Source organism: Pseudarthrobacter sp. MDT1-56, assembly GCF_059383555.1.
In genome coordinates this window covers 279,816-334,368 of record NZ_JBWZCK010000004.1, presented here as the reverse complement: position 1 = coordinate 334,368, position 54,553 = coordinate 279,816, and the positions used below count along the sequence as shown (strand labels likewise).

Here is a 54,553-nt window from a genome sequence, read left to right as displayed (position 1 = left end):
GTACTGCTGATGTTGCTGCTGGCGGCGCGTCTGCCGGTGATCGACTCCGCCGTCGGGCATGACCGGGCGTTGGAATTTCACCGCCACCTCGGCAAGCCGTCACTGTATCTGCTGCTCGCACACGGAATCCTGATCGCGATCGGCTACGGGATGGCCGAGGGGCTCGATCCGTTCAGTGAGCTCGTGGCCCTCTGGGTCCTGGTCCCCGACATGTGGCTCGCCATCGTGTCGATGGCGTTGTTCATCGCTGTGGTGGCCACCTCGCTCGTGGCGGTGCGGCGACGGTTCCCCTACGAGCTCTGGTACGCCGTTCACCTGCTCACTTATGCCGCGGTGCTGACCGCGATCCCGCATCAGTTCAGCGCCGGCGGGCTGTTCGCCGAGGGCACCTGGCAGCGCTGGTACTGGCTGGCCGCCTGCATCGGAACCGGCGCCGCACTGGCTCACTACCGTTTCCTGGAGCCACTCGTGGCCACCGTCCGGCATCGGCTGACCGTGAGCCGTATCGTCACGGAGGGTCCCGGCGTCGTCAGTATTGAACTGGCTGGCCGCCACCTCGACGAACTGGCCGGCAAGGGCGGCAGGTTCTTCATCTGGAGGTTCCTCTCGCCGGGCGCCTGGTGGCATCCGCACCCCTTCAGCCTCTCCGCGGAGCCCGTGCTGTTCGACTCCTTGGGCCGCGGAACACTGCGGATTACCGTGCGCAACCTCGGCCGGGGCTCCGCGCAGTTGGCCCGGCTGAAACCCGGGACCAGGGTGGCCATCGAGGGACCCTACGGGCTCTTCTGCACCGCGGCCCGCAGCCGGAACCGCGTCGTCATGATCGGAGCGGGCATCGGGATCACCCCGATCCGCGCCTTGCTGGAGAGCACTCCCTTTGATCCGGGCAACGCCACGGTGATCCTCCGCGGCCACAGCGAGGCGGAGCTGTACCTGGGCGATGAAATCCTGGACCTTTGCCGCCGCCGCGGCGCCACCTTATTCCACGTCACCGGCGCACGGACCACCGGCGGACAAGGCTGGCTGCCCGCGTCGGCCATCCGTTCAGGACACCGGCTGGCCAGCTACGCTCCGGACATCGCCGACGCCGACGTGTACATCTGCGGCCCATCCGCCTGGGCGCGCAGTGTGATCAGCGAAGCCCGCGCGGCCGGTGTCCGCGAAGAACAACTCCACAACGAAAGGTTCGACTGGTGAGAACACGAGCAGCGGTTTCAGCAGCACTCGCCTCCGCCGGGATTCTTCTGGCTGGCTGGCAATCCGGTGCCCACGTCGCCGAGACCGGGAGCACGGCGGCGGCCACATCGGCCGCCACCCCGTCCGGCGCATCGTCCGGCACATCGGCCGGCGCATCGGCCGGGCCGGGAGCGGGCGGAGGAACCGCAGGAGCCGCGGCGCAGGCCGCCGGGACCTACGCCGGCAGTGTGGTGCAGACCCATTTTGGCGCCGTCCAGGTGCAAATCACCGTGAAAGCCGGTGCGATCACGGATGTCACTGCCCTCCAGTTGACCGACGACGACCGCAAGTCGGCGCAAATCAGCAACCGGGCCGCGCCGTTGCTGCGGGCCGCGGTCATCAAGGCCCAGTCCGCCCAGGTGCAGACCATCAGCGGCGCCACCGTTACCAGTGACGCGTATTTGAGTTCGCTTCAGGCAGCCCTCGATGCAGCGAACCTCTAAGCCTTCGCCCGCCGAGAGTCCGGCGCAGAGCGGCCCTGCCCTGAAAAGCAGGACCTTCCAGTGCATGGGAACCGTCATCAGCCTCGCCCTGCCCGCCGGCGCCGCCCGGGACGGCGAAGCGCTGGAAGGTGCCACCGCCGCCGTCGAACGCGTGTTTGCCGGCCTGGACGCGACCTTCAGTCTCTACCGGCCGGAGTCTGAAGCGAGCCGACTTGCCCGCGGCGAGGGCACGCTCCGGGACGCCTCGGCGGCCTTCCGCGCCCGCTTTGCGGACGCCACGGGTTGGCGGCTGCTGACCGACGGATTCTTCACGCCCGAGCGGCCGGACGGCGTGCTGGACCTCTCCGGAATCATCAAGGGCTACGCCATCGACCAGGCAGCTTCCGCTTTGGAGTCCGCCGGCATCGCGGACTGGTGTCTCAACGCCGGCGGCGACGTGCTGGTGAGCGGCTCGCCCGTGCCGGGGACCGGGTCCCCGTGGCTGGCCGGCATCGTGGATCCGCAGGACCGCCGGTCGCTGCTCTCGTGCTATTCCCTGGGCGGCACCGGCCGCTTCACCGCGCTGGCAACGTCCGGGACCGCCGAGCGCGGAGACCATATCTGGCGGGCCGGAGCCAGCCGGACCGAAGTCGGACCACTCGAATTCCGCCAGGTGTCGGTGGCCGCCGCGGACATTCTCACCGCTGACGTGCTGGCCACGGCTGTAGTCGCCGGCGGGAGGCGGATGCTGAATTGGGCCACCGACAGCTGGGACGTCGAGGTGCTTGCCGTCCTGGGCGGCGGGGAACTCCTCGCGACGCCGGGCTTCCGCGCTAGAGGTGCGTGATCTGCGGGTAGCGCGGTGTCAGTCCGTCGCCTGAGGACTTCCCCGTGACGCGGCGGACCACCCACGGTCCGGCGAATTCGCGGACCCAGCGGGCGTTGGCGCGGATAGCCTCGGTCCGGCTGAGCTCCGGGACCGGGGTCATGGGCGGAACATCGATCGCGTGGTCATGCTCCAGGACGGTGAGGACGCGCTTGGCCATGTTCGCGTGGCCCGCGGCCGACATGTGCATCCGGTCGGGCGCCCACATTCCCCAGTCGTAGTACTCGCTAAAGCGCCAGTAGTCCACTAGGAGGGCGCCGTGGTCCCCGGCGATTCCGCGGACCAGCTCGTTATAAATTGCGGTGCGGCCGCGCGTCGTGCTGAAGATCTTCGAGCCGCGGGAGTCGAACCCGGTGAACATCACCACGGTTGCGCCGGTGGCCTTGAGTCTGCGGATGCCGGCGTCGTAATCCACCAGCAGATCGTCGATGTCCACCTTGGGCCGGAGGATGTCGTTGGCCCCGGCGTAGATGCTCACGAGGGTCGGTTTGAGCGCGACGGCGGCATCGACCTGTTCGGTCATGATCTGGCGGAGCTTCCGGCCGCGGATGGCAAGGTTCGCATACCCGAAGCCGGGATCGGCGGCGCCGAGCTGCTCGGCCACCCTGTCAGCCCACCCCCGGACGCCGTTGGGACGGGCGGGGTCGTCGTCGCCGACGCCTTCCGTGAAGGAGTCTCCAAGGGCTACATAGCGGGACGTGAAATCCATGGATCCAGTCTGCCAGCAGTTGCCCCGAGCAAACAAAAGCGGGCAGCACAACCGCTATTCGCGGATCCGGACCGCCGTTTCGCGCAGGTACTGCTCCACCCTGGTGTAGGCGTCCCGGGTCAGCGCCTTCCAGAGGGCGATGGCCAGCCGCGGGTCGGCCGCTTCCAGTTCGGAGATTGCCTCCGCGCTGAGGACCATGACCTCCACCGGGCCTACCGCCCGGACGGTGGTCTCCTGCCGGTTCCCGCTGCCCAGCGCCAGTTCGCCAAAGGTCATGCCGGCGCTGAGCGTATTCAGTTTCACCCGGTCCGCGGTGGGCCCCGGGGAGGTGCTGCTGACTCGTCCGGAGGTGATGAAATAGACCCCGCCGAACCGCAGCCCGACACGCCGGATGACGTCGCCGTCGTCGTATGACTTAGGGCTCATGAGGGCTTCCAGCGCCGCGGCGTCTGCCTCGTCCAGCGGCGCCAACGCGGGCGACGCGGTGACGGGAACGTGGTCCGGGAGCAACAGATGCTTCCCGTGGCGCTCTAGCAGGCGGTTTTCGCAGTATTCGACGGCGGCGCTCCGCGTCCCGAAGGACGGCACCTGGCGCTGCGCTGAGAGTCCCAGGGCTTCCGTGACGGATCCGTCCGCCTCAATCAGCACCAGTTCCCGGCCGGCGTCGGCCATCCCCTGCCTGGCCTTGGCCAGCATGCGCACGGCAACCTCGCTGACCTGGTCGGTGCGGCGCACGTCCAGGACCACCAGCTCGACGTCGTCCGCCAGGCTGCTGAGCTCGCGCACCATGGACTCGGTTCCGGCGAAGAGCAGGTCGCCGTTGACTTCGATCACCCGGGCCCGGTGGCCATGGGCACGCAGGACGTCGGCGGCCTCGTCGTTCCGGCGGATGCCCGAGGGCGTTTCGGTCACGTCGTAGGCGGCGAGGATGGCGGACCGGCCCGTCCGGGCCGCACGGACGAAGTGGAGTTCCATGTCCAGGGAGAGTCGCTGTGCGGTCGCCAGGCCGCGGACGCTGCTGCCGTGCTCGTCCAGCGGCGGCGAATAGACGGCCAGGCCCACTTGACCGGGCAGCACGGCGATGATGCCGCCGGCCACCCCGCTCTTTCCCGGCATCCCCACGCTGCTGATCCAGGCACCGGCGTCGTCGTACATGCCGGAGGTCATCATGACCGACAGCACGCGTTCCACCGGCCCGATTTCCAGCACCTGTTTGCCGCTGAGCGGATTCCGGCCGCCGTTGGCAAGGGTGGCCGCCATGATCGAGAGGTCGAAGCAGTTCACCAGGACGGAACACTGGCGGAAATAGTCCTCCAGGACCGGCGTCGGATCATCCTCAATGATGTTGAAGGAACGCAGCAGGTACGCGAGCGCCGTGTTGCGGTGGCCGTGCTTAAGTTCGGACTCGAAGACCTTCTCGCTGACCGAGAGCTGCCGGCCGGCGAAAGCGGAGTACGTGCTGAGGATCCGCTTGAAACCGGACTGCCCGCCGGATCCCCTAATCAGCGAGGTGGCGGTGAGGGCACCGGCGTTGATCATCGCGTTCGCCGGCCGGCCCGTGCCTTCGGCCAGGGAAATCTCGTTGAAGGAGTCCCCCGACGGTTCCACGTCCACTTTGGCGTCCACGGCCTCGGCGCCGAGGTCCTCCAGGGCCAGCCCGTAGGTGAAGGGCTTGGAGATGGACTGGATGGTGAATTCCTCGCGGGTGTCACCGATTTCGTACACCGTGCCGTCCACCGTGGCCAGGGCGATGCCGAAGTTGTCCGGGTCCACGTTGGCCATGGCCGGGATGGTGCTGTAAGGCTTGCCGTCCTTGAGCTCGGCGATCTCGGCGTGGATCTGGCGCAGGTAGCTGTCGATCGGCGATTCCATACCGCCAACATTAGGCGACGCCGTGCCGCGAAAAGGCTTGCGGCGGCCCTTAGCCCTGCTTAGTCTCCCGCAGGATCCAGTGGTCCTCGTCCAGGCGGCCCACGATCTTCTCGCCGATCCGGGCAAGGTCAGCGACGTCCTCCGCGCTCAGGGCGTCAAGGAAGAGCGAACGGACGGCCTCGACGTGGCCTGGTGCGAGCTCCTCGATCGTCTCCATTCCCGCGTCGGTGAGGTGCGCCGTCGTGACCCGGGCATCGCCGGGGTGCGGACGGCGCTCCACCCAGCCCCGGTTCTGCAGTTTGGTGACCACATGGGAGAGCCGGGACAGGGACGCGCTGGTGCGCGCGGCCAGTTCGCTCATGGGCAGAAACCGGCCGTCGGCCTCGGAAAGCATCGCGAGGACGTTGTAGTCGAAAAGGGAGAGCTTGCGCGCATGGTGCAGCTGGGTGTCCAGCGCTGCCGGAAGCAGGGTGTTGATGCTCACTTGGGCCAGCCAGGCCCGGCGTTCGTCGGCGTTCAGCCAGCGCGGTTCAGTCATGGATACAGTCTAGGAGGATTTAAGATTGACGGTTCAACTTCATCGGATTCCGTGACGGGAAAAATCCCGCCCCGGCGCCACGGACAGGCGCTAGGCTGACCCTATGTATGTAGTCTCCCTGACCTACAAGGTCCCCGAAGAGATCGTTGACTTCCACCTCCCGGCACACGTCACGTGGTTGCAGGATGCCTTCGACCGGGGCATCTTTATGGTTGCGGGGCGGAAGATCCCGCGCACCGGCGCCCTGCTGCTCTCCAACGCGGACCGCGACGACCTGGATGCCTCGCTGGCCAAGGACCCGTTCTATATCAACGGCGTTGCCGAGTTCGACGTCGAGGAGTTCCATGCGAGCCGGGTGGCCCCGGGCTACGAGAACCTGCTGGACAGCTGACGCCGGCTCACCCGGCGGAGGAAGACAGTTCAGTCCGGCGGGGCCTTGGGCGTCAGTTTCTTCAGACCCGCCTTGGGCGGCACTCTGACCGGCTCCGGCCACCGCGGTCCGAGCTCGTCCCCCAGCGTGACGCCCCGGAGCTTGCGCACGAAGAGCGGCAGGACCCAGTCGTTGACCCACCGCCGCTGCCGGCGCCCCCAGCCGCGGAGTCCGAGTTTCGCCGGGGGCTCCCAGTCTTTGGGCTTGACCTTGTGCGCAACCCCAAGCTGGTTCAGTACCTGGCCGGCCAGATACTTGTGGCCGGCCTTGGACATGTGCAGTCGGTCCGAATCCCACATCCGCGGATCGTAGAACGCGTCGAAGCACCAGTAATCCACCAGCACCGCCTCGTACCTCGCCGCCAGCTCGCGGACCCGCTGGTTGTAGACGGCGTTCCGCTTCTTGAGGGGTTCCAATAGCGCCGAGACCCTGACGTCGAAACCGGTGAAGAGCACCACCGTGGCCCCGCTCGAGGCAAGCCTGGCGACCAGGAACTCGTAGTCCTTCATCAGGGCGCGGATGTCGGTCCCGATATCCAGGATGTCGTTCCCGCCCGCGTACAGGGTGATCAGGGTCGGTTTCATGGCGAGCGCGGGTTCCAGCTGTTCCGCGATGATATGCCGGAGCCTCTTGCTGCGGATGGCGAGGTTCGCGTACTCCCACCCCGGGTCTGCCTTGGCCAGCTGCTCCGCCACCCGGTCCGCCCAGCCGCGCACCCCGTTCGGCAGCCGGGAGTTGTAGTCCCCCACCCCCTCGGTAAAGGAATCCCCCAAAGCAACATAAACCCGCCGCCCGTCAGCGCCCGGGCCCACAAGGTTCTCGACCATACCGCCCACGCTAAACGAGCCGGACGGCGCCAGGGTTAACAAGCGGGGCACATCAGGTGAGGACCCCAATGGCAACGAAGTGTCAGTGACGCGGGGGCACACCAAAGGTGAGCCAACCACAAGTCCGCCGCCGGTGCTTTGCAAAGGAGCGCATCGCCGACCGGAGCCGAAAGAGGCCGCCCGCGGCCGAAGGAGGCGAAGGGAGGTGTCTAAGCGACGACAAAGCAGCGGCTGCGGCCGCAAGCCTGGCGCGAAGCCCACACGCCGGGAGCGTCGGAACAATTGGAGCAACAGGGAGCATCGCTTAGAGCTCGGCCTTCCCCTGCCGCCAGTACCCCATAAACGCCACCTGCTTCCGGTCAATCCCGACATCCCGCACCAAATACCGGCGCATCTCCTTGACGACCCCCGCTTCCCCGGCGATCCAGGCGTAGAACGGCATTGCCCCGGCGGGTTTGTCCGGATTCCGGCTGGCGCTGATCGCCGCGGCATCCATCCGGGCAGGGGTCTCCCACAGGATGTCGTGGTCCACGTTGACGTCTTCGGGCTCGGGGCCGGCCGCAGGCTCAACGGATGGCCGGAGCCCGACCCAGCCGGGGAGGGTCACTGCGGCCCGGACCGCTTCCTGCAGCAATTCGCCGTGCGGACGAGACCGGCCGATCGCCGCACCGCGCGCGAGCCAGGTGATCTCGACGTCGGCGGCTGTCGTGATGCCCTGGAAGTCGCCGGCCTCCGGAACCTCCAGGATGGCATGCCCGCTGAAGTACGGCGGCAGGCTCTCGAGAATGGCGCTGATGGCAGGGACGGCCGTCTCATCTCCGGCCAGCAGGACCCGCTGGGCCAGTCCCGGACGCCATTCGATCCCGGCGTAGGTTTCCGCGGTGACGCAGTGCGCGGCCCGATTGTTAGGGCCGATCAGCGTCAGGGTGTCCCCCGGCTTGGCGTTCAGGGCCCAGTTGGCGGCCGGTCCGCCGTGGCCGGCGTTGTCGAAGTGCAGCACGAAGTCGACATCGAGCTCCGGGTAGACGGCGTCGAGGCGTTCCTGCCGCACGGTGTAGGTCCGCATCGAACCACGGGTCCCCGGGTCCATGGCCAGCCACTCGCGGTACCAGCCGGACTGCTCCATCCGGAACTCCGGCAACGGCAACGCGGTGCCGTCGGGAGCCAGCGACGGGATCATGAGTTTGATGCGCAGGTCCAGGGTGCTGCCGTTGACGCCGAAGTCCCGCAGCGAATAGCCGCCGAAGGTGACCCGCCGGAAGTTCGGGCCGAGCTGCTGGACCGCCGTGACCTGGACCTCGAAGGCCAGGGTCATGGGTTCCGTGGCGGGTGCGGCCTTCGGGGCCGCCCGGGTGCGGGCCGGGGTGGGGTTCGTGGCAGTCATGGGACCAGCTCCAGGGTTGTGGTTTGCGGGACAGCGGCATGATGGCGGCCCAGCGGAATGATCAGGGGTGCGCCGGACACCGGGTCCGGGAGCACCCTGGACTCCAGGCCGAACACTTCGCGGACCAGCGCCTCGGTGACCACGGTCTTTGCGGCGCCTTCGGCGACGATTCGGCCGTTCTTCATGGCGATGATGTGGTCGGCGTACCGGGCGGCGAGGTTGAGGTCGTGTAGCACGATCGCCACGGTGGTGCCGCGCTGGCGGTTGAGGTCCGTGATGAGGTCCAGGACCTCCACCTGATGGGCGAGGTCCAGGTAGGTGGTGGGCTCATCCAGCAGCAGCACTTCGGTTTCCTGGGCCAGGGCCATCGCGATCCACACCCGCTGCCGTTGCCCGCCGGAGAGTTCGTCCACGTTGCGCCCGGCAAGGTCCAGCGTTTCGGTGGCGGCCATCGCCTGCTGCACGGCACGCTCGTCGTGCTGGGAGCCGCCGGTCGACCCGGACCGAAAGAACCCCTGGTGCGGGTAGCGGCCGCGGCCCACGAGGTCCCGGACGGTGATGCCGTCCGGTGCCGTGGGATGCTGCGGGAGCAGGCCCAGGGTGCGGGCGACCTCACGGGCGGGACGGCGGTGGATGTCCCGCCCGTCGAGGGTGACCGTGCCGGCCGCAGGCTTGAGCAGCCGGGCGAGGCCCCGGAGCAGGGTGGACTTGCCGCAGGCGTTGGCGCCGACAATCATGGTCACCTTGCTCTCCGGGATTTCCGCAGAGAGCCCCTCGATCACGGTCCGTTGGTCGTATTTCAGCCGCAGGCCGGAGGTCTGGAGAGTTGCCATCTCAGGCGTCCTTTCGGTTGGAAGTGACGAGCAGCCAGAGCAGGAACGGGGCACCGAGGGCGCCGGTGACCACGCCGACCGGCAGAACCGTTCCGGCCAGTAGCAGCGGCGCAATGTTGGCGGCGAAGTAGTCGGCGCTCAGGACGATCAGCACGCCGGCCAGGGCCGACGCCGGCAGGCTCGCCTTGCGCACGAACCGGCGGGCGATCGGCCCGGCGAGGAACGCGACGAAGGCCACAGGCCCGGCCGCCGCCGTTGCCGCAGCGGCAAGCCCGACGGCGGTGACCACGATGCCCAGCCGGGCGGCACCGACCCGGACACCGAGGCCCGCGGCGGTGTCATCGCCCAGTTCGAGGATGCGCAGCGGGCCGGCGAGGAGCGCGACGGCGGGAACCAGCACGAGCAGTGCAGTACCGAGGACTCCGGCCCGTTCCCAGTTCGCGGAATTGAGCGAGCCGTTGAGCCAGATCAGGACCTCGGCGGCGGTACGGATGTCCGCCCGGGTCATCAGGAAGCTGACCACGGCGTGAAGGGCGGCGGCAATACCCACGCCGGCCAGGATCAGCCGGCTGCCCGCGGCGTCGCCCCGCTGTCCCCCGGACCCAAGGGATCCGCTGCGGGAGATCCCGTAGATGAGGGCGGCCACGCCCAGGGCACCGGCGAAGGCGGCGCCCGACACCACGGCTCCGGTCGCGCCGAAGACCACGATCGCCGTGACGGCAGCGGCGCTGGCCCCGTAGCTGATGCCGATGACGTCCGGGCTGGCCAGGGGATTGCGGAGCATGGTCTGGAACATCGCACCGGACAGCCCGAACGCCGCCCCGATCAGCGTTCCCACGACGGCGCGCGGCAATTTGTGCTCCATCACGATGAAGCTGGCGCCGGGGATCTTCTCCCCGCCGGTGAGGTGGGCGCCCAGGATCCTGAAAAAGTCGGGGATGGTGACGGTGTAGCTGCCCAGGAGCACGCTCGCCGCGAAGAGCGCCACGACGGCCAGGGCCAGGAGGCCCGTCCGGTTGAGCACAGCCGCGCGAGGTGGCAGATGGCGCCGATGTTTGGGCCGAACAGGGGCGCCGCGTGGCACCTCGGCGGCGGATTCCATCGCGGGGCTCGCGATGCCGGGTGCGGTCTTCGGGACGGCGGTCATAGCCCGGCCGCCTTGCTGCGCCGGACCAGCCAGACGAACACCGGAGCACCGACCAGCGCGGTCATGATCCCGGCGGGGATTTCACCCGGAAGAAGGATCACGCGGCCGATCACGTCGGCACTCAACAGCAGGGCCGGGGCAAGGACCAGCGAAAAGGGCAGGATCCAGCGGTAGTCGGGGCCGGTGAGGAAGCGGACGGCGTGCGGAATGACGAGGCCCACGAAGCCGATCGGGCCGGCCAGCGCCGTGGCTGTTCCGCAAAGCAGGACGATCCCGAGGGCGGTGATGCCGCGGGCCAACCCGACACGTTGGCCCAGGCCGCGGGCGATGTCGTCGCCGAGGGCGAGGTTGTTGAGGATCCGGCCGGTGGCGAGCACAACCGCGGCTCCCAGCAGCAGGAACGGCAGTCCCGGGAGGATCACGGACCAGTCGCGGCCGGCGATCCCGCCGACCTGCCAGAACCGGAAACGGTCCAGGGTGTCCCGGCTGGACACCAGGATGACGTTCATGAGCGAAAAGAGACCAGCACTCAGGGCGGCGCCTGCGAGGGCGAGCTTCACCGGCGTCGCACCGTCCCGGCCGAGCGACGCGATCAGGTAGACCACGACGGCGGCGGCCGCGGCGCCGATGAAGGCGAACCAGATGTACCCGGTCAGCGAGGTCACGCCGAACACGTAGATGCCGGTGACAACCGCCAGCGCGGCCCCGGCGTTGATTCCGATGATGCCAGGGTCGGCGAGGGGATTGCGGGTAACCCCCTGCATCGCGGCGCCCGCCAGCCCGAGGGCGGCCCCGGCGAGCAGGCCCAGGACGGTGCGCGGGATCCGGGCGTGGACGACGGCGTGGTCGCCGTTGGCCGGATCGAACTGGGTCAGTGCCTGCCAGACGGTTCCCGGGGCCAGGCCCCGGGCTCCGATGGCGAACGACGCCAGGATCACGAGCGCCAGCACGACGACGGCGGCCAGCAGCCAGAGTGCACGCTGGCCCCGGGCGGGGGCGGCCGGGATCTCCGGGGCGGGCCGGGCGGCTGCGGAAACCGCCGTCGTCGTCAGTGGGCTCATAGTGTGGTGGCTACTTCACGGCGCCAGTGACTTTGTCCGCTGCGCTGGCGAGCTGCGGCAGGAACGTGTCGAGGGCCCAGGGCAGGCTCAGAGGAGAGGACGCGGAGATGGACAGCGTGAGGGTGTTGTCCGAGTCGGCGACCAGGGCACCGTTCTTGATGGCCGGGATCTGGCTGAGCAGCGGGTCGGTCTTGATCGCTTCAGCCGTTGTTGCGTCCGGGACCCAGGTCACGAAAACGTCAGAGCTGAGTTCGTTGGCCTTCTCTGCGGACCACGGGATGAAGAACTCCTTGGAGCCCTTGGAATTCTCTTCCACCACGGGGGCCAGCTTCATGCCGATCTCGCTGAGGAAGCGAGGGCGGTTGTCGTTGGCGGTGTAGACGTTGACGCCGTCGCCCTTGGCCGGCTCGAGGTTGCCGTAGATGAAGCTTTTGCCGGCCAGCTGCGGGTATTCCGAGACTTTGCCCTGGATCGTGGCTTCGGTGTCGGCGACCAGCTTGGTGGCCTCGGCGTCCTTGCCGAGGGCTTTGCCGATGATGGCGGTGGAATCCTGCCAGGACGTTCCGTACGCCACCTCCGGGTGGGCCACGACCGGGGCAATTTCACTGAGCTTCGTGTAGTCCTCTTCGCTCAGGCCGGAGTAGGCGCTGAGGATGACGTCCGGGTTGAGCTTGGCGATTTCGGTGAAGTTGACGCCGTCGGCCTCGGAGAACTGGACCGGGGCCTTGTCGGAGCCGATGCCGGCGCCGAGGTCCTCAAGGGCGGCGTCCTTCCACGGGGTGGATCCCTGGTCGTTGCCGCCCCATTCGTTCTTCGGGACACCTACCGGAACCACACCGAGGGCAATCGCCACGTCGTCGTTGACCCAGGACACGGTGACAACCCGCGCCGGCTGCTCCTCGATGGTGGTCTCGCCAAACGCGTGCTCAATGGTCACCGGGAAGGCGGAGCTGGCCGACTGGCTGGGGGCGTACGGCGCCGTCGAGCCGGCCGGTCCGGTGGAGCAGGCCGTCAAGGAGAGCGCGACGGCGGCCAGGGCAGCAGTTGCCTGGCCGGTGGCGCGGAGAAAGCGGCGTCCGGGCACGGCGCGGCTCGGGGCAGGGAGAGGCATGGGATTCCTTAGGTCAATGATGCGAACCTAAGTAAGGCTAGCCTACCCTTGCGTAAATTACGCAAACCTTTCGTAACCTATTTGCCCGATTAGCGGGCTCGTGTGGCAGCTAAGCGCGGTGGGAGATGCTCAACAGCAGCGCCTTAAGGGATTTCCCTTCGGTGCCCGACAGCCAGGACTGAGCCGCCGCGTCACTCTCGAAGGGCTGGTCGATGAACTTCACCTCGGCGAGCAACACCCCGTCGCCGACGCGGATAATCCCGTCGAGCGCCGATCCGTCCCCCGGCTGCGGCGCTCCGGCTGTCAGGTGCATGCGGTATGTCGGCCTGTCATCCATCCGGTCCACGTAAAAGGAATAGTGGGCGGCAGGAGGGGGCCGTTGCGCCAGGCCCGGGACGGGTGCGGACTCCAACACGGTCCGTGCCACGCGGTAGCCCACTCCATCGGCGATCTTCCCGGAGTAAATAGTGGCTTGCGCGGTGCCGCTGGCGTCGAAGACGGTTGCGGTGCCCGACGTCGCCGGCTGCTGCTCTCCGGTGAAGAGTTCCACGCGCCAATCCGCAGGGTACTCAAAGGACACTCGGCCGTCCGGGAAGGTATAGGTTTTGGTCGCGGCAGGGGCGGGAGCGGACGCCGTTGGTTCAACGCTGGCCGCCGTTGTCGGGCCGGATGCCCCCGGGCCGGGGGTGGCGCTCGTCGACCCCGACGGGGCCGCGCCGGCGGACGGCGGCGTGCCGCCGGAGCCTGCGGTCCCACAGCCGGCCACGGCGAGGAGGGCAGCGGCCGCGAGGACAACCACGGTGGGTGCGCGATGTGCAGGGCGCATGGTGATGCCTTTCATGAGGTCGCCCTCAGGCTCGGCAGGGGTGGTGCGGTGTGGTCCGGGTGTTCCGCAACGCGCCTGGTGGAGCGCGGGCGAAGGGGGTGATGCCCTAAAGATTGGCACGCACCCAAAAGATCCCTGCCAGAGCTGAAGCCATACTTCCACCGATTTGCTATATTTCGGCGGACGTTTCAGCCGGTCAGCGGAGGACGATGTCCACCGGGTTCGCCTCGGAGCGCCAGGTTCCCTCGGTTCCGGGCCGCGGGCCGATCGCGGGAGCGGTGAGCACGCCGGAGCGGTTGGTGCGTTTGTCCCGCAGGATTTCGGTGACGGAACCGAGGTGCCGGGACAGGTCGATCACGTTCTCGGGTGCGGCCAGGAGCAGCTGGAAACCGAACTCGTGCAGCGCCTTGATGCCGGCGCCGGCGAATTCCTCCGAGGCCAGCACGAAGGCCTCGTCCATCATCACGGTGCCGTAGGTGGTGAAGCCCTGCTCGGCGATGCCCAGCTGGTAGCTCAGCGCCGCGGCCATGATGAAGGCGGTGAAGCGCTGCCGCTCGCCGCCGGACATCGAGCCGGTGTCCGCTTGCATGAAGACCTCGGTCTTCTTCCGCCCGCCCTTCGCTGCCCGGGAACCCTGGACCTCGCGGTGTTCCTTGCACTGGATGAAGAGGTGCCCGCGGACGTCCAGCACTTCGGCACGCCAGCGCCGGTCCTCCGGGGTCTGCGAGCCGAGCCGCTTCACGAGCGTTTCGAGCGACTTGTAGCGGTTGCCGAGCTCGGCGTCGTCGTCCACTTCCGTGCTGGAAGCTCCGGCGGCGCCGGAGGCCGGAGCCGCCGCCTTTCCGGGCCGGATGTGCCGGACCCTCAGCGCGTTCTGGATCGCATCCTTGAACTGCTTCGCGGTGGCGGGCAGGGTCGGCTTGATGTCGAGTTCGAGGAAGCTGCCCTCATGGAAGTTAACCTCGGAGAGGATCCCGTTGAGCGGCAGGATGCGGCTGCTGATCGAGCGGCGCTCCTCGTCCAGCAGGTGCAGCAGGGTGCTGAAGGATTCGTGCGTGCGCTGGTTGAAGAACTGCCGGAATTCGGCCTCCTGCGCGGGCAGGCCGTCACTGACAATAGCGTGGTAGCGGGCTTCGAACTCCCCCGCGGCGCCGATCGAGGTGCCGTGGTCCGCGGAAATCGCGGTTCCCCACTCGCGGACGAAGCCCTCGAAGATGCGCGTGAGCCGCTCCGAGGTCACCTGCCCGCGGGATTCGGCAGCGTGCAGCTCGGCGAGGAGCCGGGTCCGGACCTGGTTGGCGAGGTTGTCCAGCTCGTGCATCTCCAGGACGTCGCCGAAGTCCGTGAAATACGGTTCCAGCGCCGTGACGGTGGCGTCCGACGGCGGCGCCTGCGCCAGGCGCGCCCGCGCGGCGTCCAGCAGCGAATCGGCGGTGGACAGCTGCGTGTCGACAGCCTTGTATTCGCTCTGCAGCACGGCCGCGGCCTCGGTGCTGGACTGGTGCTTGTGCCGGGCCGCCTCGATGTTGGCGCGCAGTGGTTCCAGGTCCGCCTGCGCAGCGAGGGCGTCCTTGAGGCGCTGCTCGATCCGGGAGAGTTCGTCCGCCGCCACGGCGGCCGATAGCTGTTCCCAGGGCCGGTGGTCATCGGCCACGCGGCGCAGGGCTTCGAGCTGCCGGCTCATTCCCTGGTGCGACTCTTCCCGGCTCTGCGCAAGTTCGGCGGCCTTGGCGAGTTCCTGCTGCAGGTCCTCGACTTGGGCCGCCACGAGCTCGAGTTTGGCGGCGTTGTCGAAGCCGAGGACATAGTCCTGCCGGCTGGTGAAGCGGTCGTCCTTTTCGACGGTATGGCGGTTGCGCTTGGCCACACCGCCCAGGCTCAGGCCCTTGTCCAGCCGGGCCAGGTCATCCGGGTCCTCAACGCACGGGTACGCGAAGTCGAGGGCGATCCGTTCCCGGATCCACTCGCCCGCGTCCGCGGTCGGTCCCATGGCGAGAATGTCCAGCTTGGTGAGCAGATCGCCGTCGGCCGCGTCCTGCACGGCCAGCGCCCCGCCGGCGAGGGGCTTCGAGACGTCAACCGCGCGCAGCGCACCGCGGACGGAATGGTCATTGAGGTAGCGGGTCACGGCGCCAAAGTGCTCGCCGGGGACCAGCAGTGTGGTGGCGAGGCTGCGCAGCGCGCGCTCGGCGGCCGGCCGCCACCGTTCCTGGCCCTCTGCCAGGTCGATCAGCTCGCCGCCAAACGGCATCTGATCCTCGGGCACGCCCGTGGCCGCCGCGATGGCGCTGCGGTTTTCAATGCTCGACGGCGGCAACAGGGACTTGCGCGTCTTGAGCGACACCAGTTCCTGCTGGGCCGCGGCGAGCTCACGCTTCCTGGTCGCGTGCCCGTCGAACGCCTCGAAGCGCAGCTCCTTGAGCGCCTCCGAATCGTCTTTCAGCTCGGCCGAGCGGGCGGCCGCGTGCTCGTGCGCCTGCTCCCAGCCGGCCGCGGACCACTGGAGTTCCAGTCCGGCATCGGCGAGGGCCTTCCGGGCCGATTCCTCCACCTGCTGGCGGAGCTTGAGCCCCACCCGGGCGTTCTCCAGCGCCTGCTCAATCGCGGAAATCGCGTTGCCGCCCTGGTTGTTGTAATCCGCCTCCAGCTGCCGCAGCTCCTTGGCCAGGCCGTCCCGGATGCCGCGCTCGGCGCCGAGTTCCTTGGCCTTCGCCTGGGCCAGGTCCTTGAACCGGGCGAGTGTTTTCTCGTGGACGGTGACGGCGAGCTGCTGCCGGTAGGCCTCGAATTCCTCGCCCGCGAGCTCCCGCAAGCGGTTCGCATCGAGCAGAGACTGGGCATACTCCTTGTTCAGCCCGGGGACCGGCGCCAGCTGGTCGCGCTGCTGCCGGACGTCCTCAAGGCGCTGCCGGATGGACATCAGGTTGCTGAACTCCTCGACAACGTCATCCGCCGCGGTCAGCGTGGCGGGCGCGTCCAGGACCTGGTCGCGGAAGAAGTTGTTCACACTGCCGCCGAGGCCCTTGCCGGCCTGGATGACGCGCAGCAGCGGCAGGGCCTGGTCCGAATTGATCCCGAGCAGGCGCCGGAAGCGTTCCGCGAAGGCCTTGTGCACGTCGAAGACCTGGGCGTCCGGGAAGATCACGTCCAGCGCCGACTTCGTGAAGCGCTTCTCCGCGATGCCCTCAATCGCCGTGAGGTCCAGCGGCTTGTTGTCGATCAGGTAGTACCGGCCGACGCTGGATTCCGTGCCGTTCTTGGGCAGGTCGAACAGCGCCGACACGGTCACCCGGGTGCCGGCGGCGTTGTCGAAGGTCAGCGCGACGGCGGACCAGGTGGCGCCGGGGCGCTGGAACGCACTCGCCGAGCCCTCGCCCACGGCTTTGTCCCCCACCTTGCCGCGCATGTAGGTGAAGGTGGTCCGCTTGTCCTCGACCGCGCCGCCCGCACGCTGGGCCGCGGCCTCATTGGAGCGTGGCCGCGCATCGAAGACCCGGAGCATCGCGTCGAACAGCGTGGACTTGCCGACGCCGGAATTGCCGGTCAGCAGGGTGCCGTTGCGGTCCACGTGCATCGTGTGGGCGCCATGGAAGGTGCCCCAGTTGACCACCTGGACCAGGGCGAGGCGCATCTGGCCGGGGTTCGTGAGCTCGCCCATCGGGAGCATGGTTGCAATGCTCATTTGGCGTTCTCCGCTTCGGTTGCCGGGTCGGGTGCCGCCGACGGCGATGCCGCCCCCGCCCCTTCGGCTGCTTCATCGCTGTCATCGTCGCCGGCGGCGGTCTCGCTGTCGAACTCCAGCAGCGGTTCGGTGCCTGAGGGGTCGGTGGAGGCTGCGACCAGGGCGTCGATTTGGGCCGGGATGTCGCCGATGTTTTCGAACGGGAGGGCCAGGGGGAGGGCGTTGGAGATGGTGTAGACCTCGTCCAGGCCGGTGGCGAGGAGGAGTTGGCGGGCCAGGAGTTTGGTGATGGCGCGGTTGACGACGTCGGAATCGCGGAGGGCGTCCTGCTGGCCGGAGGGCTGGTAGTGGGCCACGAGTTCGGCGATTTCCTCGCGCGTGATCGTCGGGTCGGTCTGGGCTGTGACGTGGCGGTCCAGGAGCAGGCGCAGGCGGAGCAGCACGATGGTTTCCGCGCGGCTCAGGGCCCGCTGCTGGCGCAGGATGCTGGAGCGGGTGCTGCCGCCGATGGCCTCGGGGTCCACCGGGCGCAGTACGGCGACTTTGCGTTCGTGGTCCAGCTGAAGGGTCAGGAAGAGTTCGGACAGGCGGCTGCGCAGGATCAGCTGGTTGTCCAGCAGCGTGGTCCACAGCTTTTCGTCCCGGCCGCCGTCGATGTACGGGCCCTTGAGGAGCTTTACGAGGGCCTGGCGCACCTTCATCGGGAGCACGCCGGTGTCCCCCGGGAAGAGCGCAGCGCCGTCGACGAAGGTGTCGCGCGGGGTGACCGTGAAGGGGTCGGTGTGCACGTGCTGGGCAGGCTCCGCAGCCTCCGCCTCACCTTCGGCTGCCTCGGCCGTGTCTTCCACTGTGTCTGGGGGAAGTTCAGTCATCTTCAGTCCTTCTTGAGCGTGACGACCGGCAGGTACGCGGTGCGCGTGGAGCCGTCGATCTGTTCGAAGTCGAGGGTGTCCCACGCCTCGCGGTCAAAGCCGGCACCTTCGTGCAGGGCGTGGGAGAGCAGGGCGCGGATGGAGTTGATGTGGCGTTCCCCGGGCGGGAGCTGCTCCCAGGCCTCGGCCAGGCTGGCAGCGCCGGCGAACGCGGCGCGGATCGCGGCGGGGCTGGCCTTGCCGGTCCGCGGCGAGCGCACCCGGTCCGAGTCGCTGAACGCGATCGGGTCGGCCAGCCTGGGCGGGGCCGCGAACTCGTCCGGGTCGAACAACTTGACCATGGCCAGGGACTCGAAGCCGGCGTTGAACAGCACCGGGCCGCGAACCAGCCCGGGACGTTCGCGTTCGTACGGCAGGGACCGGATGGCCTGCTCGGCCTCCCGGAGGACCTTGCGGAGCCGGACGGACTGGCGGAAGTCGTCGCTCTGGACGTACGTGTTCAGGCTTTCGCTGAGCTTGCCGTAGATCCGCTGGATCTGGCTGTGCTGGGTGCGCAGTTCCGCGACGAGGTTTTTCAGCGTCTCGCGTTCCTCACGGCTGAGGTCATCGGCGAACTGGCGGCTGAGCACCTCGCCGATTGCGGACCGAAAGCGCAGCTGCTGTTGCGGGTCCTCCAGGAACGCCGTGAAGGAACGGAACGTCCTGCCCTCGGGGCTTTGCCGAAGCCGCTTGTCCGCTTCCAGCACCTGGGCCATCGTGGCGCCTTTGCTGAGGGACTCCTCGATGATCTGGTTGCGAAGCTCGCCCACCAGCTCCTCGATCCGGTCACGCATCTTCTTGTAGTCCGCGGGCAGGCTCGCGGCAAGGTCCAGGATGTTCCCGGCGGCCTCCACGGCCTCCTCGTCGTCGAGCAGCCCGTCAAAGTCACCCGAGCTGATGTCCTCGATCAGCTGGCGCCGTTCGCCGATCTCTTCCTCGAGGGATTCCAGCCGGGCGCTCTGGTCCGGATTCGTCTCATTGGCGAGCTTCTCGACGTCGCCCAGCAGCGTGCCGAGCCGGGACCCGTTGAGCGTGGAGCGTTCGCTGGAGAGGCTCTCCAGGAAGGCGATGACACGGGCCGCCGGTTCGGTCACCTCATACACGATCTGCCCGGACTGGTTCCGCCGGGTCAGGAAGTTCTTACGGGTCCACTCATCGCCGAACGTCTTTCCGTTGGCGGCGCCGCCCAGCCCCGGGTCCTGGCGGCGGAGCTGCTCAAGGAAGGCGTCGACGTCGGCGTGGAATTGTTCCAGCGGAAGCTGCGGCCGGGTGCGGGTGAAGGATGCCTGCAGCACGGCGATCACCCATGGCGCCGAGCGGGTCAGCGCCCACGCGGGACCCTTGGTAAGGAGTTCGAGGTCCCTCAGCCGGGCGCTGATGGCGTCGGCGGAGGACAGGGCGGAGCGGGACACGCACTCTCCTTACAACTGCCGTGGGGATCTGGATCGGGCAGCGGATAAGGAAAAACTGCCAGCTACAAGGTTAACGCAGGCCCCGGCCGTCATTCCCGGCCGCGGGGCACAAGCTACCGCAACCGCCCCGTGAGGGTACCGCAACCGCCCCGTGACCTACGCCCCGGTAGCATTTCGATCCCGTATCAAGAATCCCGGCACGGGCTGTCGGCTCTGGCTAGCGCACCTCCCGCACCCTACGCTCGGGCTACTGATTCAGCCGAAGCAATGGTGCAGGGGGAAGAATGCAGTTCGATCTAAGTGCAGTGGAAACGGCAACGCTGGTGTTCGTGGGAACGCTCGTGTTTGCGCTGGTAATCACACTTTTCATGATGACGGCGTCCTTCGCGGCCCTCGTGCTCGTGGGTGTCGGCCGGCTCGCCTGGATCATCGCCTCAACTGTCCTGCTGGGACTTGTCCACGGCATCAACCACCTCTGGGACCGGCTGGTCCACCACGCCTCCACGGTGGAACTTCCGGGCGACTTCGCCGGTGACTTCGTCGGGGATATCGCGGCGGAAATTATGGGCCAATCGGCCCCTAGTACAGGCACCTACCCGCGGGTAGTATTGCGGGACAGCTGAAGGGTCCTCCACCCACGGCGGATCCAGGGCTCGAGCCGGTGACCCCGGTTAGAGGAGATGCCCGATGAGCTCCGCCGTTGAGAACCCAGCAACCGACAATCCCGCCGACAGCCCCGCCTCGGATGTCCCCGTCCCCTCTGAGACGATCGGTCCCGACGCCACCGCGGCCGACGCGCGGGCCATCAGCGAAGCCGCCCGCGAGACCAGCTGGGACCGGCCAAGTTTCGCCAAGGGACTGTACCTCGGCAGTTTTGACCTCAACCTGATCCACCCCTGGCCGGAAGCCCCGGCGGACGACGTCGAACGCGGGGAAGCTTTTATGGCCCGCCTGACCGACTTCTGCCGCACGATGTCCGGGCGCACCATCGAGCGCGATGCGCTGATCCCGGATGAATACCTCAAGGGCCTCGCCGAACTCGGGGTGTTCGGCATGAAGATCCCCCGCGACTACGGCGGGCTGGGCTTGTCGCTGGTGTACTACGGACGGGCGCTGGCGCTGCTGGGCTCCGTCCACCCCAGCCTCGGCGCCCTGCTCTCCGCGCACCAGTCCATTGGTGTCCCCGAGCCGGTCAAGGTCTTCGGCACGCCCGCGCAGAAGCAGGAGTACCTGCCGCGCTGCGCCGCCGGCGCCGTTACCGCGTTCCTGCTGACCGAGCCCGACGTCGGCAGTGACCCCGCCCGGATGGGCAGCACCGCCGTCCCCACCGACGACGGGGAGTCCTACGTCCTGGATGGCGTGAAGCTCTGGACCACCAACGGCGTGATCGCCGAACTCGTGGTGGTCATGGCGGTGGTCCCCTCCCGTACCGACGCTGACGGCACGGTCCACAAGGGCGGCATCAGCGCCTTTGTGGTCGAGATGGACTCCCCCGGCATCACGGTGGAAAACCGCAACGCCTTCATGGGCCTGCGCGGCATCGAGAACGGCGTCACCCGCTTCCACCAGGTCCGGGTGCCAGCAGCCAACCGGCTGGGCCGCGAGGGACAGGGCCTGAAGATCGCCCTCTCCACGCTCAATACCGGCCGGCTCTCCATCCCGGGGCTCTGCGTTGGCTCTGGGCGGTGGAGCCTGAAGATCGCCCGGGAATGGTCCAACGCCCGCACCCAGTGGGGCCGGCCAGTGGGCATGCATGAAGCTGTGGGCAAGAAGATCGCCTTCATTGCGGCCAGCGCCTTCGCCCTGGACGCTGTGTTTGAGTTGTGCGCCGAAATGGCCGACGCCGGGCAGAAGGACGTCCGGATCGAGGCGGCCCTGGCCAAGCTGTGGTGCACCGAGATCAGCTGCCGGATCGCCGACGAGCTGGTGCAGATCCGCGGCGGCCGCGGCTTCGAAACCGCGGACTCGCTGGAGGCCCGCGGCGAGCGCGGCGTGCCCGCCGAGCAGCAGCTCCGCGACCTGCGGATCAACCGGATCTTCGAGGGATCCTCGGAGATCATGAAACTGCTGATCGCCCGCGAGGCCGTGGACGCGCACCTCGCGGCCGCCGGAGACCTCGCCTCCGAGGACGCCAGCCTCTCCGACAAGGCCAAAGCTGCGGTCGGCGCGTCCGGCTTCTATGCGAAGTGGCTGCCGAAGCTCGTCGCCGGGGCAGGCATGGACCCGCGTTCCTACAACGACTTCGGCCGGCTCGCCAAGCAGCTGCGCTTCGTCGAGCGGTCCTCCCGGCGGCTGGCCCGGCAGACCTTCTACGGGATGGGGCGGTGGCAGGCGAAGCTCGAGCACAAACAGGCGTTCCTGGGCCGGATCGTGGACATCGGGGCCGAACTGTTTGCCATGGCCGCCTGCTGTTCCCGGGCGGAAATGCTGCTGCGGACCGAGCCGGAAAAGGGGGCTTCCGCCTACGAACTTGCCGAGGCGTACTGCGAGCAGGCCCGCGTGCGGGTGGACGAGTACTTCGACCAGCTCTGGAGGAACACGGACGACGGCGACCACGTGCTCGTCCGCAAGGTCCTGGCCGGCGACTACGAGTGGCTGGAAGCCGGGGTCCTGGACCAGTCCGAAGGGACCGGGCCCTGGATTGCCGATGCCAGCCCCGGTGCGTCGGTGAAGGCGAACCTGCACCGGAAGTACCGCTGAGCGGGTGCGCCATCCCGTTCCCGCCACCCCGCCATAAAATAGTAAGCATCCTTGCTACCTTTGGCTGCCCGTGATTAGGTGGAACTGAGACCTGTACACCGGTCTCCGCCTTGCGGTGCCCGGCCCAAACAATGAGCGCGGGTCATTCAGTGAAAGTGAGCAGTCCTCATGAGCAACCCAGCAGGCCCCGAAGATCGCACTCCCCGGCGCGCCCGTGACGAGGATGGGGCCGTCAGCCAGGACGCCCGGATCCACGACGCCCGGCAGGATGCCGCCCGCCACGACACTGCCGGCAGCAACGACACCCGCGCCATCCCGACCGGCGCCGGTTCCGACGCGCCCACCCGGGCCCAGGACACGGTCCGCCCGGAGCCGACCCGCAGCCAGCCCGTCACCGCCGTGCGCGACAACGATTACGCACGTGACACCCCCGGACCGGACACTGTGGTCGAAGAGGTTCCCACCCGTGAAACGGTGGTCGCCCGCGAAAGGGAGCAGTTCGGCGGAATCCAGATCGGCTCGGCCTTCTTCGGCTGGCTCGCCGCCACCGGCATGGCTGTGCTGCTGACCGCGCTGGTCGCTGCCGCTGGCACCGCCGTCGGCCTCGCCACCAACACCGACGTGAACGCAACGGTCGCCTCCGGCAACGAGTCCGTGGGAATCGTCGGCATCATCGTGCTGCTGGTGATCCTGTTCGTGTCCTACTACGCCGGCGGCTACGTCGCCGGCCGGATGGCCCGCTTCAACGGCGCCAAGCAGGGGTTGATGGTGTGGGTCTGGGCCCTCATTGCCGCGGTCGTCATCGCCATCCTCGGCGTCGTGGCGGGCCAGCAGTACAACATCCTGGCCCAGCTCAACAGCTTCCCGCGCATCCCGGTCAACGAGGGCGAACTGACCACCACCAGCATCATCGCAGCAGTGGTGGTGGCCGCGGTCGCCCTGGTCGGCGCCGTCCTCGGCGGCACAGCCGGCATGCACTTCCACCGCAAGGTGGATCGCGCCGGGTTCGCCCCGGCGGACACCGTCCAGGAACGCTAGTCCGGCAGTCACCCGTCCGGACCTGCCGGGCGCCGGGCCACGTTGCCCGGCGCCCGGCGGCCTTTTAAGCGTCAGGTGCGCAGGCCGGCCATTCAGCCGAACTCGACGACGGCGGCGTCAACGTAATACCAGCGGCGGTCGACCCGCACGAAGCGGCTCGTCTCATGGTGGACTCCCCGTTCGCCGTCGTGCCGGAAGTAAGCCTTGAACTCAACAGTCCCTTCGGTGTCCAGCGGGCCGCCGCGGGACGTGGACAGGATGTCCAGCCGTCGCCACTGCAGGTCCGGATCCAGGGCAAGTTCGGCGGGCCGGGTCTCCGGATGCCAGGTCCGCAGCAGGTAGCCGGCGTCCAGCACGACGAAGGCGCTGTACCGGGCGCGCATCAGTTGTTCAGCTGTCGGAGCTTCCGCCTCCCCGCCGTGGAAACGGCCGCAGCACACGCCGTACTGTTCCCCGGAAAGGCAGGGGCAGTTGCCCCGGAACGGGGCCCGGGCCGGCTGGGCATCGGCTCCCGGAGGGGCGGCGGCTGGGGGCGTCACAATTGTCCTTTCCGGAGGCCGGACCACGCCGGCTGGGCTCCTTCCGACTATAGACGCAGGATCCACCGGGGCTGAGGCGGCGGAACCGGTAACAGCTTTGACACGTCTCCGCGAAGAGGCCGCAAGGCTGCGTGTCCATGGAAAAAAGTCCGTATGGTTAAGGGGTGTTGCTGACCGCCGGTGGTGGCGGGGAGCGTCGCGGGAAGGCCAGCCAGGAGAGGTGAAATGGAAGATCCAACAACCATCGCTCTCAACCTGACCTTCTTAGGGACGCTGGCCGTGGCGCTCGTCATGTTCTTCGGTCTTTTCCTTGTTTTTGTGGCCACCCTGGTGATTGCGGGCGTCGGCAGGCTGACTGCGGTGACCATCATGGCGGTGGGCCGCGGGCTGTTCAAGACCGCCAGCAGAACCGCCGACGCCGTCCATCGGGACCGCCCGGTCCGGTCCCTCGGGGCCACCCAACCGGCCCGGCCGTCGAATGCTGCCCAACCATCAAGTGCTGCCAAGCCGGCAAAATCCGCGAAGCCGGATAAGCCCGCTAAGAAAGAACCTGCCCTGTCGCCGGACTGGGCTGCCGCCGTCGCGCAGGCGGATGCCCGCGCCGCCGCCCGGGCCAAGGCGGAGGCCGCCCCGGCAGTCAAGGTTTCGGTCCGCGAACTGCCAAGCCCCACGGCTCCGGCACGGGACGTCGCGGCCGTAGCACCGCTCGTGGAGTCAGCCACGGACCGGAACGGCCAGCTCGGCACCGTCCCGCCGGCCTTCCAGAAAGCCCCGATGCCGTCTGCGAAGTCCCTGCTGGACACCGGCTCGCTCGTGTCCCTCCCCGGCCGCCTTCCGCTGCCCCGGAAACCCCTGAGCAGGGACCCAAACAAACAAACACCCAAGTCGCAGGCGCAGGAGCGCAAAGCCGGCTGAGGGCCTTACCCCCGGCAGTCAAGTCGGCTACGGTGAAACCCATGGAATTCAGATACCTCGGGAACAGCGGCTTCAAGATTTCGGAAATCACCTTCGGCAACTGGCTCACGCACGGCGCGCAGGTGGAAAATGAGGTCGCCACCCAGTGCGTCCGGGCAGCGCTCGACGCCGGTATCAGCACCTTCGACACCGCCGACGTTTACGCCAACACGGCCGCGGAAACCGTGCTGGGAAAGGCCCTCCAGGACGAGCGGCGTGAGTCGCTGGAAATCTTCACCAAAGTCTTCGGCCCCACCGGCCCCAAGGGCCATAACGACCTTGGCCTGTCCCGTAAGCACATCATGGAGGCCATTAACGGCTCCCTCACCCGGCTGCAGACCGACTACGTGGACCTCTACCAGGCCCACCGCTACGACTACGAAACCCCGCTCGAAGAGACCATGCAGGCCTTCGCGGACATCGTGCGGCAGGGTAAGGCCCTCTACATCGGCGTCAGCGAGTGGACCGCCAGCCAGATCCGCGACGGCCACGCCCTCGCCAAGGAACTCGGCTTCCAGCTGATCTCCAACCAGCCGCAGTACTCCATGCTGTGGCGGGTCATCGAGGCCGAGGTGATTCCGACGTCGGAGGAACTTGGCCTTTCCCAGATCGTCTGGTCGCCGATGGCGCAGGGGGTGCTGAGCGGGAAATACCACCCCGGCAAGCCGGCACCGGAGGGCAGCCGCGCCACGGATTCCAAGGGCGGTTCGAAGATGATCGAACGCTGGATGTCCAACGAGGTCCTCACCGGCGTGCAGCAGCTCAAGCCGATCGCCGAGGAAGCCGGACTCACCATGGCCCAGTTGAGCATCGCCTGGGTGCTGCAGAACAAGAACGTGGCCTCCGCCATCATGGGTGCATCCCGGCCGGAGCAAATCGAAAAGAACGTGGCAGCCGCTGGCGTGAAACTGGACACCGGCATCATGGCGAAAATCGACGCCGCCATCGGCTCGCTCGCCGAACGCGACCCGGCACAGACCAAGTCGCCCGCGTCCCGGGAGGCGTAGGCCCATGACCGCCGCGCCCACGCTCGCCGTCACCGGTTCCACCGGGCAGCTGGGCAGCATGGTGGCCCGGCAGCTGGCCGACGCCGGCAGCCCGCAACGGCTCCTGGTGCGCGACCTCAGCCGGGCATCGGAACTGGAAGGCTCCGTCCCCGCCGTCGTCACCTACGCCGATCCGGTGCTCGCAAAGGCAGCCCTCGAGGGGGTGAAGACGCTCTTTATGGTCTCCGCCGCCGAGGCCGAAGACCGGCTGCAGCAGCACTGCAGCTTTGTGGACGCGGCGGCCGCAGCCGGCGTGCAGCACATCGTCTACACCTCATTCTTTGGCGCGGCAGCAGATTCCACCTTCACTCTGGGCCGGGACCACTTCGCCACCGAGGAACGGATCAAGGCTTCCGGGATGGACTACACCTTCCTGCGGGACAACTTCTACCTCGACTTCCTGCCGTTGCTGGCAGCCGAGGACGGCGTTATCCGCGGACCCGCCGGGGACGGCGTCATGGCGGCCGTCACCCGGGCAGACATCGCCCGGTCCGCCGTGACCGTGCTCCGGGACCCGGCCCTGCACATCGGCAAAACCTACGACCTCACCGGCCCCGAGGATCTTTCCCTGGCCCGGGCTGCGGAGCTCATCACCGCCGGGACCGGCCGGACCATCACGTTCCACAACGAGACGATCGAGGAGGCCTACGCCTCGCGCGCCTCCTATGGTGCTCCGCGGTGGCAGGTGGACGCCTGGGTGAGCACCTACACGGCGATCGCCGCCGGAGAACTCGCCGGGCCGACGTCGGCCGTGCACGAACTCACCGGCCGCGAACCGCTGGGCCTGGCGCAGTTCCTGGCCGAGTCGCACACGATCTGATCGCCCGGCGCGGGCTGCCGGGCTGACGGAATTGACGTGGCTTGACGGCTTCCGGGCTGCGGCGTAGACCTGAGTACAGGTGACACCGGTCCAAAACCGGGCTGGTCCGGAGCAGAATCGCAGTGCCATGCCAAAGCAGATGTCCCGACACTCGTCCATCCTGAAGACCCCGCGGCACGGCCGGAAGCTGACGCCGCACGCCGGGGAGCCAAGCCACGGCCCATTGACGGCGGAGGAACTGCAGCTTGCCGCCCGGAACCACTCCATGCCGCTGGAAGCCCTGCGGAATGACACCACCCCGCCCGGTCTGCATTACCTGCTGAACCATTTCGACATCCCGTTCATCGATGCCGAGCAGTGGCACCTGCGGATCGGCGGCGCCGTGCAGCGGTCCCTGGAGCTGAACCTCAAGGCGCTGCGACGGTCGCCGAGGATCAGCATCCCGGTGACGCTGGAATGCGCCGGCAATGGCCGCTCGTTGCTGCGGCCCCGCCCGCTGAGCCAGCCTTGGCGGCTCGAGGCCGTCGGCACCGCGGTCTGGACCGGGGTTCCTCTGGCCTACCTGCTGGCCCAGGCCGGGGTGGACGACGACGCCGTGGAGGTGGTGTTTACCGGCGCCGACAGCGGAATCCAGGGTGGCGTTCGGCAACAATACGCCCGGAGCCTTCCGATTGCGGAGGCACTGCGGCCCGACATCGTGCTGGCCTACCGGATGAACGGCAACGACCTGCCGCCGCAGCATGGCCACCCGCTGCGGCTGGTGGTCCCCGGCTGGTACGGCATGGCGAGCGTGAAGTGGCTCTCCTCGATCAAGGTGCTTACCAAACCGTTCGACGGTTTCCAGCAGGCGGTCGCGTACCGCTACCAGCGGGACGCTGACGACGCCGGCATCCCCGTCACCTGGATCAAGGTCCGCTCGCTGATGGTCCCGCCGGGTGTCCCGGACTTCTTCACCCGGAGCCGGATCGTTCCGGCCGGTCCGGTGATGCTGACAGGCCGGGCCTGGTCGGGGGAGGGTGCGGTGCAGCGCGTCGAGGTGGGGATCGACGGCAAGTGGGCGCCGGCGCAATTGGAACATCCGGCCGCGCCCTTCGCCTGGTGCGCCTGGTCCCTGCCCTGGGTGGCTGACCCAGGCGAACACGAACTGGCCTGCCGTGCCACGGACGTCACCGGTGCCACCCAGCCGCTGGAGCAGGTCTGGAACTACCAGGGGATGGGCAACAACGTGGTGCAGCGGGTGAAGGTGACGGTCGAGTAGGCGGCCGTTCCCCCGGCATTCAGGGTCCTGGCCGCTAGTAGTCCACGATCGCGCCAGCGGAGATGTTGACCGTGGCGTCGGTGATGGCCCCGGCCTTGTCCGAGGCCACAAAGCAGGCGACGTTTCCGACGTCGGCCAGCGTTGCGGTGCGGTTCAGGTGGGCGGACTTGGCGATCTCCATGATGATCTCCTCGCGCCCCTCCGTCTGCCACGGGATCGTCTCGATGATGCCGCCGGACACCATGGTGACCACACGGATGCCGTGTTTACCGAGTTCCAGGGCCCACTGCCGGCGCAGCCCGTCCATCGCATCCAGGGCCACCTTGAAGCCGCCGAGCCCGGGCACGGTCTGCGGCCCGGAGCCGCCGAACATCAGCACCACCCCCGAGCGCTGCTTGATCATGTGCGTCGCCGCGGCCCGGGTGGTCAGGAAGTGGGTGCGGGTAGCCAGGCTTATGGGCTGGGTGAAGTCGTTGACGTCGATGTCCATCAGAGGCTGCTGGATGTCGCCGAAGGAAATGACATTGAAGGAGATGTCGATCCGTTTGGTCTTCTTGGCCACCCGGTCCACAAATGCGTCGACCTGTTCCTCGTCCAGGGCATCGACGACGGAGGTTTCCGCCCTGCCGCCCTCCTCCTGGATGTCCCGGGCCACCTTTTCCAGCGACGACTCGGTCCGGCCGGCGAGGTGGACGAAGGCGCCCTCCGCCGCGAAAGCGCGTGCCACGGCTCCGCCGATGGAACCCCCCGCACCATAGATCAGCGCGGTCTTGCCCTTCAGCAGTCCGTTTCCCGGCACCTCGTTGTTCAGCATGGTGGCCTGCCTCCCACGGTGGAGTGGTAAATTCCCTCAACTATGTTCTCGCCGGGGTTCGCTGGCAAGAGGGCGGATCAGTTCACAAGGCAAGGGTTCCGCGGACAATGCTCACGCTGGAGTGCGCAGGATTGCCGTCAACCGGTTCGTCGGACACGTCCACGATCGGGTACTCGCCCAGATCCAGGCCCGCCGGGACGGCAAAAGTCCCGGACTCGGAGGTCATAACGCCCAGGCTCACCAGCCGGGACAGATCGGGCGCGATCAGCCAGACCTCCTGGTAACCGCGGGCCTCGTTCTTGTCGACCCGGACTTCCAGGATGCGCTGCCCGTCCGTGGCTTCGACGACCCGGGCCGAGCCGGTGGCGGAATGCTGGTCCACGGGCGCAAGTTCGGCCTGGGCCAGCGGGGTCACCGCCGGCTGATTCTGTTGCACGGACCAGAAAACGCCCCCCGCCAGCAGGACTGTCGCCGCAGCAGCCGCCAGCCACACCCCGGGACGGCGGATCCAACCGGAGCGTCCACCGGGTTCCTGCTTCCGGGCCGTTCGTTCCTCCCGGGACAAGAGCGGCGTCGGGGAGCCGGACGGCACCGGGGACGGTGGCGGCTGTGACGTCGACCTTGGGCGGGAATCCCGCGACGTCGGGGATCCAAGCGGGTCAGCGGCGACGGCGTTGGAAAGTCCCAGGGCGCTGTAAATTCCCGCCCACACCTGTGGTCCCGGTGACTCCAGCGCGGTGTCGTCCAGTGGTCCGGGCTTCGCCGCCACAACGGCGCGGCGGAGGCCCACGTAGTCCGCTGCACAGCTGGCACAGGAGCGGAGGTGGTCCGCGGCGTCGTCTCCGAGCTCTTCGCCAAGGGCCAGCAGGCTTAATGACTCCGGATCAAGATGTTGCACGGTCTACCTCCAATCGGCTTCTGAGCTGGGACAAGCTGCGGCGTATGTGGCTTTTGACCGTACCAAGGGGCAGGTCCAGTTTCTGTGAAATCTGCGAATGCGTAAGGTCGTCGTAGAAGGCGAGTTTGAGGATGGATCCTTGCGGCTCCCCCAGCCTCTCCAGTTCCTCGTCCAGCAGCAGGCGGTCAGCCAGCACCTCTGCGGCGGCGTGCCCGGCCGCCCGTTCCGGATCCGGAGAGAGCTCGACGGCGGCCAGCACCTTACGGGTTTCCCGCATCGAAGCCGCCTGCGCGTCCGTGACCACGTTGCGGGTGATGCCCACGATCCACGCCGGCAGCCGCGCCTTCCCCGGGTCGAACGCAGACCGCGAGCGCCACACCCGGATGAACACTTCCTGGGTGACGTCATCGGCCGCGGCGTTGTCGCGCAGCGAGCGCAGCGCCAGCGTGTGCACCAGGGGCGCAAGCTGCCGGTACGCCTCCGCCAGCGCGGTTTCGTCTCCGGCGGCAAAGGACTCGTTGAGCCCCGCGTCCCAAGCGGAAGAGGCCTCGAAGGGTGCCAAGCCCGGCTCCTTCCCCCCGCTGGTGGCGACGGTGAGCGCAGCATCCTGAATCATGCCGGTACCGCCGTGACAATCACATTGTCGCCGTAGTCCTGCTGTTCGTCCAGCCATCGGCCGCCGCACGTCACCAGCTTCAGCTCGGGCGTTCCGTCCCGGCGGAAGACGGACGCGCCGTCGAACGCGTCCTTGGCCATAAGTTCCACCCCCGTCACCCGGAAGGTCACGGGAGCGGCCCCTTCGCGCTGCACCGTCACGAGGGTGCCCGGCGCGAGCGATTTGAGTTGGGAAAAGGGCGCCGAATCGGAGGTTGTGTCGACGTGCGCCGCGACCACCGCGGTGCCGGCGTCGGATCCGGGGGCCGGGCCGAAGCGGTACCAGCCGGCCTCGTCGAAAGGCTCCGGGATCTCCATCGCCCCGTCCGGACTGACTCCCACTTCCACGATCGGCATGTTGATGGTGGTTCCCGCCACGGTGAGGAAGCGCGGTGCCGGGTCCTTCGGCGTCTGGGCCAGGGGTGTTGCTGGGCGGACCGGGATGGCTGTCCCCGCGACGGGGGCGGTCGTGGCCGGCGGCGGGGACTGCGGAGGCTCGGTGCCGGGTCGGCCGGTGTCGGGGGCGGCTGTCTCCGTTGCCACCCTCTCCGTTGACACGGGGGGCGGGGTGGCTGTTTCCTGGGCCGCGGTGCAACCCGCGGTCAACAGCGCCATTGTGACGGCGGCGGCCGCGATCCTCGCGAAACCTCGTGGGGCGGTGCGCAGACCTGGAGCCGGGGGGCGCCGGGTGGCCGCCGTCGTCGTGCCCTTCACGTCCGTCCTCCTGCCGTGTGTTGGAACTCAGGGCCCGGCCGCCCGGCGGGTCGCCGGGCGGCCGGTGCTAGCGGTAATGCCTAGCGGGTGCGGCGGAGCGCCGGCTGCTTGCGGGACACAGCGACCCCGCCGGCCAGCAGCAGAAGAACCGCGGCACCGATGCCTACCGTGGCGGCTGTCTGACCGGCTGCGGTCCCGGCGTCAGCGGCGCCGGACCGTGCACCGGGAACGCCGGCGGGAGCGGAGTGCAGACCCTCAATGTTCTGCACGGCCAGCTGCAGGTTGTTGTCCGCGAGGCTGCCCCACGCGTACACCACAGTGTGGGTGCCCTCCGCGACCGTCACATCGGCCGGGCCGATCACCGGAGCCGTGGTGCCGGCGGCGGCCACCGCAGCGGACAGGGTGCCGGGATCCAGCGTCAGGGTCTCTTCATTGGGGTTGGTCAGGCCTGAGATGACGGGTGCCCCGCCGGCAAGGATGTCCACGGCCGGTGCTGCTGCCGTGTGGCGGACAGTGAGCTTGCCCTTGCCGGGTTCGATCTGTGAAACGTCGTTGGTGAAGAAGTTGGCCGTCGGATTGCCCTCGGCATCGAGGTTGGCCACGGCCGTGTAGTTTCCGCTGGCCGCGAGGGTGACCGTCACCGGCCCGATCACGGGGGCGGAAGCATCCGCCGCATCGGCGGCGGTGATGGCAAGGTCGTAATCCCCGGCCGGCAAGGCCAGCGGACCGGCCAGGGTGCCGGGGGCGAAATCGTCCAGGGTGCGTTCGCCGTTGACCCAGACGTCAACGGTCAGTCCTGGAACTCCGTGGATAACGGAAAGCTGCGCGTCGGACTCGGCCGCCTGGGCGGGGCCGGCAAGGGTAAGAGCTGCCGCGATTGCCACGGCGCCTGCTGTGAAAAGGCTGGTACGCATTTACATCTCCTTCAACGGCCCGCCAGGCGGGCGATTTTTGCTTACACCCCTACTACCGGCGCGCTGGGCCGTTTGGATGCACATGCATGCAGATATTTATTTGAAGGAGGTTCAGGCACGGCGACGGGCGCAGCTGTGCAGCTCAGGCGCCCGGCACAGCGGGCCCAACGCAACTGGCACAACGCGGCGGCCGGGCTGCTCATGTGAGCTGCCCGGCCGCGGCTGGAGATGTCTGTCCGGAGCGTCCTAGGTGCGCGGCGTGCTGTCCGGGCCGGCGGGAACTTCCGGGGTGTCCGGGCCCGGGGCCGCGGGCCCGCCAATACCGTAGAAGCCCGTCTGGCCCTCGGCCGGGCCCGTCCCACCGGGGCCTGGCCCACCCGGACCGGCCTGGCCGTAGAGGGGCGGCGCGGCGCCGCCTGGAACGGGCGCGTACCCCGGTCCGGCCGGAGGCACCGCAGGCGGAATCGCAGGGGCGTCCCCCGGATCCCGCGGTCCCATGTCCAGATGGAACGGCGGGTATTCGTCGCGCATAAGGGAAACGTACGCGGCCACGCGGTAGATCCAGCGGTTCAGGCCCATAAGGAAGTCGAAGAGACCCCGCGAGTAGGAACCGGTGAACAACAGGATGAGCCCGGCGATGAAGACCAGCAGCCCGAAGAGGGAAAGCCCTGTGCTCACCTGCACCCAATCGCCCTCGCGGTACTCCCAGTCCGTCTGGGCGGTCCCGGTCAGCAGCGCAATGATCAGCAGGTGCGGGATAGCCAGCAGCCAGGACTTCACGAGCACGAGGCCGCGGGAGAGCTTCTCGGGATAGTCGACGTCGAAATCGGCCGGGTAGTCGGTGCGCTCCAAGGTGAAGGGCGGGTAAACGTCCGTGCCGAGCGCCCCGTACGAATAGAAAGCCACCCGCCAGCTCCAGCGGATCACACCGACATTGAAGTTGAACAGAGAGCGCGGGTAGCGCCCGGTGAACAGGATCGCGAACCACGCCACGATCGTGACCACGCCGAAGGCAAACCAGAGGAAGAAGAGAACGATGAAGTGCGGGATCGCCAGGAGCCACTTAACCAGCCACTTCCAGCGGGACAGGTTCGGGTCCAGGTAGCCGCTGAGCCGCGCAGGATAGACGACGCCGGCACCCGGCGGGGCTCCCGCCGCCGAGCCGGCCGCCGCACCTGGCACGGCGCCCGCCGCATAGTGCTGGGAGACGGCAGCCGCGGACGAGGGCTGCAGCTGGCCGGGATAGGCCTGGGGCTGGCCGGGCTGGGGTGGTCCGCTCTTACCCCGGCCCAGCCCGGCGGCACCAACCACGATCAGGGGAACACCGATGAGCAGGAACACGATTCCCCCGACCAGCAGCCCGATAAAGACCGGCCACAGCAGGTTGGAGCGCGCTCCGGCTTTCATGTCCACAACCACCGGGGCGCTGCCGTCGGCGTTCATGATCACCACCGCCCAGCTGCCGGACCGCAGGTCCCATTCGAGCTGCTGCTCCCCCGCACCGCTGGCGGACGCGGCCCAAAACCCCTGGTCCGCAGGCGGCGCCGGAACCTGAGCTCCGGCCACGTCCCGGTAGTCCACCCGGAAGGGGTTGAACCGTACGTCGGCGATTTCTGAGTGGCTGACGCCATTCAGATAGGCCGCCACATCGCTCCGCGGTCCGATCCCAATGAAGATCTCCTTGCCGGCAGCCGCCGAGCCGCCCAGCATGACACTACCCACCACTCCGACCGGGGCGGTGTCCGGCACTCCTTCGTCGGCCATGATGTCGAGGCGCGGAGTTGTCAGGGCATAGGAGTTCGTGACGCACCGTTCCGATGTTGTCGTGAAGTACCCGTTGTCGCGTTGCAGGTAGTTGGCGAACCCTGCGGCGCCGGCAGCGGCCAGTAACCCCAGTCCGAGAAGTGCGCTGAGCGTGCCCAGCACCAGCATGACTATCCGGCCTGGTCGCATGGCCGCCGTCCTTTCAGATGACTTAGATCAGCTGACTCAGCTCGTAATTGAGGTGAGTAGGGTTCGTGCCCAGCCCTCCGCTTTCTCGATTTCGCCGTCGCGCAGCGGCCCTTCGCTTCCCTTCACGTAGAAGGGCATGGGTTCGGCGATGATGTCTGCCCCGCCTGCCTTCAGGGCATGCGTAATCTTCTTGGCGGCGTCGCCGTGAATAAACATCCGGACGCGGGTGTCGAATGCCGCGGCTTTGACCCCTTTGAGGGAACCGTTTCCCAAAGCCGAGAGCATCGCGGTGATTTTCGGCGTCGGGCGCCATCCGTTGATCGGGCTGCCGACCACCAGGAGGTCCCCGGCCGCGAGCGTGTCGGGCTTGAAGTCGCCGACAGGGACGGAACTCGCCTGCAGCCCGCCAAGGGAACCGGCGATCGCCTCGGCTACCGATCTGGTGTTGCCGTACGCCGAATCGTAGACAACCAGGGCTTTCATGCCGTGATCACGACCTTGAGCGCCTTCGTTTCCGCGGCCCGGGCGAACGTGTCGTAGGCCTCCAGGAACTGGTCGAAGCTGAAGTGATGCGTGGCGAACTTCTCCGCCGGTACCTTCTTCTGGGCCACAAGTTTGAGCAGCATCGGGGTGGTGTTGGCATTGACCAGGCCCATGCTGATGTTGATGTTCTGGATCCACAGGTTTTCCACGTGCAGCTCCACGGACTTGCCGTGCACGCCGACGTTGGCCACATTGCCGCCTGGCCGCACGATGTCCGTGCACATGCTGAAGGTCGCCGGGATGCCGACCGCTTCGATCGCCACGTCGACGCCCTGCCCGTCGGTCAGTGCGAGGACCTGCTCCTTCCAGTCGGCGTCGCCCGAAAGGACGACGTCGGTGGCGCCGAACTCGCGGGACTTGTCCAGCCGGTTCGCGTCAAGGTCGATCGCGATGATGGTGGCGGCTCCGTAGAGCCCGGCGGTGGTGATGGCGGCGAGGCCCACCGGTCCGGCACCGACGACGGCGACCGTGTCGCCGGGCTTGACCCGACCGTACTGCACGCCGATCTCGAAACCGGTGGGGAGGATGTCGGAGAGCATCACGGCCTGTTCGTCGGTGACGCCTTCGGGGAGCAGGTGCAGGGAGTTTTCGGCGTAGGGCACGCGGACGTACTCAGCCTGGGTGCCGTCGATAAGGTGGCCGAAGACCCAGCCGATGCCGGAGGCTCCTTCCTCACCCATGCAGTGCGAATACAGGCCGGTCTTGCAGTTGGCGCAGTGGCCGCAGGACTTGATGCAGGAGATGATAACGCGGTCCCCCACCTTCAGGCTGGTGACCGAGGAGCCGACCTCGGTGATGGTCCCGACGCCTTCGTGGCCCAGGATCCGGCCCTTGGTCACGGCGGGAACATCCCCCTTGAGAATATGGAGGTCCGTTCCGCAGATCGTGGTGGTGTCCACTTTGACGATCACGTCACTGGGATTCTGGATCTTCGGATCGGGAACGTCCGTCCAGGACTTTTCGCCGGGACCGCCATAGACGAGGGCTTTCATGCGTTCTCCTTGATTCTGAGGATGTTCGGCGGATCCACGATGCGCAGCCGGCACGGTGTGACGGAGGCGTCGATGCCCGATGACACGACTGCGCGGCTCGCATGCTCGTGAAGTTCTTCAATGGCCTCGGCCGTCACTCGGGCGTGGGCGAGATCCACCACAATCTCGTACCCGGGCAGTTTGGCGGTCACTCGGCGGCAGACGACATAGAGGGCCCTGACATTTGCAGGCGTAACGACGCCCCGCACATTGACCCACGCCGACTCTTCAACGGCGTCGATCCGAATAAGCACCCTGATGCGCGGATCCCCGTGAGAGGGGTGCGCGTAGTACGCGCTGGCCCTGTTTCCGTGCTGCCTGTGCGTCATGCGGCGCCAGAGCTCCCGCGCGGCCCGTGAGCGGACCCAAAGATGTAAAAATCGCTGTAGACGGTCATAGTGGATGCGGTCTCCTGCCCTGTTCCCGCAGACACGGGCAGTGCAGAATGCCTTTTCCTTCCCCAAGGTTCGAGCGAGACCGTACAACTGATAAGCAAGCGGTTCATCCCCAATGGCCGTGCAGGAACCGCCCCAAATACAGCTTGGTGGGTGCGAGCGCCCGGGGCAAGGGGCGAAAGTCCCTTGTCCGGCGGGAAAGCCGGTATCCGGTGGCTGAGCGGGTCCGGACTGGCGCTGCGGCGGGTCCGGATTGGCGCTGCGCGCTCCGGCCCATAGCCTGTCTCGTATGCCTGAGACTTCTGCCGATGCCGTGAACCGCCTCGTACTCGCCTCGGCGCGGCTCCCCGGCGAGACGGCACTGTACGACGTGCACGTGGTCGATGGGATCCTTTCCCGGGTCACTCCCGCCGGGATGCCTGGTCTTCCCGGATCGCAGGTAGTCAACGTGGACGGCCGCTACGTCATCCCGGGGCTGTGGGATGAGCACGTCCACATGACCCAGTGGGCCCTCGCCGCCAACCGGATTGACCTGTCCGGTGCCGCGTCGGCGCGTGCGGCGGCCGACGTCGTGCGTTCCGCTCTGTCCGGCCCCGGCCCTGCGGGTGAAGGCGGCAACGGGCTGACGGTGGTGGGTGTCGGCTTCCGGGACGCCGTCTGGGCGGACGTTCCCAGCCTGGAACTGCTCGACGGCGCCACCCGCGGCCTGCCGACGGCGCTGCTCAGCCATGACCTGCACTGCGTCTGGCTCAACAGCGCGGCGGCTTCCCGCTACGGCGTGCCGGTGGACTCGTCCGGGCTGCTGCGCGAGGAACCGGCCTTTGAACTCACCCGTGAGCTGGGCAAACTGCCGGACGCGGTGGTGGACGCCTGGGTGCGGGAGGCCGCGCAGGCGGCAGCCGCACGCGGGATCGTGGGGATTGTCGATTTCGAAATGACCTGGAACCGCGATGTGTGGCTGCGCCGCGTGGCTGGCGGTTTCGATTCCTTCCGGGTGGACTCCGGCGTCTATCCGCAGGACTTGGCGCGGGCCATCGCGGAGGGCTTGCGGACCGGGCAGGAGCTCGACGGCGGAACGGGGCTGCTGCGGGTCGGCCCGCTCAAGGTGCTGATCGACGGCTCGCTGAACACCCGCACGGCGTTTTGCGTGGACCCGTACCCGCACGGCGGCCGCGGGCTGTTGACCGTGAGCGAGGCGGAACTGCTGGGTTGGCTGGTCCGTGCCCGGGAATCCGGCTTTGTTCCGGCGGTGCACGCGATCGGCGACGGCGCTAATGAGGTGGCACTGAATGCCTTCGCGGCAGCCGGAATCGCGGGGCGGATTGAGCATGCCCAGTTTGTCCGGGGCCAGGACTTCGTGCGCTTCGGCGAGCTGGGGCTGACGGCGAGTGTCCAGCCCGCCCATGCCTTGGATGACCGTGATGCGGCCGAGTCCAACTGGGCCGGGCGCACGGACCGGGCTTTCCCGCTGCGGTCGCTGCTGGCTGCCGGGGCCACCCTGGCGCTGGGCTCCGATGCGCCGGTGGCGCCGCTGGAGCCGTGGACCGCGATGTCGGCGGCCACCACCCGGGCGCGGCAGGACGGTCGGGACCCTTGGCACCCGGAGCAGGCGCTCACCCGGCAGGAGGCCATGGTCGCGTCAACGCGCGGGCGGGGACGGATCCGGGTGGGGGATCCGGCAGATCTGGTGGTGCTCGACGGCGACCCGCTGGCGGTGGCGGACGCCGTCTTTGCGGCGATGCCGGTGGCCGCGACGCTCGTGGCCGGGCGGTTCACTTTCCGGGGCGGCGTCTGATCGGCCGTATCTAGCTTCCCTTGACCCGCGTCTGTACGAGGTTGGCGAATGGCAGCCGGCCGTACTCGTCCACGAACGCGGCCTGATACCCGGCTTCGGCCGCGGTCAGCTGTTCGACGGGCAGCTCCTTCCACGCGACGACCAGCGAGCCGGCCGCAGCGAGCTGCCAGATCAGCCGGCCGTCCCAGTGGCCGGGCGGCTTGCCTTTCCCGAAGTCGACGAATTCCTGGATCTGCCGGCGCAACCCACGGTTGCCCTTGCTCCCGGGGCCGGCCTTGCCCACATAGAGGACGTCGGCCCCGTCGACCCATTCGGCGCCAAGTGCTTCCGCCGTCAGGGTGGGGTCCTTCTTCTTGAAAATGCCTGCCGTGCTCTTGGCCAGGAACTGCGCCCGGTAGCCCCCGGGCTGCAGCACCGCAAAAATCCCGGGTTTCTGCGGGATCCGGTTGATGTCAAGGTCACCGAGCGGCCGGAACCCGGTGAACCCGTCCTGCTTCAGTGACTGTCTGTTGATCGGCATGAGTTCCTTGAGTCGGGGCACTGGGCGTTCCTGCAAAGCTTACGGACATGCAGCTGCGAGGCCGGTTTAAATGTCGCAGGTGCCCGATAGCGTGGTTCCATGGACGGCGAGCAGGGGCCCGACGAGGCTCAGCCAAAACAGGTGACGGTCATGGATGGCGCCCGGTCGACTGACGCTGTCCGGCCGTCCGGGGACGTGCCTGAGCTGGACGGTGCGCGGTTGATTGCGGAAATCCGGGCCCTGGAAGGCCGAAAGTCTTCCCTGGCTGCCCGTCAGGCCCGTCTGTCCGTCGCCTTCGGCCTGCTCCAGCGCCGCGAACAGGCCGGCCGTGGGGTCCCGGCGGCGGAGCTGGGCTCCGGGGTCGGCGCGCAGATCGCCCTGGCCCGGCGGGAATCCCCGGCCAAGGGCGGCCGGCTCCTGGGCCTGGCCAAGGCCCTGGTCACCGAAATGCCCCACACCCTCGCGGCCCTGGAGACCGGGCAGCTCAACGAATGGCGCGCCACCCTCATCGTGCGGGAAACCGCGTGCCTGTCCGCGGAGGACCGGGCCGCCGTCGACGCCGAACTCGCCCCCGACACCGGAACCTTCGACGGGACCGGGGACCGTCGCATCATCGCCGCCGCCCGGGCTGCGGCCTACCGGCGGGACCCGCGCACTGTTACCCAGCGCGCCAGCCACGCCGCGGCCGAGCGGCACGTCAGCCTCCGTCCCGCCCCGGACACCATGTGCTACCTCACGGCCCTGCTCCCCGTCGCGCAGGGCGTCGCGGTTCACGCCGGCCTGACCCGGCACGCCGATGCCCTCCGCAACGCCGGAGACCCCCGGACCCGCGGGCAGCTCATGGCCGATGCCCTGGTCGAACGCGCCTCGGGAAAGGCCGGCGGGATCAGCGGCATCGAGATCCAGCTCGTCATGACCGACCGCACCCTCTTCCAGGGCGACAGCGAACCCGCCCGCCTCCCCGGCTACGGCATCGTCCCCGCCGGCTGGGCCCGCAACCTGCTCACCCACGCCCAAAAAGACGCGGGACCGGGCGCGGCGCGAACAGGTCCCCACGCCGGGGACGGCACCGGAGAGAATGCTGGGGACAAGGCCATGAACGTCTGGCTGCGCCGGCTCTACACCGCCCCGGGCACCGGCGAGCTCACCGCGCTGGACTCCCGCGCACGGCTCTTCCCGCCCGGGCTCCGGCGCTTCCTCACCGCCCGCGACGACACCTGCCGCACACCCTACTGCGACGCCCCGATCCGCCACTTCGACCACATCATCCCCTGGAACCGCGGCGGACCGACGACCCACAACAACGGCGCCGGGCTCTGCGAAGCCTGCAACCACACCAAAGAAACCCCCGGCTGGACCACTCGACCACGACCCGGACCCAGACACACCCTCGACGTCACCACCCCCACCGGCCACGCCTACCACTCCACCGCCCCACCCCTTCCGGGAACCCCTTGGCACTCCACCGCCCCACCCCTTCCGGGAACCCCTTGGCACTCAACCGCAGCATCCCACCGGCGAAGACCCCGGTACCTCGCCAAGGCGCCCCAACCCGTCCGTCTGGGCCACTCGGCATACGTCTGATCGCTGCTGGACCGGTGTGCCGGCCGGCTACCGCCCGAACCACGACTCGGGCAGGGACACGTCAGCCTCCATGGTGTAATTACCGGCCGAATGCCCGAGCGCCAGGCGGTAGCTGCCACCGCGGGTGTGCCACTGCCCGCGGTCGGTGTCGTAGGACGCGAGCAGCCGCGGATCAACGTCCAGCGAGACGGTCCGTGATTCGCCCGGTTCGAGGTCCACGCGCTCGAAGTCGAGCAGCCACATCCGGGGACCCTCGGGGTCCTCGAGGAGGTAGAGCTGGGGTACGTCGGCCCCGCGGCGGCCCGGCATTGGTGACGGTGAACCCGGCCCGCCCCCCGTCCCGGTCCTGCACTGTCAGGTCCGCGTAGCTGAACCGGGTGTAACTGAGCCCGTGGCCGAAGGGGAAGAGGGGCTCCTGCGCGGTCTTAGCGACCAGCGGTAGCCGACGTCGGATCCCTCGTTGTAGTTGATCGTCGTCGGTCCCCCACGGTGTGCCGTGGCCGGGCAGCTCCGGCCGCGGAGTCTGGTCCAGGCCGGCCGGGAAGGTCAGCGGAAGTTTCCCGGAGGGGTTGGTGACGCCGGCAAGGATTTCGGCGATCGCCTGGCCGCCGCACTGCCCGGGGTACCAAGCCGCGAGGACAGCCCGGACCTTCGGCCGGCGAGCTGGACGTTGAGCCCTTTGCTGCGGTCTTCTTTGCCCACCAGTTGCCCGGACCGGCGGGCGAGCCCGGGGTTGAAGCTGGCCCCCAGGGCAATGGAGGCGGGGAGGGCGGTTGCGGTGTCCCCCTCCCGGTAGCCCGGGTTGGTGACGCCCAGGCTCGCGTCGCTCATCAGCAGGGCGGGGATACCAAGCCGCGGGATCCCGGGGGTGTAGCCGGCGCTCATCGGGACGCCGTCCGGGATGCGCGGATCCTTGTCCGTGAGCACGTGGTTGGTGCCCATGATGCTGATGAGGAGGGAAAAGCGCTCCTCATCCGTCAGTTGCGCCCCGACTTCACGGGCCCATTCCATCGCTGCTGAAGTCACGCGTTGCCTGCTTTCGGGGCCGTCCCGGCGGACGTGCGGCGCCGCGGCCGCAACGCGGGATTCCGCACGGGCTGCGCTTAAACGTAAGGCCTGCAGGTACCTTCGCGATCTCGCTATGAGACGGCTCGGACATTTTCATGTCCAGAACGACCCGGCTTAATCAAGTGGCTACCTGCAGGCGCTTTAAGCGTACGCCCGCCCTTTCAGTGTGACTAGGGGTCCGTCGCCTCTTCCAGAGTCCGAAAAAACGCCCCAGCGCCCAAAAGCGTAGAGTGGAACCAGACGCCTGATTCTGGACGCCGAGCGCTGAGGGAGAAATCGTGACGATTGACTGGGACGAAAAGAAGACCCTGCTGCAGGAACCGAACATCGCCGCTGTAACGCAGCTTTGCGACGAACTGATGGAAAAGAAGCCGGGGTCGGTCGTCCCCTACATCGATCCCGTCCATGACGAGGACGAGTGCCGGATCGTCAGCCTCCACATCGCCCCGGGCAAGGGCACCGAATCGGGCTTCGTCTCCCATTTCAATGATGACGAAGCAGCCCGCCGCGCCACCTCCATCTACGAGGCCGTCGAACTTGACCCCCGCTACGTGATGCCGTGGAATGCCTACCCTTGGGTCCGCGATCCCGAGCTGCCCTCGGCGCTGAACGTCCAGGAGAAGACGGACGGCCTGCGGCCGTTCCGCCAGTTCCTCAAGATCAACAGGCGCGTCTCCGCCGTCATCGCCCATGGCGCCGACGCCCACGCCTTCCTGACACTTTTCGAGAAGACCTACCACTCCTCCCTGAAAAACCGCGGGGTCAAGATCTACAAGGCCACCGCCCTGGGCGGCCGCGCGTTCGCCGTCTCGGCCGCCAAGCAGGAAGAACTCCTGAGCAAAAACGTCGAGGTCTACAGGGACGCCATGCAGCGGGCAGGCATCCAGCACCTCTGATCCGGCGGATCGGGACACGCACGACGGCGGTTCCGCCGGCGCTCCCACGATGGTCCGCGTAGGGTCCAACGGCCCTGCCCAAGCCGGGCGGTGCTTGGTGAGCTTGAGTCGAGCCCGGACGGCCGCGTCTCTGGGGAGGCTCCCGCATCCGAAAAAGGACTCAGCTATGGGACGGTTGGACGGCAAGGTGGCCCTGGACCTCGGCTGCGCCGGCACCCGGGTCAATTCAGCCCTGGCGGTATTTCTGGCCGGCGACGAGTCCTCTTACATTACGGGCGCCGAGTTCGTGATCGACGGCGGCGAGCTCGCCGGCACGGTCGCGCCGCCCGCCGTCTGACCGGAAAGAAGAAACCCATGTCCCAGAGCCCAGGATCAAAACTCGCAATCGTCGGCGCCGGCAGCGTCGGCACGTCCCTCGCCTACGCCGCCCTGATCCGCGGTTCGGCCAGCAACGTCGCACTCTTCGACGTCAACGCGACCAAAGCTGAGGCCGAGGTGCTGGACCTGGCCCACGGCACCCAGTTCGCCGCCGCTGCGGCCACCGTCACCGGCGGCGGAGACATTGCCGCGACGGAAGGGGCCGACGTCGTCGTCATCACCGCCGGGGCCAAACAGGCACCGGGCCAGACGCGGCTGGACCTGGCCGGCACCAACGTCCGCATCCTCGAACAGCTCATGCCGCCGCTGCTCGCGCACGCCCCGGACGCCGTCTACGTCCTGGTGACCAACCCCTGCGATGTGCTGACCGTCGCGGCGCAGAAGATCTCCGGCCTGCCCTCCTCGCGCATCTTCTCCTCCGGCACCGTGCTCGACACGTCCCGGCTGCGCTGGCTACTGGCGCGCAAGGCCGGCGTCTCCCTGACCAGCGTGCACGCCAGCATGGTGGGCGAGCACGGCGACACCGAGTTCCCTATCTGGTCCGGCGCCACGATCGGACCGGTCCCGATCCGCAACTGGACGGTCGACGGCGAACGGGTCTTCACGTCCGACTACCTCGCTGAAACCGCGCGGGAAGTGACGCAGGCGGCCTACAAGGTGATCGCCGGGAAGGGCGCCACGAACTACGCGATCGGACTATCCGGCGCGCGCATCGTGGAGGCCCTGCTGCGCGCGGAAAACGCCGTCCTGCCGGTGTCCACCGTGCTGGACGGGCAGTACGGGATCACCGGGGTGGCACTGTCCCTGCCCAGCATCGTGGGGCACGGCGGCGTCCGCGCAGTTCTGGAGACCCCCATGGACGACGGAGAACTCGCCTCGCTGCAACACTCGGCGGAGACGCTGCAGCAGAGTCTCGCGACGCTGGGGATTTAGGCGGTCCGGGGCGACTCTGCCGCGGCGAAGTCGGGCACAATCGTCACCGATCCGACGTGCGGCAGCGCACGGCGGACCCCGCGTTCCAGATTGGCCGTCACTGAGGCGAGCTCCACCAGGTGCGCGTCCGTCGCGATCGGCACCGTGATCTCGGCGTGCAGCTGGTGGCCGGACCAGCGCAGCCGGGCGGTGCCGCCGGACCGGGAGTGTTCCGCGACGACGGCCTCGACCCGCCGGGTCAGTCCAGGATCGACGCCGTCCATCAGCCGCCGTCCGACGTCGCGCACGGTGCCCCAGAGGAGGACGACGATGGCGGCGGAAATCAGCAGGCCAACAATCGGGTCCGCCAGCGGGAAGCCGAGCCAGACGCCGATGACGCCAACGACGACGGCCAGGGAGGTGAAGCCGTCCGTCCGGGCATGGACCCCGTCAGCCACCAATGCTGCGGATCCGATCCGCCGGCCGACGCGGATCCGGTAGATCGCCACGAGTTCGTTGCCGGCGAAGCCCACCAACCCCGCGGCGAGCACCCAGCCGAGGTTGTGCACGGGCTGGGGTTCGAAGAAACGGCGGATCGATTCGACGGCTGCCACCACGGCGGAGAGAGCGATCATCGCCACGATGAACAGTCCGGCGAGGTCCTCGGCCCGCCCGAACCCGTAGGTGTACGTCCGGGTGGCCTTCCGACGGCCTAGCAGGAACGCGATCCACAGCGGGACGGCAGTCAGCGCGTCGGAGAAGTTGTGCACCGTGTCGGCCAGCAACGCCACGGAGCCACTGATCAGCACGATCACGAGCTGGAACACCGCGGTGGCGCCGAGACCGAGCAGGGAGACCTTGACCGCGCGGATGCCCTGCGAGCTGGATTCGAGCGCCTCGTCGATGGAGTCCGCAGCGTCGTGCGAGTGCGGCACGAAGACTGACTGAAGCCAGCCCTTCAGGCCCGTGGCGTGGGTGTGGGGGTGGTCGTAGTCGTGGTCGTGGTCGTGGTCGTGCCCGTGGGGGTGGTCGTGCGGATGATCGTGGACGTGGCCGTCGTCGTGGGCTTGCTGCTGGCCTTCGCCGTGGTTGTGTTCGTCCAGGGCGTCCGACGGGCGGTTCATGCGCCGTGCCGCGGGGCAGTGCCGAGCGCATGCTCGGCCTGGTGGATTGCATCCATCACCAGTTGGCGGGCGTGATCGTTCTGCAGCCGATAGAAGACTTTGGTGCCTTCCTGCCGGGTGGCGACCATGCCGCCCAGCCGCATTTTGGCCAGGTGCTGCGAGACTGCTGAAGCCGGCTTCCCCACGCGCTCCGCCAGAGCGTTGACCGGCAGCTCACCCTCCCCCAGGGCGAGGATCAGCCGGACACGCGTGGCGTCGGCCAGCATGGAAAACACTTCGACGGCCAGCTCCACGTGCGGACTGTCCACCTCAACCTGCCTATCTGCATTCATACGCAGATACTGTCATAGTTGTCCCCACCGGCCAATTGCGCGCTGCGCTGCCGGAACACAATTCCCAGGACAGGCGTTGAAGACAAGTAGCCTGAGTGCTTCATGCCACCGCCTTCAGCCCTGACAGCGAAAGGAGAATGACGATGTCCGCAGCCGCTACTACCGTCGCCGTCCTCCGTCGTGCCGCGCTGCTGGCCGGACTGCTCGCCGTGATTGCCGGTTTCCTGGGCATGCAAATCCTTTCCGGCTCCCACGAGCCCCACACCCAGGCGTCCGCTCCCGGCAGCATCCAAACGGCGACGGCGTCGCACACCGCCGGCGCGGCGCTCTCCGGACATGCCGCCGGCCATTCCGCCGCGCACTCCAGCCACGGGTCCACCGGTACGGTCTCGCAGGCATACGACGGCCCCGCCGCGGCAAGGACCGCACCTTCGGTGACGCCTGTAGCGGCGAGGATCGGCGGAACCCAGGTCCCGCCGTCGTGCGTCTGCCAGGACGGGTGCACCGAGAGGCCCTCGGCTCATATCGACTGCACGCCATCCCCGGCGGGCGCTTCGTTAAGCGCGCCGCAGCCCGGGACCACACTGCTGGAGGCCCAGCCCTGGAGCGCGGCGCGGGCTGACCGCCTGTCCGGCTATGCCTACCTGCCCGGGACGCCAACACCCCGGGACCTGCCCTCAGCCGAACGTAGGAATGGGCATGCGCGGTGAAGTCGCCCGCGCATCACCACCTGCCCACAGCGCTTCCGCCGATCCCAGCGGTCTCCCGCGCGACTCCTCACCACCGACGCTTTCGACCGCCGGATCCACGAAGGACACGACCTCCCATGAAGAAGACCCTCACTATTTCCGCCACCGCCCTCGCCGCCGTCATCGCCCTGGCCGGCTGCTCCACCCCCGGCAGTTCAGGCGGCAGCAGCAGCATGCCCGGCATGGACCACAGCACCATGGGCTCAAGTGCCGCGCCCGCAGCCGCGGACCACAACGGCTCGGACACCATGTTCGTCCAGGGGATGATCCCGCACCACGCCCAGGCCGTGGAGATGAGCGACATCATCCTGAAGAAGCAGGGCATCGACGCCAGCATCACCGCGCTGGCAACGAAGATCAAGGCCGCCCAGGCGCCCGAGATCGAGAAAATGACCGGCTGGCTCGAGGACTGGAACGAACCCACCCAGGCGCCCGGCGGCCACTCCATGACCGGCATGATGAGCGGCGAGGACCTCACCAAGCTCGACGCGGCCCAGGGCACCGACGCCGCGAAGCTGTTTCTCAGCCAGATGATCGCGCACCATGAAGGCGCCGTCGCGATGGCGAACGCCGAGGTCCGGAGCGGAAGGAACGCCGAAGCCATCCAGCTGGGCAAGGACATCGCGGCCTCCCAGACGAACGAAATCAAGGAAATGAAGGAGCTGCTCGCGGGGCTGTAGACCAACGCCAGGGCCCCACGCTGACGGCGGCCTCCGAACGGGGGCCGCCGTCACAGTTGACACTCCGGTGTGACCTCTGCCATATTTTAAGCGTGAACCTGTCAGACAGCCGGACAGCAGGACAGCCTCTCGCCCGCCTCAGTGCGGCCGAAGCAGTCTTCAATGTCCTCCGCTCCGAAATCGAATCCGGCGAGCTCGGCATCGGCGCCAAGCTGAGCTCCGAGGCCACGCTGGCCCAGCAGTACGGCGTGAGCCGCTCCGTGGTCCGCGAGGCCTTGCGTTCCTGCACCGCTTTGGGGCTGACCGTCACCAGGACCGGGCGGGGCACGTTTGTCGTCGCAGACCGCGTGGCCAAGGACCTGGTCCTTGGCCAATACTCGGCACGAGACCTCACGGAGGCGCGTCCCCACATCGAGGTTCCGGCCGCGGGACTGGCCGCAGAACGCCGTTCGCCCGAGGAGCTGGACACCATGCGGGACATCGTTGCCGCGATGACCGCCGAGGACGACCCCGAAGTGTGGGTGGGCCTGGACTCGAGCTTCCACGCGTTGATCGCGAGGGCCAGCCGGAACAAGGTGTTCGAAAATGTCGTCTCGGATATTCGGGAGGCCCTTGCCCACCAGTCCGAGACCCTGAACATGGTGGCGGACCGGCAGCACGCATCCGACGAGGAGCACCGGCGCATCCTGGCCGCCATCGAGGCCGGCGACGCGGCAACGGCGCGCATCGCCATGAGCCAGCACCTGCATGCCGTTGGCATTGCCCTCGACTCGATTCTCAACCCCCAGCCAAGCGCCTGACCTCCGCGCCAAGAAGCAGATTCAGCAGCGGCTCAACCCGAGACAACCAACACCACCGCCAAAGGACGCCATGATTCCTCCTGCCCTCGCGCACATCCCGACTCCGCTGGCTCCGGGGAGGCTCCCGGAGCACGTCCCGCTTGCGGTCCAGACCCGCGACGGGCTGGCCGAGAGCGTCCACCACGGCTCGGTAATCGCCACCGCGGCGGACGGCCGGACCCTCCTGACCGCCGGCCAGCCCCTCGCCCCGTTCTACCCGCGCTCCGCCCTCAAGCCCCTGCAGGCCGTCGCCATGGTCCGTGCCGGCCTGGACCTCCCGGACGACCTCCTGGCCCTCGCGGCCGCCAGCCACTCCGGGGCCGCCGCCCACCGCGACGGCGCGCTGCGCATCCTGGAACTGCACGGGCTGACCCCTGAAGACCTCGAGAACAACACCGACCTCCCTTACGGCGTCCGCGAGCGCGAGGAATGGCTCCGCGGCGGCGGGCAGGCCACCCAACTGGCGCAGAACTGCTCCGGAAAGCACGCCGCGATGGCAGCCACCTGCGTCATCAACGGCTGGCCGGTCCTGGGATACCTGGACCCGGCGCACCCGCTGCAGCGGCTCGTGGCCCGGACCGTAACAGACCTGACCGGCGAGGAACCGGAGCGCACGTCCACTGATGGCTGCGGCACCCCGCTCTTCGCCCTTACCCTGCGAGGCATGGCCCGCGCCTTCGGCCGGCTGGCCTCGGCGACGGGACCCGGCAGCGCGGAAGCCGCTGTCGCCAGCGCCATGCGCCGGAACCCCGAGATGGTCGCGGGTGAGGGCCGGGATGTCACCGCACTGATGCGCCTGGTCCCCGGCCTCCTGGCCAAGGACGGCTTCGAGGGCGTCCAGTTGGTGGGCCTGCCGGACGGCCGCGCAATCGCCGTGAAGATCTCCGACGGCGCAGACCGCGCCCGGATGCCCGTCACCGTCCGCGTCCTGGCCGGGCTCGACGTCGACACCTCTCCCTTGGCGCGCATCGCCGCGGCACCTGTGCTGGGCGGCGGCCGGCCCGCCGGGCTCCTGCAGGCCGCCGATTTCCTCGCTTCCCCCGAAACCTCCAACGCCCCCGACGCCCGGTAAGGACCGCCATGACCTCGCTCGACGAACCCGCAGACTTCCGCTCCGAACACGACCTCCTGGGCGACCGGGACGTTCCCGCCGGCGCCTACTGGGGTGTCCACACCCTCCGTGCCGTGGAGAACTTCCCCATCACGGGCCAGCCGCTGTCCTCCAACATGTATCTGGTCCGCGGGCTGGCCGCCGTCAAACTGGCCGCCGCCCGCACCAACCACGAGCTCGGGCTGCTCGACGCCGTGCGCGCCCGGGCCATCGAGGAGGCCTGCACCGATGTTATGAACGGCAAGCTCAGCGAGCAGTTCGTAGTGGACGTCATCCAGGGCGGTGCCGGGACGTCGTCGAATATGAACGCCAACGAGGTGATCGCCAACCGTGCCCTGGAAATCCTCGGACACCCGAAGGGCGACTACGCGCGGCTGCACCCCAATGATCACGTCAACCTCAGCCAGTCCACCAACGACGTCTACCCCACCGCAGTCAAGCTCGGTACGATCTTCGCCGCCCGGGAACTGCTCGATGCCCTCACCGAGCTCGAAGACGCCTTCGCCGCCAAAGCCCTCGAATTCCGCACGGTGGTGAAAATGGGCCGCACCCAACTGCAGGACGCCGTCCCCATGACGCTCGGCCAGGAATTCGGCACCTACGCCGTCACGATCGGCGAGGACCGGCTCCGCCTGTCCGAAGCCGACCTGCTGATCCACGAAATCAACCTCGGCGCCACGGCGATCGGCACGGGCCTCAACGCACCGGCAGGCTACGCCGAGGCCGCCTGCCGGCACCTGGCCGAAATCACGGGCCTCCCGCTCGTCACGGCGGTGGACCTGATCGAGGCCACCCAGGACGTCGGTGCCTTTGTGCACCTCTCCGGCGTGCTCAAGCGGGTCGCGGTGAAACTGTCCAAGATCTGCAACGACCTGCGGCTGCTCTCCTCCGGCCCGCGCGCCGGTTTCGGCGAAATCAACCTCCCGGCTGTCCAGTCCGGCTCCTCGATCATGCCCGGCAAGATCAACCCGGTCATCCCGGAAGTGGTCAGCCAGGTGGCCTACGAGGTCATCGGCAACGACGTCACCATCACCATGGCGGCCGAGGCCGGGCAGCTCCAGCTCAACGCCTTCGAACCGATCATTGTCCACAGCCTCCACAAGAGCATCTCCCATCTGGAAGCCGCCTGCCGCACCCTCACGGCCCGCTGCGTCCGGGGCATCACCGCCAACACCGAACGGCTCCGCCTCACGGTGGAACAGTCAATCGGCCTCGTCACCGCCCTCAACCCGCACCTGGGCTACGCCACGGCCACGGCCATCGCGCAGGAAGCCCTCGCCACCGGCAAGGGCGTCGCGGAACTCGTGCTCGAACACGGGCTGCTCACCGCCGAGCAGCTCGCCGACCTCCTCAGCCCGCAGCGCCTGGCCAATCTGAGCAAGTAGCGCACCCTCGAACCCGAAGGACCCCCATGACTTATCCCGAAACTGCCCGCGCCCAAAAACAACCGGCCCTGCAGCAGCCCGCCGTCTCCGACCACACCATTCCCGTGCATGCCCATGCCTCCGAGGCAGCGCTCCACGCCGAGGACCAGGGCTACCACAAGGGCCTGAAACCCCGGCAGGTGCAGATGATCGCGATCGGCGGCGCCATCGGCACCGGCCTGTTCATGGGCGCCGGCGGCCGCCTCGCCACTGCCGGCCCTGCCCTGGTCATCAGCTATGCCGTCTGCGGGTTCTTTGCCTTCATGATCCTGCGCGCCCTCGGCGAACTCGTGATGCACCGGCCGTCCTCGGGCTCGTTCGTCTCCTATGCCCGCGAATTCTTCGGCGAGAAGGCCGCGTTCGTCACCGGCTGGCTGTACTGGTTGAACTGGGCCATGACGGCGATCGTGGACATCACCGCCGTCGCGCTGTACATGAACTTCTTCAAGAAGTACTGGGCGCCGATCGCGGACGTACCGCAGTGGGCCTGGGCCCTGGCCGCCCTGATCCTGGTCCTGGGCCTCAACCTCGTCAGCGTCAAGGTGTTCGGCGAGCTCGAATTCTGGTTTGCGCTGATCAAAGTGGTGGCGCTCGTGACCTTCCTGCTCGTCGGCATCTACTTCGTCATCTTCGGCACCCCCGTCGCCGGCCAGGAGGTCGGCTTCAGCCTGATCGCGGACAACGGCGGCATGTTCCCCAACGGCCTGCTGCCCGCAATCGTGGTGATGCAGGGTGTTGTGTTCGCCTACGCCTCGATCGAGCTGATCGGCACCGCCGCCGGCGAGACGGAAAACCCGGAAAAGATCATGCCGCGGGCCATCAACACGGTGATCGTCCGGATCGCGGTGTTCTACGTCGGCTCGCTTGTGCTGCTCTCGCTGCTGCTGCCCTATAGCTCCTACAAGGCCGGCGAAAGCCCGTTCGTGACGTTCTTCGGCTCGATCGGGGTCGACGGCGTGGACGCCATCATGAACCTCGTGGTCCTGACCGCGGCCCTGTCCTCGCTCAACGCCGGCCTCTACTCCACCGGCCGGATCATGCGTTCCATGTCCATTTCGGGTTCTGCACCGAAATTCGCTGCCCGGATGAACAAGGCCGGCGTACCCTACGGCGGCATCGCCCTTACCGCCGCCGTAGCCGTCCTGGGCGTCATCCTGAACGCCCTCGTCCCGGCCGAGGCCTTCGAGATCGTCCTTAACGTCGCATCGCTGGGCATCATCGCCACCTGGGCCATGATCGTCCTGTGCCAGATGCAGCTTGCCCGGCTCGCAGCCCGGGGGGAACTGCTCCGGCCCACTTTCCGGATGCCCGGCGCCCCCGTCACGGGCTGGGTCACCCTCGCCTTCCTCCTGGCGGTGCTGATCCTCATGGCCTTCGACTCGCCCGTGGGAACGTGGACCATTGCGTCCCTCGTGGTCATCGTGCCGCTCCTGATGCTCGGCTGGCGCCTCAGCCGGCACCGCATCCTGGAAATCGCCGCCGTCCGCGACGGCTTCACCGGCCCGTATCCGCTCGTGGCCGCCCGGCCCAGAAGGGACGCCGGCGGAGATCCGGAGTAGCCTTCCGGCATTCCGCTCCGCCGTAACGCAACGTCCCCGCAACCCCTCCCGGATGCGGTTCGCATATGCTCAACGGACAGCTTCACACTGGCTCAGCGACGAACCACCCGGGAGACACCTCATGACCAACTGGCGAATCAGGGATTTCCATTCCGCCGATCTCGACGGCATCCTGCACCTCTGGGAGTCCCTCAAGGCCACCAACGTCGAGCCGGTCTACGCACTCTCCGAAGTGCTGGCCTCCTGCGAAAAGGACCACGCCGTCGTCGCAGTGCAGGGCGATCAGGTCGTGGGCGCCGCTGTCGGCCGCGCCGCCCACGACCAGGGCTGGATCGTCTTCCTGGCCACCCTTCCCGAGTACCGGGGCCGCGGGATCGGCACGTCCCTGCTGGCCGCCGTCGAGAACCGGATGGCGCCGCATGGGCTGAACAAGCTCTCCGCCCTCATGCCGGAATCCGAGACCCGGGTGGAGGCGTTCCTGGGCCGCGGCTTCGTGCTCAAGAAAAACCTGCGCTACTTCGAGCGGAAGATCCCGGTGCAGCGCCAGGAACTGGAACCCCTTAGCCAGCTCGGCGGCCGGATTTTGGCCCGCGACCTCTGGGAAAACGTTGCCGGCATGCGGAACGAGAAAGAGCTCCTGGAACGCCGTCTGGTCCTGCCGCTGGCCGAGGCCGACCTCGCCGACGAGTACGGTGTGGTGCCGCCGCGCGCGGTCGTCCTCTTCGGCCCTCCCGGCACGGGCAAAACCACCTTCGCGAAGGCGATAGCCTCCCGCCTCGAGTGGCCGTTCGTGGAGGTCTTCCCCTCACGGCTGGCCTCCGATCCCAAGGGCCTCGCGGGTGCACTGCGCGAGACCTTCCTGGAGATCGCCGAGCTGGAGCACGCAGTCGTTTTCATCGATGAGGTGGAGGAGATCGCTTCCCAGCGCTCCGGGGAACCGCCGTCGCCGCTGCAGGGGGTCACCAACGAACTTCTCAAGATCATCCCGGCCTTCCGCGAACAGCCCGGCCGGCTGCTGGTCTGCGCCACCAACTTCATCCGCGCCCTGGACACCGCGTTCCTGCGACACGGCCGTTTCGACTACGTCATCCCCATCGGCCTGCCCGACCGCCAGGCCCGCGAGGCCATGTGGCAGCGATTCATTCCCGCCGCGGTGGTGGACGATGTGGACGTGGAGCTGCTGGTGGACCGGACCGAGGGGTTCTCCCCCGCGGACATCGAGTACGCGGCCCGGAGCGCGTCCCAGCGTGCGCTGGAGAAGGCGGTGTACGACGACGGCGGGCTGGCTTCCAGCGGCAGCGCCGCCCTCCGCGACGCGGTCCGCAAGGGCCCCGCGACACAAGACTACCTGGACGCGATCGCGGACACCCGGACCACGGTCAGTGATGAGGTCCATCAGCAGTTCCTCGAGGACATCGACGCCCTGGGCCGGGTCTAACGCCTGGGTTCGGAGCATTCACGCACCGAATTCCCGGCGGAAGGCTCAGTCCCGGCTCGGCTCGGACTCGGGGGACGCGGCCGCGGTCTCGCTGGGTCCGGCCGCGGGCTCCGCTTCGGACGATTTGCCCTCCGTGGCTTCCTCGTAGGAGAGGTTCTCGTAGTCGGTGTCGTCCGCCTCGTCGAGCAGATCGTCGAGTTCCTCCAGCAGCCACGGGTTGATCCGGGCCAGGATCTTCCGCGTTTCCTCCACCGGCACGGCAGCGTAGAGCACCGGGCGGGCCTCGTTGTAGCGGGTGACCGGCGGCTTGTCCGGCCATTTCTCGGCCAGCGCCCTGACGCGCTCCGGCAGGGAATTGTGCGCGTTGTCCGCGATTTTCACCAAGGTTGCGTCGTGGTCCTCGGCGATATAGCGGATGCCGGCCTGATAGTCGTCCGGGTTCTCGTGCAGGCGCTTGGTGACGCGCTCGATGATGTCCGCGGCGCGCTCGGTGACTCCCATGTCCAGCAGCGCCTGCCGCGTCATCGGGGTGTCCTCGGCGATGTCGTGCAGGTAGCCGGCAATCCTGATGTCGTCGTCGAAGTCCGCCAGGGCATCCCCGACGGCGATCACATGCTCGCGGTAGGGCCGCTTGAGCTTGTCCTTCTGCCGGTTGTGGGCCACCTCGGCGAGGATCTTTGCTGTCTCGACGGTAAAACTCGGCTGCGGGCTGCGCGCTTCCCTGAACTCTGGTTCTGACATGCTTCCAGCCTACGCGTCCGGTCTGGCCATCCCGGGCCAGATCCACGGCTCCCGCGGCAGCGCGGCGGGGTCAAAAACGGCCAGCGCCAGCTCCAGCGGCCCGGCCGGCAGCCCGAGCGACGCCAACAGCGCGTTCCGCACCACTTCCAGGGGCACGCCGGCGGCCGAGAGATCCGTGAGCGTAACAGCACCGTCGCGCTTGGCCAGCCGGGCGCCGTCGGCGTTCAGCACCAGCGGAACATGCGCATATTCCGGGACAGGCATATTCAGAAGCGACGCAAGGTATGCCTGCCGGGGCGTGGAGGGCAGCAGGTCATCGCCGCGGACCACCTGGTCGATGCCCTGGGCGGCGTCGTCCACCACTACGGCGAGGTTGTAGGCCGTCACGCCGTCGTTGCGGCGCAGCACAAAGTCATCGACTGCGCCGGTGTAGCTGCCGTGCAGCACGTCCTGCACTGTCCCCGCGGTCACGGTGGACTTGAGCCGGACCGCCGCGGGACGGACGGCGCGCTTGGCCGCGCGTGCCGCCTCGGACAGGTTCCGGCAGGTGCCCGGGTAGGCTCCCTGCGGAGCGTGCGGCGCGGACGGTGCCTCCTGGATTTCGCGGCGGGTGCAGAAGCAATCGTAGGTCAGGCCCGCCGCGGTCAGCCCGGCGATCGCCGCGGTGTAGAGGGGCTCGCGGTCGGTCTGTCGGACGACGCCGCCGTCCCACGTGATACCGATCGCGGCGAGGTCCCGGAGCTGCTCCGCCTCGGCGCCGGCCCGGGCCCTGTCCAGGTCCTCGACCCGCATCAGGAACCGCCGGCCGGTGGACCGTGCGAAGAGCCAAGCGAGGAGGGCCGTGCGGAGGTTGCCAACGTGCAGTTCGCCGGAGGGGCTGGGGGCGAAACGGCCGGCAGAAGTCATGGCACCAGCCTATGCGCAGGCGTCACCCCAGCCGGCCTGACAGCGACAGAAACACAAGAGCCCCTCAGCTACCGATGACTTCGGGAAAACCGACGTCGGTGGCTCAGGGGCTCTTGCCGTGCCGGGCTCGGGGCGTTGCTCCGGGCCATGGCACTGCGAATGCGGAGATTGGTGCGGAAAGACGATGGTGTGAACAAGAGTCAGTCAGCGGGCGGGTTCCTTGCGGGAAGCCTCATCCAAGGTCCGGGTGGTGTGCCGGGGTACTTGTAGCCTGTGGGATCCGGCGGTGGCCTTCGTCCCTTCGTTGTCACTATTTCAACAGAAGTCCTACAGTTGGTGCAACGGCCCCCGCTTGCACTGGTCAATCTGATCAACTCTGGCCGGGACAAAGAACAGGAAGTGGTCACTTTGCAGGAACTCGACGCGACCGACCGGCGAATCCTCCTCGCCCTCGACCAGGATCCCCGGCTGCCCATCATGGTGCTGGCCCAGAAGCTGGGGCTGGCCCGCGGCACCGTGCAGTCCCGCCTGGAGCGGATGACGGCGTCGGGCGCGCTCCGGCCGAACAGCAGCCGGGTGGTGCCCTCCGCGCTGGGCCGCGGCGTGGCGGCGTCGGTCAGCGCCGAGCTGGACCAGAGCCACCTCAACGAGGCGATCGCTGCGCTGCGGAACATTCCGGAAGTGCTGGAATGCCACGCCCCGGCCGGCGAGACGGACCTGCTGATCCGGGTCGTAGCGAAAAGCCCGGACGACCTGTACCGCGTCTCCGAGGAAATCCGGCTCTGCCCCGGGATCGTGCGGACCTCCACCAGCATGTTCCTGCGCGAAGTCATCCCTTACCGGACCACGGGACTGCTGGGCAGCTGAGCGTCCAGCGTCTTCGGACTAGACGGGCGGACCGGTGTTGGATTTGAGGTTCTTCATCACCAGCGTCGACGT

General features: G+C 68.1%; 55 protein-coding genes and 1 pseudogene (2 of these 56 only partly in view). 24 read left to right on the top strand and 32 right to left on the bottom strand.

Translation table 11 applies throughout. The features are described 5' to 3' along the window. The 3 genes from AC50YC_RS08290 to AC50YC_RS08280 form a co-directional block, all read left to right on the top strand. Positions 1-1,197, top strand: the 3' portion of a protein-coding gene (locus tag AC50YC_RS08290) for a ferredoxin reductase family protein (protein WP_494953061.1). 240 nt of this gene lie to the left of the window's left edge; 1,197 of the gene's 1,437 nt are visible here — the last part of the coding sequence; its start codon lies beyond the left edge, outside the window; the stop codon is at positions 1,195-1,197. Then, positions 1,194-1,679, top strand: a complete 486-nt coding sequence (locus tag AC50YC_RS08285; RefSeq protein WP_494953060.1) for an FMN-binding protein — start codon at positions 1,194-1,196, stop codon at positions 1,677-1,679. Before AC50YC_RS08290 ends, AC50YC_RS08285 begins: the two co-directional genes overlap by 4 nt. A 64-nt stretch (positions 1,680-1,743) precedes the next feature. After that, positions 1,744-2,505: an FAD:protein FMN transferase gene (locus tag AC50YC_RS08280; RefSeq protein ID WP_494953059.1), complete on the top strand. Its 762-nt coding sequence runs from the start codon at positions 1,744-1,746 to the stop codon at positions 2,503-2,505. Here AC50YC_RS08280 and AC50YC_RS08275 read toward each other — a convergent pair. From AC50YC_RS08275 to AC50YC_RS08265, 3 genes are read right to left on the bottom strand one after another with little or no spacing between them, the layout of a single operon-like run. Then, on the bottom strand, positions 2,492-3,253 hold the full coding sequence (locus tag AC50YC_RS08275) for an SGNH/GDSL hydrolase family protein (protein WP_494953058.1): 762 nt from the start codon (positions 3,251-3,253) through the stop codon (positions 2,492-2,494). The two genes, AC50YC_RS08280 and AC50YC_RS08275, sit on opposite strands and share 14 nt — an antisense overlap. A gap of 54 nt (positions 3,254-3,307) precedes the next feature. After that, positions 3,308-5,125: a glutaminase A gene (glsA, locus tag AC50YC_RS08270; RefSeq protein ID WP_494953057.1), complete on the bottom strand. Its 1,818-nt coding sequence runs from the start codon at positions 5,123-5,125 to the stop codon at positions 3,308-3,310. Between the two features lie 49 nt (positions 5,126-5,174). Then, positions 5,175-5,663 carry a MarR family winged helix-turn-helix transcriptional regulator gene (locus tag AC50YC_RS08265; RefSeq protein WP_494953056.1) on the bottom strand — a complete coding sequence of 163 codons (489 nt, stop codon included), beginning with the start codon at positions 5,661-5,663 and terminating at the stop codon, positions 5,175-5,177. Between the two features lie 103 nt (positions 5,664-5,766). On the opposite strand from AC50YC_RS08265, the gene AC50YC_RS08260 reads away from it, so the two are divergent. Next, positions 5,767-6,054, top strand: coding sequence for a YciI family protein (locus AC50YC_RS08260; RefSeq protein ID WP_494953055.1), 288 nt, complete (start codon positions 5,767-5,769; stop codon positions 6,052-6,054). A 29-nt stretch (positions 6,055-6,083) separates the two neighbouring features. Here the strand turns inward: AC50YC_RS08260 and AC50YC_RS08255 are convergent, their stop codons facing one another. The 10 genes from AC50YC_RS08255 to AC50YC_RS08210 form a co-directional block, all read right to left on the bottom strand. After that, positions 6,084-6,920, bottom strand: a complete 837-nt coding sequence (locus tag AC50YC_RS08255; RefSeq protein ID WP_494953054.1) for an SGNH/GDSL hydrolase family protein — start codon at positions 6,918-6,920, stop codon at positions 6,084-6,086. 304 nt (positions 6,921-7,224) lie between these two features. Further along, positions 7,225-8,235 (bottom strand): siderophore-interacting protein, encoded by a 1,011-nt coding sequence (locus tag AC50YC_RS08250; RefSeq protein WP_494953077.1) that lies wholly within the window; start codon positions 8,233-8,235, stop codon positions 7,225-7,227. Between the two features lie 65 nt (positions 8,236-8,300). Beyond that, entirely contained in the window at positions 8,301-9,137 is an 837-nt protein-coding gene (locus AC50YC_RS08245; RefSeq protein ID WP_494953053.1) for an ABC transporter ATP-binding protein, read from the bottom strand. 1 nt (position 9,138) lies between these two features. Next, positions 9,139-10,284, bottom strand: a complete 1,146-nt coding sequence (locus tag AC50YC_RS08240) for a FecCD family ABC transporter permease (RefSeq protein ID WP_494953052.1) — start codon at positions 10,282-10,284, stop codon at positions 9,139-9,141. After that, positions 10,281-11,345 carry a FecCD family ABC transporter permease gene (locus AC50YC_RS08235; protein WP_494953051.1) on the bottom strand — a complete coding sequence of 355 codons (1,065 nt, stop codon included), beginning with the start codon at positions 11,343-11,345 and terminating at the stop codon, positions 10,281-10,283. Before AC50YC_RS08235 ends, AC50YC_RS08240 begins: the two co-directional genes overlap by 4 nt. Positions 11,346-11,355: 10 nt before the next feature. Next, entirely contained in the window at positions 11,356-12,456 is a 1,101-nt protein-coding gene (locus AC50YC_RS08230) for an iron-siderophore ABC transporter substrate-binding protein (protein ID WP_494953050.1), read from the bottom strand. Positions 12,457-12,565: 109 nt separating this feature from the next. Next, on the bottom strand, positions 12,566-13,282 hold the full coding sequence (locus AC50YC_RS08225) for a hypothetical protein (RefSeq protein ID WP_494953049.1): 717 nt from the start codon (positions 13,280-13,282) through the stop codon (positions 12,566-12,568). Between the two features lie 196 nt (positions 13,283-13,478). Beyond that, positions 13,479-16,964, bottom strand: coding sequence for an ATP-binding protein (locus tag AC50YC_RS08220; protein WP_494953048.1), 3,486 nt, complete (start codon positions 16,962-16,964; stop codon positions 13,479-13,481). Next, positions 16,961-17,836, bottom strand: coding sequence for a DUF4194 domain-containing protein (locus tag AC50YC_RS08215; RefSeq protein WP_494953047.1), 876 nt, complete (start codon positions 17,834-17,836; stop codon positions 16,961-16,963). Before AC50YC_RS08215 ends, AC50YC_RS08220 begins: the two co-directional genes overlap by 4 nt. Positions 17,837-17,838: 2 nt before the next feature. Continuing rightward, complete coding sequence (locus tag AC50YC_RS08210) at positions 17,839-19,287, bottom strand: DUF3375 family protein (protein ID WP_494953046.1); 1,449 nt, start codon at positions 19,285-19,287, stop codon at positions 17,839-17,841. A 284-nt stretch (positions 19,288-19,571) separates the two neighbouring features. Between AC50YC_RS08210 and AC50YC_RS08205 the strand changes: the two genes are divergently transcribed. The 3 genes from AC50YC_RS08205 (at position 19,572) to AC50YC_RS08195 (ending at position 23,025) form a co-directional block, all read left to right on the top strand. Then, entirely contained in the window at positions 19,572-19,910 is a 339-nt protein-coding gene (locus AC50YC_RS08205; RefSeq protein ID WP_354171148.1) for a hypothetical protein, read from the top strand. Between the two features lie 64 nt (positions 19,911-19,974). Beyond that, positions 19,975-21,987: an acyl-CoA dehydrogenase family protein gene (locus AC50YC_RS08200; RefSeq protein WP_494953045.1), complete on the top strand. Its 2,013-nt coding sequence runs from the start codon at positions 19,975-19,977 to the stop codon at positions 21,985-21,987. A gap of 168 nt (positions 21,988-22,155) precedes the next feature. Further along, entirely contained in the window at positions 22,156-23,025 is an 870-nt protein-coding gene (locus AC50YC_RS08195) for a TIGR04086 family membrane protein (protein WP_494953044.1), read from the top strand. Between the two features lie 92 nt (positions 23,026-23,117). Here AC50YC_RS08195 and AC50YC_RS08190 read toward each other — a convergent pair whose 3' ends face one another. After that, complete coding sequence (locus tag AC50YC_RS08190) at positions 23,118-23,465, bottom strand: YchJ family protein (RefSeq protein ID WP_494953076.1); 348 nt, start codon at positions 23,463-23,465, stop codon at positions 23,118-23,120. A gap of 324 nt (positions 23,466-23,789) precedes the next feature. Here AC50YC_RS08190 and AC50YC_RS08185 point away from each other — a divergent pair, with 324 nt between their 5' ends. The 4 genes from AC50YC_RS08185 to AC50YC_RS08170 all read left to right on the top strand — a co-directional run bounded on the left by AC50YC_RS08185 (position 23,790) and on the right by AC50YC_RS08170 (position 27,642). After that, positions 23,790-24,479 carry a hypothetical protein gene (locus AC50YC_RS08185; protein ID WP_494953043.1) on the top strand — a complete coding sequence of 230 codons (690 nt, stop codon included), beginning with the start codon at positions 23,790-23,792 and terminating at the stop codon, positions 24,477-24,479. 41 nt (positions 24,480-24,520) lie between these two features. Then, entirely contained in the window at positions 24,521-25,525 is a 1,005-nt protein-coding gene (locus AC50YC_RS08180; protein ID WP_494953042.1) for an aldo/keto reductase family protein, read from the top strand. Between the two features lie 4 nt (positions 25,526-25,529). After that, a complete protein-coding gene (locus tag AC50YC_RS08175) occupies positions 25,530-26,384 on the top strand; it encodes an SDR family oxidoreductase (protein WP_494953041.1) in 855 nt (284 codons plus the stop codon). A gap of 139 nt (positions 26,385-26,523) precedes the next feature. Then, on the top strand, positions 26,524-27,642 hold the full coding sequence (locus tag AC50YC_RS08170) for a sulfite oxidase (protein ID WP_494953075.1): 1,119 nt from the start codon (positions 26,524-26,526) through the stop codon (positions 27,640-27,642). Positions 27,643-27,676: 34 nt separating this feature from the next. Here the strand turns inward: AC50YC_RS08170 and AC50YC_RS08165 are convergent, their stop codons facing one another. From AC50YC_RS08165 to AC50YC_RS08125, 9 genes are all read right to left on the bottom strand, one after another. Continuing rightward, positions 27,677-28,456: an SDR family NAD(P)-dependent oxidoreductase gene (locus AC50YC_RS08165; RefSeq protein ID WP_494953040.1), complete on the bottom strand. Its 780-nt coding sequence runs from the start codon at positions 28,454-28,456 to the stop codon at positions 27,677-27,679. A gap of 82 nt (positions 28,457-28,538) precedes the next feature. Continuing rightward, positions 28,539-29,354: an anti-sigma factor domain-containing protein gene (locus AC50YC_RS08160; protein WP_494953039.1), complete on the bottom strand. Its 816-nt coding sequence runs from the start codon at positions 29,352-29,354 to the stop codon at positions 28,539-28,541. Further along, positions 29,341-29,970 (bottom strand): RNA polymerase sigma factor, encoded by a 630-nt coding sequence (locus AC50YC_RS08155; protein ID WP_494953038.1) that lies wholly within the window; start codon positions 29,968-29,970, stop codon positions 29,341-29,343. The genes AC50YC_RS08160 and AC50YC_RS08155 overlap by 14 nt, the downstream gene beginning before the upstream one ends. Then, on the bottom strand, positions 29,967-30,551 hold the full coding sequence (locus AC50YC_RS08150) for a class F sortase (protein WP_494953037.1): 585 nt from the start codon (positions 30,549-30,551) through the stop codon (positions 29,967-29,969). Before AC50YC_RS08150 ends, AC50YC_RS08155 begins: the two co-directional genes overlap by 4 nt. 251 nt (positions 30,552-30,802) lie before the next feature. Continuing rightward, positions 30,803-31,636 carry a DUF4397 domain-containing protein gene (locus AC50YC_RS08145; RefSeq protein ID WP_494953036.1) on the bottom strand — a complete coding sequence of 278 codons (834 nt, stop codon included), beginning with the start codon at positions 31,634-31,636 and terminating at the stop codon, positions 30,803-30,805. A gap of 246 nt (positions 31,637-31,882) precedes the next feature. Then, positions 31,883-33,589 (bottom strand): DUF4389 domain-containing protein, encoded by a 1,707-nt coding sequence (locus AC50YC_RS08140; protein ID WP_494953035.1) that lies wholly within the window; start codon positions 33,587-33,589, stop codon positions 31,883-31,885. A gap of 36 nt (positions 33,590-33,625) precedes the next feature. Beyond that, positions 33,626-34,072 (bottom strand): flavodoxin family protein, encoded by a 447-nt coding sequence (locus tag AC50YC_RS08135; RefSeq protein ID WP_494953034.1) that lies wholly within the window; start codon positions 34,070-34,072, stop codon positions 33,626-33,628. Further along, the gene (locus AC50YC_RS08130) at positions 34,069-35,124 is read right to left on the bottom strand and encodes a zinc-dependent alcohol dehydrogenase family protein (protein WP_494953033.1); all 1,056 of its coding nucleotides are present in this window, start codon (positions 35,122-35,124) and stop codon (positions 34,069-34,071) included. Before AC50YC_RS08130 ends, AC50YC_RS08135 begins: the two co-directional genes overlap by 4 nt. After that, positions 35,121-35,492 carry a hypothetical protein gene (locus tag AC50YC_RS08125; protein WP_494953032.1) on the bottom strand — a complete coding sequence of 124 codons (372 nt, stop codon included), beginning with the start codon at positions 35,490-35,492 and terminating at the stop codon, positions 35,121-35,123. Before AC50YC_RS08125 ends, AC50YC_RS08130 begins: the two co-directional genes overlap by 4 nt. Positions 35,493-35,847: 355 nt before the next feature. On the opposite strand from AC50YC_RS08125, the gene AC50YC_RS08120 reads away from it, so the two are divergent. Then, positions 35,848-37,353 (top strand): amidohydrolase, encoded by a 1,506-nt coding sequence (locus AC50YC_RS08120; protein WP_494953031.1) that lies wholly within the window; start codon positions 35,848-35,850, stop codon positions 37,351-37,353. A 10-nt stretch (positions 37,354-37,363) separates the two neighbouring features. Here AC50YC_RS08120 and AC50YC_RS08115 read toward each other — a convergent pair whose 3' ends face one another. Next, on the bottom strand, positions 37,364-37,873 hold the full coding sequence (locus tag AC50YC_RS08115; protein WP_494953074.1) for a hypothetical protein: 510 nt from the start codon (positions 37,871-37,873) through the stop codon (positions 37,364-37,366). Between the two features lie 150 nt (positions 37,874-38,023). On the opposite strand from AC50YC_RS08115, the gene AC50YC_RS08110 reads away from it, so the two are divergent. After that, positions 38,024-39,457 carry an HNH endonuclease gene (locus AC50YC_RS08110; protein ID WP_494953073.1) on the top strand — a complete coding sequence of 478 codons (1,434 nt, stop codon included), beginning with the start codon at positions 38,024-38,026 and terminating at the stop codon, positions 39,455-39,457. 27 nt (positions 39,458-39,484) lie between these two features. Here the strand turns inward: AC50YC_RS08110 and AC50YC_RS08105 are convergent, their stop codons facing one another. The 3 genes and pseudogenes from AC50YC_RS08105 to AC50YC_RS08095 form a co-directional block, all read right to left on the bottom strand. Further along, positions 39,485-39,766 (bottom strand): fibronectin type III-like domain-contianing protein, encoded by a 282-nt coding sequence (locus AC50YC_RS08105; protein WP_494953030.1) that lies wholly within the window; start codon positions 39,764-39,766, stop codon positions 39,485-39,487. A gap of 130 nt (positions 39,767-39,896) precedes the next feature. After that, positions 39,897-40,064, bottom strand: a pseudogene (locus AC50YC_RS08100) (glycoside hydrolase family 3 C-terminal domain-containing protein); the annotation flags it as partial. Next, positions 40,004-40,483 carry a hypothetical protein gene (locus AC50YC_RS08095; protein WP_494953029.1) on the bottom strand — a complete coding sequence of 160 codons (480 nt, stop codon included), beginning with the start codon at positions 40,481-40,483 and terminating at the stop codon, positions 40,004-40,006. The gene AC50YC_RS08095 and the pseudogene AC50YC_RS08100, both read right to left, overlap by 61 nt. A gap of 320 nt (positions 40,484-40,803) precedes the next feature. Here AC50YC_RS08095 and AC50YC_RS08090 point away from each other — a divergent pair, with 320 nt between their 5' ends. The 3 genes from AC50YC_RS08090 (at position 40,804) to AC50YC_RS08080 (ending at position 42,732) form a co-directional block, all read left to right on the top strand. Continuing rightward, positions 40,804-41,421 (top strand): uracil-DNA glycosylase family protein, encoded by a 618-nt coding sequence (locus AC50YC_RS08090; RefSeq protein WP_494953028.1) that lies wholly within the window; start codon positions 40,804-40,806, stop codon positions 41,419-41,421. A 166-nt stretch (positions 41,422-41,587) separates the two neighbouring features. Beyond that, positions 41,588-41,758 carry a hypothetical protein gene (locus tag AC50YC_RS08085; protein WP_494953027.1) on the top strand — a complete coding sequence of 57 codons (171 nt, stop codon included), beginning with the start codon at positions 41,588-41,590 and terminating at the stop codon, positions 41,756-41,758. Between the two features lie 17 nt (positions 41,759-41,775). After that, a complete protein-coding gene (locus AC50YC_RS08080) occupies positions 41,776-42,732 on the top strand; it encodes an L-lactate dehydrogenase (protein WP_494953026.1) in 957 nt (318 codons plus the stop codon). Here the strand turns inward: AC50YC_RS08080 and AC50YC_RS08075 are convergent. Beyond that, a complete protein-coding gene (locus AC50YC_RS08075; RefSeq protein ID WP_494953025.1) occupies positions 42,729-43,835 on the bottom strand; it encodes a cation diffusion facilitator family transporter in 1,107 nt (368 codons plus the stop codon). The genes AC50YC_RS08080 and AC50YC_RS08075 overlap by 4 nt on opposite strands. Continuing rightward, the gene (locus AC50YC_RS08070) at positions 43,832-44,167 is read right to left on the bottom strand and encodes an ArsR/SmtB family transcription factor (RefSeq protein ID WP_494953024.1); all 336 of its coding nucleotides are present in this window, start codon (positions 44,165-44,167) and stop codon (positions 43,832-43,834) included. Before AC50YC_RS08070 ends, AC50YC_RS08075 begins: the two co-directional genes overlap by 4 nt. 143 nt (positions 44,168-44,310) lie before the next feature. Here AC50YC_RS08070 and AC50YC_RS08065 point away from each other — a divergent pair, with 143 nt between their 5' ends. The 7 genes from AC50YC_RS08065 to AC50YC_RS08035 all read left to right on the top strand — a co-directional run bounded on the left by AC50YC_RS08065 (position 44,311) and on the right by AC50YC_RS08035 (position 51,967). Beyond that, positions 44,311-44,877, top strand: a complete 567-nt coding sequence (locus AC50YC_RS08065) for a hypothetical protein (RefSeq protein ID WP_494953023.1) — start codon at positions 44,311-44,313, stop codon at positions 44,875-44,877. 116 nt (positions 44,878-44,993) lie between these two features. After that, positions 44,994-45,596: a DUF305 domain-containing protein gene (locus AC50YC_RS08060; protein ID WP_494953022.1), complete on the top strand. Its 603-nt coding sequence runs from the start codon at positions 44,994-44,996 to the stop codon at positions 45,594-45,596. A 92-nt stretch (positions 45,597-45,688) separates the two neighbouring features. Continuing rightward, a complete protein-coding gene (locus AC50YC_RS08055) occupies positions 45,689-46,396 on the top strand; it encodes a FadR/GntR family transcriptional regulator (protein ID WP_494953021.1) in 708 nt (235 codons plus the stop codon). A gap of 70 nt (positions 46,397-46,466) precedes the next feature. After that, complete coding sequence (locus AC50YC_RS08050) at positions 46,467-47,507, top strand: asparaginase (protein ID WP_494953020.1); 1,041 nt, start codon at positions 46,467-46,469, stop codon at positions 47,505-47,507. An 8-nt stretch (positions 47,508-47,515) separates the two neighbouring features. After that, complete coding sequence (locus AC50YC_RS08045) at positions 47,516-48,931, top strand: aspartate ammonia-lyase (RefSeq protein WP_494953019.1); 1,416 nt, start codon at positions 47,516-47,518, stop codon at positions 48,929-48,931. A gap of 26 nt (positions 48,932-48,957) precedes the next feature. Further along, a complete protein-coding gene (locus tag AC50YC_RS08040; protein WP_494953018.1) occupies positions 48,958-50,529 on the top strand; it encodes an amino acid permease in 1,572 nt (523 codons plus the stop codon). Between the two features lie 121 nt (positions 50,530-50,650). Beyond that, positions 50,651-51,967, top strand: a complete 1,317-nt coding sequence (locus tag AC50YC_RS08035; RefSeq protein WP_494953017.1) for an ATP-binding protein — start codon at positions 50,651-50,653, stop codon at positions 51,965-51,967. A 45-nt stretch (positions 51,968-52,012) separates the two neighbouring features. Here the strand turns inward: AC50YC_RS08035 and AC50YC_RS08030 are convergent, their stop codons facing one another. Continuing rightward, entirely contained in the window at positions 52,013-52,708 is a 696-nt protein-coding gene (locus tag AC50YC_RS08030; protein ID WP_494953016.1) for an HD domain-containing protein, read from the bottom strand. Positions 52,709-52,717: 9 nt separating this feature from the next. Beyond that, the gene (gluQRS, locus tag AC50YC_RS08025; protein WP_494953015.1) at positions 52,718-53,614 is read right to left on the bottom strand and encodes a tRNA glutamyl-Q(34) synthetase GluQRS; all 897 of its coding nucleotides are present in this window, start codon (positions 53,612-53,614) and stop codon (positions 52,718-52,720) included. Positions 53,615-54,022: 408 nt separating this feature from the next. Here gluQRS and AC50YC_RS08020 point away from each other — a divergent pair, with 408 nt between their 5' ends. Beyond that, positions 54,023-54,481 carry an Lrp/AsnC family transcriptional regulator gene (locus tag AC50YC_RS08020; RefSeq protein ID WP_494953072.1) on the top strand — a complete coding sequence of 153 codons (459 nt, stop codon included), beginning with the start codon at positions 54,023-54,025 and terminating at the stop codon, positions 54,479-54,481. A gap of 18 nt (positions 54,482-54,499) precedes the next feature. Here AC50YC_RS08020 and AC50YC_RS08015 read toward each other — a convergent pair whose 3' ends face one another. Continuing rightward, positions 54,500-54,553 carry the final stretch of an Lrp/AsnC family transcriptional regulator gene (locus AC50YC_RS08015; RefSeq protein WP_494953014.1) on the bottom strand. Its footprint extends 402 nt past the window's final position, so 54 of the gene's 456 nt are visible here — the last part of the coding sequence; the start codon falls outside the window, past its right edge — the gene reads right to left on this strand; it ends in the stop codon at positions 54,500-54,502.

Excerpts from the sequence above, each read along its gene's own strand:
- AC50YC_RS08280 (WP_494953059.1), top strand. The coding sequence starts at position 1,744 with ATGGGAACCGTCATCAGCCTCGCCCTGCCCGCCGGCGCCGCCCGGGAC.
- AC50YC_RS08275 (WP_494953058.1), bottom strand. The coding sequence starts at position 3,253 with ATGGATTTCACGTCCCGCTATGTAGCCCTTGGAGACTCCTTCACGGAA.
- glsA (WP_494953057.1), bottom strand. The coding sequence starts at position 5,125 with ATGGAATCGCCGATCGACAGCTACCTGCGCCAGATCCACGCCGAGATC.
- AC50YC_RS08265 (WP_494953056.1), bottom strand. The coding sequence starts at position 5,663 with ATGACTGAACCGCGCTGGCTGAACGCCGACGAACGCCGGGCCTGGCTG.
- AC50YC_RS08260 (WP_494953055.1), top strand. The coding sequence starts at position 5,767 with ATGTATGTAGTCTCCCTGACCTACAAGGTCCCCGAAGAGATCGTTGAC.
- AC50YC_RS08255 (WP_494953054.1), bottom strand. The coding sequence starts at position 6,920 with ATGGTCGAGAACCTTGTGGGCCCGGGCGCTGACGGGCGGCGGGTTTAT.
- AC50YC_RS08250 (WP_494953077.1), bottom strand. The coding sequence starts at position 8,235 with ATGACCCTGGCCTTCGAGGTCCAGGTCACGGCGGTCCAGCAGCTCGGC.
- AC50YC_RS08245 (WP_494953053.1), bottom strand. The coding sequence starts at position 9,137 with ATGGCAACTCTCCAGACCTCCGGCCTGCGGCTGAAATACGACCAACGG.
- AC50YC_RS08240 (WP_494953052.1), bottom strand. The coding sequence starts at position 10,284 with ATGACCGCCGTCCCGAAGACCGCACCCGGCATCGCGAGCCCCGCGATG.
- AC50YC_RS08235 (WP_494953051.1), bottom strand. The coding sequence starts at position 11,345 with ATGAGCCCACTGACGACGACGGCGGTTTCCGCAGCCGCCCGGCCCGCC.
- AC50YC_RS08230 (WP_494953050.1), bottom strand. The coding sequence starts at position 12,456 with ATGCCTCTCCCTGCCCCGAGCCGCGCCGTGCCCGGACGCCGCTTTCTC.
- AC50YC_RS08225 (WP_494953049.1), bottom strand. The coding sequence starts at position 13,282 with ATGCGCCCTGCACATCGCGCACCCACCGTGGTTGTCCTCGCGGCCGCT.
- AC50YC_RS08220 (WP_494953048.1), bottom strand. The coding sequence starts at position 16,964 with ATGAGCATTGCAACCATGCTCCCGATGGGCGAGCTCACGAACCCCGGC.
- AC50YC_RS08215 (WP_494953047.1), bottom strand. The coding sequence starts at position 17,836 with ATGACTGAACTTCCCCCAGACACAGTGGAAGACACGGCCGAGGCAGCC.
- AC50YC_RS08205 (WP_354171148.1), top strand. The coding sequence starts at position 19,572 with ATGCAGTTCGATCTAAGTGCAGTGGAAACGGCAACGCTGGTGTTCGTG.
- AC50YC_RS08200 (WP_494953045.1), top strand. The coding sequence starts at position 19,975 with ATGAGCTCCGCCGTTGAGAACCCAGCAACCGACAATCCCGCCGACAGC.
- AC50YC_RS08195 (WP_494953044.1), top strand. The coding sequence starts at position 22,156 with ATGAGCAACCCAGCAGGCCCCGAAGATCGCACTCCCCGGCGCGCCCGT.
- AC50YC_RS08185 (WP_494953043.1), top strand. The coding sequence starts at position 23,790 with ATGGAAGATCCAACAACCATCGCTCTCAACCTGACCTTCTTAGGGACG.
- AC50YC_RS08180 (WP_494953042.1), top strand. The coding sequence starts at position 24,521 with ATGGAATTCAGATACCTCGGGAACAGCGGCTTCAAGATTTCGGAAATC.
- AC50YC_RS08175 (WP_494953041.1), top strand. The coding sequence starts at position 25,530 with ATGACCGCCGCGCCCACGCTCGCCGTCACCGGTTCCACCGGGCAGCTG.
- AC50YC_RS08170 (WP_494953075.1), top strand. The coding sequence starts at position 26,524 with ATGTCCCGACACTCGTCCATCCTGAAGACCCCGCGGCACGGCCGGAAG.
- AC50YC_RS08165 (WP_494953040.1), bottom strand. The coding sequence starts at position 28,456 with ATGCTGAACAACGAGGTGCCGGGAAACGGACTGCTGAAGGGCAAGACC.
- AC50YC_RS08155 (WP_494953038.1), bottom strand. The coding sequence starts at position 29,970 with ATGATTCAGGATGCTGCGCTCACCGTCGCCACCAGCGGGGGGAAGGAG.
- AC50YC_RS08145 (WP_494953036.1), bottom strand. The coding sequence starts at position 31,636 with ATGCGTACCAGCCTTTTCACAGCAGGCGCCGTGGCAATCGCGGCAGCT.
- AC50YC_RS08140 (WP_494953035.1), bottom strand. The coding sequence starts at position 33,589 with ATGCGACCAGGCCGGATAGTCATGCTGGTGCTGGGCACGCTCAGCGCA.
- AC50YC_RS08135 (WP_494953034.1), bottom strand. The coding sequence starts at position 34,072 with ATGAAAGCCCTGGTTGTCTACGATTCGGCGTACGGCAACACCAGATCG.
- AC50YC_RS08130 (WP_494953033.1), bottom strand. The coding sequence starts at position 35,124 with ATGAAAGCCCTCGTCTATGGCGGTCCCGGCGAAAAGTCCTGGACGGAC.
- AC50YC_RS08125 (WP_494953032.1), bottom strand. The coding sequence starts at position 35,492 with ATGACGCACAGGCAGCACGGAAACAGGGCCAGCGCGTACTACGCGCAC.
- AC50YC_RS08120 (WP_494953031.1), top strand. The coding sequence starts at position 35,848 with ATGCCTGAGACTTCTGCCGATGCCGTGAACCGCCTCGTACTCGCCTCG.
- AC50YC_RS08115 (WP_494953074.1), bottom strand. The coding sequence starts at position 37,873 with ATGCCGATCAACAGACAGTCACTGAAGCAGGACGGGTTCACCGGGTTC.
- AC50YC_RS08110 (WP_494953073.1), top strand. The coding sequence starts at position 38,024 with ATGGATGGCGCCCGGTCGACTGACGCTGTCCGGCCGTCCGGGGACGTG.
- AC50YC_RS08105 (WP_494953030.1), bottom strand. The coding sequence starts at position 39,766 with ATGCCGGGCCGCCGCGGGGCCGACGTACCCCAGCTCTACCTCCTCGAG.
- AC50YC_RS08085 (WP_494953027.1), top strand. The coding sequence starts at position 41,588 with ATGGGACGGTTGGACGGCAAGGTGGCCCTGGACCTCGGCTGCGCCGGC.
- AC50YC_RS08080 (WP_494953026.1), top strand. The coding sequence starts at position 41,776 with ATGTCCCAGAGCCCAGGATCAAAACTCGCAATCGTCGGCGCCGGCAGC.
- AC50YC_RS08075 (WP_494953025.1), bottom strand. The coding sequence starts at position 43,835 with ATGAACCGCCCGTCGGACGCCCTGGACGAACACAACCACGGCGAAGGC.
- AC50YC_RS08070 (WP_494953024.1), bottom strand. The coding sequence starts at position 44,167 with ATGAATGCAGATAGGCAGGTTGAGGTGGACAGTCCGCACGTGGAGCTG.
- AC50YC_RS08065 (WP_494953023.1), top strand. The coding sequence starts at position 44,311 with ATGTCCGCAGCCGCTACTACCGTCGCCGTCCTCCGTCGTGCCGCGCTG.
- AC50YC_RS08060 (WP_494953022.1), top strand. The coding sequence starts at position 44,994 with ATGAAGAAGACCCTCACTATTTCCGCCACCGCCCTCGCCGCCGTCATC.
- AC50YC_RS08050 (WP_494953020.1), top strand. The coding sequence starts at position 46,467 with ATGATTCCTCCTGCCCTCGCGCACATCCCGACTCCGCTGGCTCCGGGG.
- AC50YC_RS08045 (WP_494953019.1), top strand. The coding sequence starts at position 47,516 with ATGACCTCGCTCGACGAACCCGCAGACTTCCGCTCCGAACACGACCTC.
- AC50YC_RS08040 (WP_494953018.1), top strand. The coding sequence starts at position 48,958 with ATGACTTATCCCGAAACTGCCCGCGCCCAAAAACAACCGGCCCTGCAG.
- AC50YC_RS08035 (WP_494953017.1), top strand. The coding sequence starts at position 50,651 with ATGACCAACTGGCGAATCAGGGATTTCCATTCCGCCGATCTCGACGGC.
- AC50YC_RS08030 (WP_494953016.1), bottom strand. The coding sequence starts at position 52,708 with ATGTCAGAACCAGAGTTCAGGGAAGCGCGCAGCCCGCAGCCGAGTTTT.
- gluQRS (WP_494953015.1), bottom strand. The coding sequence starts at position 53,614 with ATGACTTCTGCCGGCCGTTTCGCCCCCAGCCCCTCCGGCGAACTGCAC.